This window comes from Pararhodobacter sp., assembly GCF_034676075.1.
GTDB lineage: Bacteria > Pseudomonadota > Alphaproteobacteria > Rhodobacterales > Rhodobacteraceae > Pararhodobacter.
Window position 1 is genome coordinate 1 of the sequence record NZ_JAUCCQ010000016.1, and the last position, 53,476, is coordinate 53,476.

The 53,476-nt window shown below is 67.8% G+C and carries 61 protein-coding genes and 1 pseudogene; 35 read left to right on the forward strand and 27 right to left on the reverse strand.

Features of this window, described 5'->3' with window-relative positions:
- From VDQ18_RS07630 to VDQ18_RS07660, 7 genes are all read right to left on the reverse strand, one after another.
- On the reverse strand, positions 1-883 hold an 883-nt coding region (locus VDQ18_RS07630), incomplete at its 3' end, for a CaiB/BaiF CoA-transferase family protein (protein ID WP_323020381.1).
- Positions 873-1,904 carry an Ldh family oxidoreductase gene (locus tag VDQ18_RS07635; protein ID WP_323020382.1) on the reverse strand — a complete coding sequence of 344 codons (1,032 nt, stop codon included), beginning with the start codon at positions 1,902-1,904 and terminating at the stop codon, positions 873-875. The genes VDQ18_RS07630 and VDQ18_RS07635, both read right to left, overlap by 11 nt.
- A gap of 18 nt (positions 1,905-1,922) precedes the next feature.
- Positions 1,923-2,801 (reverse strand): alpha/beta hydrolase, encoded by an 879-nt coding sequence (locus tag VDQ18_RS07640; RefSeq protein ID WP_323020383.1) that lies wholly within the window; start codon positions 2,799-2,801, stop codon positions 1,923-1,925.
- A 21-nt stretch (positions 2,802-2,822) separates the two neighbouring features.
- Positions 2,823-3,728 carry a VOC family protein gene (locus VDQ18_RS07645; protein ID WP_323020384.1) on the reverse strand — a complete coding sequence of 302 codons (906 nt, stop codon included), beginning with the start codon at positions 3,726-3,728 and terminating at the stop codon, positions 2,823-2,825.
- A 105-nt stretch (positions 3,729-3,833) separates the two neighbouring features.
- Positions 3,834-4,676, reverse strand: a complete 843-nt coding sequence (locus tag VDQ18_RS07650) for a fumarylacetoacetate hydrolase family protein (RefSeq protein WP_323020385.1) — start codon at positions 4,674-4,676, stop codon at positions 3,834-3,836.
- 156 nt (positions 4,677-4,832) lie between these two features.
- Entirely contained in the window at positions 4,833-5,960 is a 1,128-nt protein-coding gene (locus tag VDQ18_RS07655; RefSeq protein WP_323020386.1) for a 5-methyltetrahydropteroyltriglutamate--homocysteine S-methyltransferase, read from the reverse strand.
- Between the two features lie 107 nt (positions 5,961-6,067).
- A complete protein-coding gene (locus tag VDQ18_RS07660) occupies positions 6,068-6,961 on the reverse strand; it encodes a LysR family transcriptional regulator (RefSeq protein ID WP_323020387.1) in 894 nt (297 codons plus the stop codon).
- A gap of 93 nt (positions 6,962-7,054) precedes the next feature.
- On the opposite strand from VDQ18_RS07660, the gene VDQ18_RS07665 reads away from it, so the two are divergent.
- The gene (locus VDQ18_RS07665; RefSeq protein WP_323020388.1) at positions 7,055-8,062 is read left to right on the forward strand and encodes a YeiH family protein; all 1,008 of its coding nucleotides are present in this window, start codon (positions 7,055-7,057) and stop codon (positions 8,060-8,062) included.
- A gap of 7 nt (positions 8,063-8,069) precedes the next feature.
- Here VDQ18_RS07665 and VDQ18_RS07670 read toward each other — a convergent pair whose 3' ends face one another.
- Positions 8,070-8,726: a glutathione S-transferase family protein gene (locus VDQ18_RS07670; RefSeq protein WP_323020389.1), complete on the reverse strand. Its 657-nt coding sequence runs from the start codon at positions 8,724-8,726 to the stop codon at positions 8,070-8,072.
- A gap of 101 nt (positions 8,727-8,827) precedes the next feature.
- Here VDQ18_RS07670 and VDQ18_RS07675 point away from each other — a divergent pair, with 101 nt between their 5' ends.
- From VDQ18_RS07675 to VDQ18_RS07695, 5 genes are all read left to right on the forward strand, one after another.
- A complete protein-coding gene (locus tag VDQ18_RS07675) occupies positions 8,828-10,039 on the forward strand; it encodes a polyhydroxyalkanoate depolymerase (protein ID WP_323020390.1) in 1,212 nt (403 codons plus the stop codon).
- A gap of 181 nt (positions 10,040-10,220) precedes the next feature.
- Positions 10,221-11,675: an aminomethyl transferase family protein gene (locus VDQ18_RS07680; RefSeq protein ID WP_323020391.1), complete on the forward strand. Its 1,455-nt coding sequence runs from the start codon at positions 10,221-10,223 to the stop codon at positions 11,673-11,675.
- A gap of 57 nt (positions 11,676-11,732) precedes the next feature.
- Positions 11,733-13,154: a phenylacetate--CoA ligase family protein gene (locus tag VDQ18_RS07685; RefSeq protein ID WP_323020392.1), complete on the forward strand. Its 1,422-nt coding sequence runs from the start codon at positions 11,733-11,735 to the stop codon at positions 13,152-13,154.
- Positions 13,154-13,567, forward strand: coding sequence for an acyl-CoA thioesterase (locus VDQ18_RS07690; protein ID WP_323020393.1), 414 nt, complete (start codon positions 13,154-13,156; stop codon positions 13,565-13,567). Before VDQ18_RS07685 ends, VDQ18_RS07690 begins: the two co-directional genes overlap by 1 nt.
- A gap of 1 nt (position 13,568) precedes the next feature.
- Positions 13,569-14,051, forward strand: coding sequence for a GFA family protein (locus VDQ18_RS07695; RefSeq protein ID WP_323020394.1), 483 nt, complete (start codon positions 13,569-13,571; stop codon positions 14,049-14,051).
- Here the strand turns inward: VDQ18_RS07695 and VDQ18_RS07700 are convergent.
- The 8 genes from VDQ18_RS07700 to VDQ18_RS07735 form a co-directional block, all read right to left on the reverse strand.
- Positions 14,039-14,551 carry a MarR family winged helix-turn-helix transcriptional regulator gene (locus VDQ18_RS07700; RefSeq protein ID WP_323020395.1) on the reverse strand — a complete coding sequence of 171 codons (513 nt, stop codon included), beginning with the start codon at positions 14,549-14,551 and terminating at the stop codon, positions 14,039-14,041. The two genes, VDQ18_RS07695 and VDQ18_RS07700, sit on opposite strands and share 13 nt — an antisense overlap.
- A 15-nt stretch (positions 14,552-14,566) precedes the next feature.
- Positions 14,567-15,286 carry an ABC transporter ATP-binding protein gene (locus VDQ18_RS07705; RefSeq protein ID WP_323020396.1) on the reverse strand — a complete coding sequence of 240 codons (720 nt, stop codon included), beginning with the start codon at positions 15,284-15,286 and terminating at the stop codon, positions 14,567-14,569.
- A complete protein-coding gene (locus VDQ18_RS07710; protein WP_323020397.1) occupies positions 15,279-16,025 on the reverse strand; it encodes an ABC transporter ATP-binding protein in 747 nt (248 codons plus the stop codon). The genes VDQ18_RS07705 and VDQ18_RS07710 overlap by 8 nt, the downstream gene beginning before the upstream one ends.
- A complete protein-coding gene (locus VDQ18_RS07715; RefSeq protein ID WP_323020398.1) occupies positions 16,022-16,972 on the reverse strand; it encodes a branched-chain amino acid ABC transporter permease in 951 nt (316 codons plus the stop codon). The genes VDQ18_RS07710 and VDQ18_RS07715 overlap by 4 nt, the downstream gene beginning before the upstream one ends.
- Positions 16,969-17,832 carry a branched-chain amino acid ABC transporter permease gene (locus VDQ18_RS07720; RefSeq protein ID WP_323020399.1) on the reverse strand — a complete coding sequence of 288 codons (864 nt, stop codon included), beginning with the start codon at positions 17,830-17,832 and terminating at the stop codon, positions 16,969-16,971. Before VDQ18_RS07720 ends, VDQ18_RS07715 begins: the two co-directional genes overlap by 4 nt.
- Before the next feature lie 53 nt (positions 17,833-17,885).
- A complete protein-coding gene (locus tag VDQ18_RS07725; RefSeq protein WP_323020400.1) occupies positions 17,886-19,052 on the reverse strand; it encodes an ABC transporter substrate-binding protein in 1,167 nt (388 codons plus the stop codon).
- A gap of 135 nt (positions 19,053-19,187) precedes the next feature.
- Positions 19,188-19,574: a DUF302 domain-containing protein gene (locus VDQ18_RS07730; protein ID WP_323020401.1), complete on the reverse strand. Its 387-nt coding sequence runs from the start codon at positions 19,572-19,574 to the stop codon at positions 19,188-19,190.
- 161 nt (positions 19,575-19,735) lie between these two features.
- A complete protein-coding gene (locus tag VDQ18_RS07735) occupies positions 19,736-20,059 on the reverse strand; it encodes a hypothetical protein (RefSeq protein ID WP_323020402.1) in 324 nt (107 codons plus the stop codon).
- A gap of 323 nt (positions 20,060-20,382) precedes the next feature.
- On the opposite strand from VDQ18_RS07735, the gene VDQ18_RS07740 reads away from it, so the two are divergent.
- The 3 genes from VDQ18_RS07740 to VDQ18_RS07750 all read left to right on the forward strand — a co-directional run bounded on the left by VDQ18_RS07740 (position 20,383) and on the right by VDQ18_RS07750 (position 21,238).
- Positions 20,383-20,589, forward strand: a complete 207-nt coding sequence (locus VDQ18_RS07740; RefSeq protein WP_107749672.1) for a cold-shock protein — start codon at positions 20,383-20,385, stop codon at positions 20,587-20,589.
- 260 nt (positions 20,590-20,849) lie between these two features.
- Positions 20,850-21,026, forward strand: a complete 177-nt coding sequence (locus tag VDQ18_RS07745) for a hypothetical protein (protein WP_323020403.1) — start codon at positions 20,850-20,852, stop codon at positions 21,024-21,026.
- 41 nt (positions 21,027-21,067) lie between these two features.
- Positions 21,068-21,238: a hypothetical protein gene (locus VDQ18_RS07750; RefSeq protein WP_323020404.1), complete on the forward strand. Its 171-nt coding sequence runs from the start codon at positions 21,068-21,070 to the stop codon at positions 21,236-21,238.
- 28 nt (positions 21,239-21,266) lie between these two features.
- Here the strand turns inward: VDQ18_RS07750 and VDQ18_RS07755 are convergent, their stop codons facing one another.
- On the reverse strand, positions 21,267-22,487 hold the full coding sequence (locus VDQ18_RS07755) for a cyclopropane-fatty-acyl-phospholipid synthase family protein (protein WP_323020405.1): 1,221 nt from the start codon (positions 22,485-22,487) through the stop codon (positions 21,267-21,269).
- A 252-nt stretch (positions 22,488-22,739) separates the two neighbouring features.
- Here VDQ18_RS07755 and rpsF point away from each other — a divergent pair, with 252 nt between their 5' ends.
- From rpsF to VDQ18_RS07775, 4 genes are all read left to right on the forward strand, one after another.
- Positions 22,740-23,111 (forward strand): 30S ribosomal protein S6, encoded by a 372-nt coding sequence (rpsF, locus tag VDQ18_RS07760; RefSeq protein WP_107749674.1) that lies wholly within the window; start codon positions 22,740-22,742, stop codon positions 23,109-23,111.
- Between the two features lie 24 nt (positions 23,112-23,135).
- Positions 23,136-23,363 (forward strand): 30S ribosomal protein S18, encoded by a 228-nt coding sequence (gene rpsR / locus VDQ18_RS07765; RefSeq protein ID WP_107749675.1) that lies wholly within the window; start codon positions 23,136-23,138, stop codon positions 23,361-23,363.
- Positions 23,364-23,373: 10 nt separating this feature from the next.
- Positions 23,374-23,952 (forward strand): 50S ribosomal protein L9, encoded by a 579-nt coding sequence (gene rplI / locus VDQ18_RS07770; RefSeq protein ID WP_323020406.1) that lies wholly within the window; start codon positions 23,374-23,376, stop codon positions 23,950-23,952.
- 150 nt (positions 23,953-24,102) lie between these two features.
- Complete coding sequence (locus tag VDQ18_RS07775) at positions 24,103-24,531, forward strand: ArsR/SmtB family transcription factor (protein WP_416235092.1); 429 nt, start codon at positions 24,103-24,105, stop codon at positions 24,529-24,531.
- Between the two features lie 6 nt (positions 24,532-24,537).
- Here VDQ18_RS07775 and VDQ18_RS07780 read toward each other — a convergent pair whose 3' ends face one another.
- Positions 24,538-25,275 (reverse strand): hypothetical protein, encoded by a 738-nt coding sequence (locus VDQ18_RS07780; protein WP_323020407.1) that lies wholly within the window; start codon positions 25,273-25,275, stop codon positions 24,538-24,540.
- 162 nt (positions 25,276-25,437) lie between these two features.
- Between VDQ18_RS07780 and VDQ18_RS07785 the strand changes: the two genes are divergently transcribed.
- The 7 genes and pseudogenes from VDQ18_RS07785 (at position 25,438) to VDQ18_RS07815 (ending at position 29,931) form a co-directional block, all read left to right on the forward strand.
- Positions 25,438-26,265: an ABC transporter substrate-binding protein gene (locus VDQ18_RS07785; protein WP_323020408.1), complete on the forward strand. Its 828-nt coding sequence runs from the start codon at positions 25,438-25,440 to the stop codon at positions 26,263-26,265.
- The gene (locus VDQ18_RS07790) at positions 26,262-27,116 is read left to right on the forward strand and encodes an amino acid ABC transporter permease (RefSeq protein WP_323020409.1); all 855 of its coding nucleotides are present in this window, start codon (positions 26,262-26,264) and stop codon (positions 27,114-27,116) included. Before VDQ18_RS07785 ends, VDQ18_RS07790 begins: the two co-directional genes overlap by 4 nt.
- Before the next feature lie 3 nt (positions 27,117-27,119).
- Complete coding sequence (locus VDQ18_RS07795) at positions 27,120-27,872, forward strand: amino acid ABC transporter ATP-binding protein (protein ID WP_323020410.1); 753 nt, start codon at positions 27,120-27,122, stop codon at positions 27,870-27,872.
- A 215-nt stretch (positions 27,873-28,087) separates the two neighbouring features.
- A complete protein-coding gene (locus VDQ18_RS07800; RefSeq protein WP_323020411.1) occupies positions 28,088-28,756 on the forward strand; it encodes a hypothetical protein in 669 nt (222 codons plus the stop codon).
- A 78-nt stretch (positions 28,757-28,834) separates the two neighbouring features.
- Complete coding sequence (locus VDQ18_RS07805; protein WP_323020412.1) at positions 28,835-29,380, forward strand: hypothetical protein; 546 nt, start codon at positions 28,835-28,837, stop codon at positions 29,378-29,380.
- A pseudogene (locus VDQ18_RS07810) lies at positions 29,377-29,678 on the forward strand (HNH endonuclease). The gene VDQ18_RS07805 and the pseudogene VDQ18_RS07810 overlap by 4 nt, the downstream one beginning before the upstream one ends.
- A gap of 22 nt (positions 29,679-29,700) precedes the next feature.
- Positions 29,701-29,931 carry a sulfurtransferase TusA family protein gene (locus VDQ18_RS07815; RefSeq protein WP_323020413.1) on the forward strand — a complete coding sequence of 77 codons (231 nt, stop codon included), beginning with the start codon at positions 29,701-29,703 and terminating at the stop codon, positions 29,929-29,931.
- Here the strand turns inward: VDQ18_RS07815 and VDQ18_RS07820 are convergent.
- Both VDQ18_RS07820 and mobA read right to left on the reverse strand, forming a co-directional pair.
- Positions 29,928-30,782, reverse strand: a complete 855-nt coding sequence (locus tag VDQ18_RS07820; protein WP_323020414.1) for a molybdopterin guanine dinucleotide synthesis — start codon at positions 30,780-30,782, stop codon at positions 29,928-29,930. The genes VDQ18_RS07815 and VDQ18_RS07820 overlap by 4 nt on opposite strands.
- A complete protein-coding gene (gene mobA / locus VDQ18_RS07825; protein WP_323020415.1) occupies positions 30,754-31,329 on the reverse strand; it encodes a molybdenum cofactor guanylyltransferase MobA in 576 nt (191 codons plus the stop codon). Before mobA ends, VDQ18_RS07820 begins: the two co-directional genes overlap by 29 nt.
- Positions 31,330-31,369: 40 nt before the next feature.
- Here mobA and VDQ18_RS07830 point away from each other — a divergent pair, with 40 nt between their 5' ends.
- From VDQ18_RS07830 to VDQ18_RS07845, 4 genes are all read left to right on the forward strand, one after another.
- Positions 31,370-31,918, forward strand: coding sequence for a DUF2478 domain-containing protein (locus VDQ18_RS07830; RefSeq protein ID WP_323020416.1), 549 nt, complete (start codon positions 31,370-31,372; stop codon positions 31,916-31,918).
- Between the two features lie 42 nt (positions 31,919-31,960).
- Positions 31,961-34,414: a heavy metal translocating P-type ATPase gene (locus VDQ18_RS07835; RefSeq protein ID WP_323020417.1), complete on the forward strand. Its 2,454-nt coding sequence runs from the start codon at positions 31,961-31,963 to the stop codon at positions 34,412-34,414.
- Positions 34,411-34,833, forward strand: coding sequence for a Cu(I)-responsive transcriptional regulator (locus VDQ18_RS07840; RefSeq protein ID WP_323020418.1), 423 nt, complete (start codon positions 34,411-34,413; stop codon positions 34,831-34,833). The genes VDQ18_RS07835 and VDQ18_RS07840 overlap by 4 nt, the downstream gene beginning before the upstream one ends.
- A gap of 153 nt (positions 34,834-34,986) precedes the next feature.
- Positions 34,987-35,304: an arsenate reductase family protein gene (locus VDQ18_RS07845; RefSeq protein ID WP_323020440.1), complete on the forward strand. Its 318-nt coding sequence runs from the start codon at positions 34,987-34,989 to the stop codon at positions 35,302-35,304.
- Between the two features lie 114 nt (positions 35,305-35,418).
- Here the strand turns inward: VDQ18_RS07845 and VDQ18_RS07850 are convergent, their stop codons facing one another.
- A complete protein-coding gene (locus tag VDQ18_RS07850) occupies positions 35,419-35,625 on the reverse strand; it encodes a cold-shock protein (RefSeq protein ID WP_323020419.1) in 207 nt (68 codons plus the stop codon).
- A 306-nt stretch (positions 35,626-35,931) separates the two neighbouring features.
- Here VDQ18_RS07850 and VDQ18_RS07855 point away from each other — a divergent pair, with 306 nt between their 5' ends.
- The 3 genes from VDQ18_RS07855 (at position 35,932) to VDQ18_RS07865 (ending at position 40,778) form a co-directional block, all read left to right on the forward strand.
- The gene (locus VDQ18_RS07855) at positions 35,932-37,368 is read left to right on the forward strand and encodes a DEAD/DEAH box helicase (protein WP_323020420.1); all 1,437 of its coding nucleotides are present in this window, start codon (positions 35,932-35,934) and stop codon (positions 37,366-37,368) included.
- A 198-nt stretch (positions 37,369-37,566) separates the two neighbouring features.
- Entirely contained in the window at positions 37,567-39,432 is a 1,866-nt protein-coding gene (locus VDQ18_RS07860; protein WP_323020421.1) for a sensor histidine kinase, read from the forward strand.
- On the forward strand, positions 39,429-40,778 hold the full coding sequence (locus tag VDQ18_RS07865; protein ID WP_323020422.1) for a sigma-54 dependent transcriptional regulator: 1,350 nt from the start codon (positions 39,429-39,431) through the stop codon (positions 40,776-40,778). The genes VDQ18_RS07860 and VDQ18_RS07865 overlap by 4 nt, the downstream gene beginning before the upstream one ends.
- A 4-nt stretch (positions 40,779-40,782) precedes the next feature.
- Here VDQ18_RS07865 and choV read toward each other — a convergent pair whose 3' ends face one another.
- The 3 genes from choV to VDQ18_RS07880 are packed head-to-tail and all read right to left on the reverse strand — an operon-like array spanning position 40,783 to position 43,726.
- Positions 40,783-41,892 carry a choline ABC transporter ATP-binding protein gene (gene choV / locus VDQ18_RS07870; protein ID WP_323020423.1) on the reverse strand — a complete coding sequence of 370 codons (1,110 nt, stop codon included), beginning with the start codon at positions 41,890-41,892 and terminating at the stop codon, positions 40,783-40,785.
- Positions 41,889-42,740, reverse strand: a complete 852-nt coding sequence (choW, locus tag VDQ18_RS07875; protein WP_323020424.1) for a choline ABC transporter permease subunit — start codon at positions 42,738-42,740, stop codon at positions 41,889-41,891. Before choW ends, choV begins: the two co-directional genes overlap by 4 nt.
- Before the next feature lie 56 nt (positions 42,741-42,796).
- Positions 42,797-43,726, reverse strand: a complete 930-nt coding sequence (locus tag VDQ18_RS07880) for a choline ABC transporter substrate-binding protein (protein ID WP_323020425.1) — start codon at positions 43,724-43,726, stop codon at positions 42,797-42,799.
- Positions 43,727-43,843: 117 nt separating this feature from the next.
- Here VDQ18_RS07880 and betI point away from each other — a divergent pair, with 117 nt between their 5' ends.
- The 5 genes from betI to VDQ18_RS07905 all read left to right on the forward strand — a co-directional run bounded on the left by betI (position 43,844) and on the right by VDQ18_RS07905 (position 47,669).
- A complete protein-coding gene (gene betI / locus VDQ18_RS07885; RefSeq protein WP_323020426.1) occupies positions 43,844-44,422 on the forward strand; it encodes a choline-responsive transcriptional repressor BetI in 579 nt (192 codons plus the stop codon).
- A 1-nt stretch (position 44,423) separates the two neighbouring features.
- A complete protein-coding gene (gene betA / locus VDQ18_RS07890) occupies positions 44,424-46,076 on the forward strand; it encodes a choline dehydrogenase (RefSeq protein ID WP_323020427.1) in 1,653 nt (550 codons plus the stop codon).
- Positions 46,077-46,130: 54 nt separating this feature from the next.
- Entirely contained in the window at positions 46,131-46,787 is a 657-nt protein-coding gene (locus VDQ18_RS07895; protein ID WP_323020428.1) for a thermonuclease family protein, read from the forward strand.
- Between the two features lie 24 nt (positions 46,788-46,811).
- Positions 46,812-47,363 (forward strand): hemerythrin domain-containing protein, encoded by a 552-nt coding sequence (locus tag VDQ18_RS07900; protein ID WP_323020429.1) that lies wholly within the window; start codon positions 46,812-46,814, stop codon positions 47,361-47,363.
- Between the two features lie 63 nt (positions 47,364-47,426).
- Positions 47,427-47,669: a YdcH family protein gene (locus VDQ18_RS07905; protein WP_323020430.1), complete on the forward strand. Its 243-nt coding sequence runs from the start codon at positions 47,427-47,429 to the stop codon at positions 47,667-47,669.
- A 52-nt stretch (positions 47,670-47,721) separates the two neighbouring features.
- On the opposite strand, the gene VDQ18_RS07910 is transcribed toward VDQ18_RS07905, so the two are convergent.
- From VDQ18_RS07910 to VDQ18_RS07920, 3 genes are all read right to left on the reverse strand, one after another.
- Positions 47,722-49,128, reverse strand: coding sequence for a helix-turn-helix domain-containing protein (locus tag VDQ18_RS07910; protein ID WP_323020431.1), 1,407 nt, complete (start codon positions 49,126-49,128; stop codon positions 47,722-47,724).
- Positions 49,129-49,190: 62 nt separating this feature from the next.
- The gene (locus VDQ18_RS07915; RefSeq protein ID WP_323020432.1) at positions 49,191-50,393 is read right to left on the reverse strand and encodes a multidrug effflux MFS transporter; all 1,203 of its coding nucleotides are present in this window, start codon (positions 50,391-50,393) and stop codon (positions 49,191-49,193) included.
- A 50-nt stretch (positions 50,394-50,443) separates the two neighbouring features.
- Positions 50,444-50,794, reverse strand: a complete 351-nt coding sequence (locus VDQ18_RS07920) for a DMT family protein (RefSeq protein WP_323020433.1) — start codon at positions 50,792-50,794, stop codon at positions 50,444-50,446.
- A gap of 191 nt (positions 50,795-50,985) precedes the next feature.
- On the opposite strand from VDQ18_RS07920, the gene VDQ18_RS07925 reads away from it, so the two are divergent.
- The 3 genes from VDQ18_RS07925 to VDQ18_RS07935 all read left to right on the forward strand — a co-directional run bounded on the left by VDQ18_RS07925 (position 50,986) and on the right by VDQ18_RS07935 (position 53,431).
- Positions 50,986-52,518 (forward strand): acyl-CoA carboxylase subunit beta, encoded by a 1,533-nt coding sequence (locus VDQ18_RS07925; RefSeq protein ID WP_323020434.1) that lies wholly within the window; start codon positions 50,986-50,988, stop codon positions 52,516-52,518.
- A 268-nt stretch (positions 52,519-52,786) separates the two neighbouring features.
- Positions 52,787-52,942 (forward strand): hypothetical protein, encoded by a 156-nt coding sequence (locus VDQ18_RS07930; protein ID WP_157957954.1) that lies wholly within the window; start codon positions 52,787-52,789, stop codon positions 52,940-52,942.
- Positions 52,943-53,026: 84 nt separating this feature from the next.
- Positions 53,027-53,431 carry a hypothetical protein gene (locus VDQ18_RS07935; RefSeq protein ID WP_323020435.1) on the forward strand — a complete coding sequence of 135 codons (405 nt, stop codon included), beginning with the start codon at positions 53,027-53,029 and terminating at the stop codon, positions 53,429-53,431.
- Positions 53,432-53,476: the final 45 nt, after the last annotated feature.

A 53,476-nucleotide genomic window follows, 5' to 3' on the forward strand; every position in this document is an offset into this window, starting at 1 on the left:
GATGGGCCACGCGGGCCGGGTTGGTGGCGTAGTCGGGGTTTCCCGGCAGGTCGGGTAGATCCAGCAACCGGCAGAAGGCGGCGAATTGCCGGTCATTGCCGCAGGCCACGATCACATGCCCGTCCGACGCGGGGAACACCTGATAGGGCACGATATTCGGATGGGCATTGCCCAGTCGGGCCGGGTTCACACCGCCCAGCAGGTAGTTGGTCGCCTGGTTGGCCAGCACCGCCACACCGCAATCGAGCAGCGACAGGTCCAGATGCTGGCCGAGGCCCGACCGCGCCCGTTCGGTCAGCGCCGCCTGAATGCCGATCACCCCGTAAAGCCCGGTGAAGATGTCGATCCAGGCCACGCCCACCTTCTGCGGCTCGCCCGCCGGGTCGCCCGTCAGGTCCATGATCCCGCTCATGCCCTGCACGAGGAAATCGTAGCCCGGTAGCGCCGCGCGGGGGCCGGTCTGGCCGAAGCCGGTGACCGAGGCATAGATCAGGCGCGGGTTCAGCGCGGACAGGCTCTCGTAATCGAGGCCGAACTTCCGCAGGCCGCCCAGTTTGAAATTCTCGACCAGCACATCGGCCTCGGCGATGAGATCGCGCAGGCGGGCGAGGTCGCCCTCGTTCTGGAAATCGCACGTCACCGAGGTCTTGCCCCGGTTCGCCGCGTGGAAATAGGCCGCGACCATTTCGGTGCCGCCGCCCGGCAGGGGGCGCTCGATGAAGGGCGGGCCCCAGCGGCGGGTGTCGTCGCCTTCGGGCGCCTCGACCTTGATCACCTCGGCGCCGAGGTCGGCCAGCGTCTGGCCGATCCAGGGTCCGGCGAGGATGCGCGCCAGTTCGACGACGCGCAGCCCCTTCAGGGGCGCAGCCGCCTCAGAGGTCATAGGGAACCGCCACGCCCAGCCTGCCCGCCAGCGCCGCCAGATTGGCGGCGGTGCCGGCGGCCAGCGGGATGCCCTCGGCCCCGCGCTGTGCCGCGGTCTGCGCGCCGCGCTCGCCGGGCAGCAGCACCGCGTCGGTGCCGGGGGCCGGGGGCAGGGCGTGGATCTGGTCGACCAGCAACCGGACCGAGGCCAGGAAGACCTCGGGCGCGCCAAAGGCCGCCGGGTCGATGGCCAGCACCATGCCGTTGAACCCGCCCTTCTTCGTCCCCTCCAGCACCGGGCCGATCACCGGATTGCCCGCCAGAACCGAGGTCAGAAGCTCGATCATCAGGGACAGGCCCGATCCCTTCGCCCCCGCCATCGGCAGCAGCGAGGTCACGGCAGCGGGATCGGTCGTCTCGTGCCCCTCGGCATCGACACCCCAGCCACGGGGGATCGCCCGGCCGTTTTCCTTGGCGGCCATGATCTTTCCCAGTGCCACGGCGGCGGTGGACATGTCGAGCACCACGGGTTCCGCGCCCGGGACCGGCACGGCGATGGACAGGGGGTTGGTGGACAAGGCCTCGCCCACCGCGCCGTGATAGTTCATCAGGGGTTTCGAGGCCGTCATCGCCAGCCCCACCAGCCCCTGCCGGGCCAGCGCGCAGGTGAAATAGCCGACGGCACCCGCATGGCTGATCCGCCGCACGGCGCACCAGCCCAGCCCCTGCACGCGGGCCAGATCGGCCGCCTTGGCGACGGCCGCGTTCATCCCCACCGCGCCCGGGCATTTGCCGCCGTCGAGCAGGCAGACCGCACCGCGCGCGCTCACCGTCTCGATGCTGCCGCCCGACAGCATGACGCCCGTCTCGATCATCTCCAGATACCGCGGGATGCGCAGTACCCCGTGGCTGTCGACGCCGCGCAGATTGGCCCAGACCAGCAGCTCGGCGGTCTGGGTGGCATCGGCATTGGTGAACCCGCCTGCCGTCAGCAGGTCATGGGCGAAACGGCGCAGGTCGGCGGCGTCGATCTGGGGCATCTGTCGGTCTTTCCAGGGTCAGCTGGCGAGCGGCGTGGGGAAGAACTTGTCCAGCCAGCCCTTCATCATCGCCTTGGTGCGCGGCGCATCCTTGGGCGAGAGCGGGAAATGCGCGGTCGTGTCGATCAGCATCAACTCCTTGGGGTGGTTCGCCTTTTCCCACAGCCGGACGGATTCGATGGTCGGCGTGATCGTGTCGTTGGCGGTGTGGAACAACAGCAGCGGCCGCGGCGCGATGTTCGCCACCACATCATCGGCGCGGAAGTTGCGCATCGACCAGGCGGTTTCCGTGGGGATCTCCATGATCGCCTTGGGGGACAGGTTGGCGCGCAGCGCCGGCGGGATCGGCACCGCGTCGAAGCGCGACATCCAAGCGCTTTCGCCGGTCTCCTGTTTGTGCTTGCGGCCCTCGTCCAGGATCTTGACGAACTTGGCCCAGCTTTCCTCGGTCGGGTGCTGGCCGCGGAACTTGCGTTCGCCGTCGCCCCAGCCGCAGGACGACAGGCAACAGGCGACCCGTTCGTCCACCCCGGCGGTGTAGACCGAGACGGCGGCGCCAAAGCTGTGGCCGGTGATGCCGATGCGCTTCGGGTCAACCTCGGGCCGTTTGGCCAGCCAGGTCAGGGCGTTCTTGGCGTCGGCCACCTGATCCATGCAGCGGACCTGCGCCCGCTCGCCTTCCGATTCACCGCAGCAGCGGAAATCGAAGCGCAGCGCGACATAGCCGAATTCCTCCATCATCTCGGCCTGGATCTGGGCGTGACTCTCGTCCTTGGAGCCGACGAAACCATGGCAGACGATGAAGGCGGGCAGCGGCGTGCCGTCGTAGCCATCCGGGATATGCACGACGCCCGAGAGTTTCAGCCCGTCGGATTCGAAGGTGATCTTTTCCTGCATTGTCAGGCTCCTGTTCCGAAATCAGCTGAGCGCCATGAAGGGGAAGAAATGCTCGCGCCATTCGAGGGGCGCGGGCGTGCCCCAGACGTTCATCACCCGCACGTTGCCGGGCCGTTCGAGGTTGGTGATGATGTTGGCCTCGAAATGCGCATCGTCGGCGATGGTCGACATCGGCCCCGCGCATTCGACCATCGCCCCCGAGCTGTCGAGGTAATAGGCATAGGTGTTGTCGCCCGGCCGGTGGCGGCCCGGGCCCCAGATGAACTGCCGGTCGTAATCGTCCAGCAGGTCGCCCAGGCGGCAGTACATGTTGAATTCGGGGAATTCGAACGAGTAATGGTGCAGCCCGGCGGCATGGCTTTTGACGATGCCGAGGATGTGGTGCTGGCGGTTGCCGCCATAAAGCCAGGTGAGCGAGTCGTTCACCATCTTTTCGGACATGCCCAGATCGCCGATCGCCTTCAGCTGGCGGACGGTGGCCTGCGGATCGGGGCTGAGCAGGTTCATGTGATCCAGCCGCCGGGGCGCGACGCCGGGCGTCGCCTGGCGCGGGTTGTGGATGTCATTGCGGATCGGCGTGTGGATCTCGAATTGTAGGCCCTCGGGCGTGGCGAAGGTGACGCCCGCGTCCATGCAATCGAGGCTCGGCTCGCGCGCGGTGATGCGGCAGCCCGCGCCCTCGACCCGGGCGGCGGCGGCCTCGACATCGGCGGCGGTCAGCGCTTCCAGCCCGATGGTATGCGTCGAATTCTCGGCCGCCTCCACCAGCACCAGCTCGGCCTTGCGCCCGTTCGAGCTGAGCCAGACCTGACCCTGGCCCTCATGCGTCACGCGCAGGCCGAGGATCTCGGTCGAATCCCGCACCACATCGGCGATGCACTTGGTGTTGAGCTTCACATGCCCCACGGCGTGGACGATCTGGGCCATAGGCCGCCTCCCTCAATGCGAACGATTCCGGTATCGCGGTTGTAGAGAGGAATTTTGAAAGACGCAAGAAGTTTCGAAAATCCTGTGTATTGCGAAAACGTCGGGTCAGCGGGGTTCGGCCCTGTCCTGCGCCACCCGGTTGCGCAAGAGGCCCAGGCCCGGCACCTCGACCTCGACCACATCGCCGGGGGCCAGGAATTCCGGCGGTTTGCGGGTGGCGCCGAAGCCCGAGGGCGTGCCGGTGACGATCACGTCGCCGGGGGCCAGCGGGGTGAAGCTGGACATGTAGGCAATCAGCCAGGCGGGATCGAAGATCATGGTCGACAGCGCCACCTCCTGCTTGACCACACCGTTGACCCGGGTCTGAAGCGCCAGCGCCGACAGATCCGGCACCGCGTCGCGGCTGACCATCCAGGGACCGAAGGACCCGCTTTCCCAGAAGTTCTTGCCGGGCGTGAACTGGGTCGAGTGCTTCTGCCAGTCCCGCACAGAGCCGTCGTTGAACAGCGCGTATCCGGCGATATGGCTTTCGGCACGTTTGCGCGGTATCCGGTGGCCGGGCTTGCCGATGATGAGCGCCACCTCGCCCTCGTAGTCGAATTTCTCGGACGCCGCGGGTTTGCGCAGCGGCTGATCGTGGCCGGTCAGTGAGTCAGCGAAGCGGGTGAAGACCAGCGGATAGGCCGGCGCCTCCTTCCCGGCCTCGTGGAAATTCGTCGCGACGCAGAGCACCTTGCCCGCGTCCGGCACCGGCGGCAGATACGTCAGCCCCGCCAGCGGCAGCACCGGCGCCGCGGCCAGATCGGGGCGAAACCCTTCAGCGATGCGGGGCAGCAGCGCCTTCAGGCTGGGCGGCAGGCCTGGCAGAGTGTCCAGCCGGTGCAGGCTTTCCCCCTGAACGACGCCATAGATCACCTGCGCACCAAGGCGGAAACTGGCGTAGTTCATCGGGGGCGTCCTTCCGGCAGAAAACAGAAATCATCTCAGATTATCGGCATATAACAAATTTTCGAAACTATGCCAGAGCGGGAAAATCCTGCCCCAGCCCGGCAAACGAAAAACGGGCCCGCGAGGGGCCCGTTTGCTGTCCGATGGGAGGCAGTCTCAGCTCTCGCCCCAGATCGCCTGCGCGGTGCTGACCACCAGTTCCAGCTTACGCTTCTCGTCATCCACCGTGATGGCATTGCCATGCTCGGTCGAGGCGAAGCCGCATTGCGGCGCGATGCCCAGCTGGTCGAGGTCGACGTATTTCGACGCCTCGTCGAATTTCGCCTTCAGCCAGTCGGGGCTTTCCAGCGTGCCGGTCTTCGTCGTGATGAACCCGGCCATGACCCGCTTGTGGCCCTTGGGCAGCAGTTTCAGCGGCTCCAGCCCGCCCGCGCGCTCGGTGTCGTATTCCATGAAATAGACATCGACCGAGGTGCGGTTGAAGATCGCGTCGGCGGCGAGGTCATAGCCCCCTTCGGCCACATGCGACGAGCGGAAATTGCCGCGGCACATGTGCATGCCGATCACCATGTCCTCGGGCCGGTCCTTAATCGCCTCTTCCAGCATCCAGGCGTAGGTATCGACCAGCTTGTCGGGGTCCTGGCCCTTGGCGCGGCGCATCTCGCGCTGCTTGGGATCCGAGAGATAGGCGAAGAAGATGTCGTCCAGTTGCAGATAGCGACAGCCCGCGTCGTAGAAGGCCTGCACGGCTTTCTTGTAGGTCTTGGCGATGTCCTGAACCATCAGGTCGGGGTCGCGGTAGGGGGCGTAGTCGATATTCTCGGGCTCCATGCGGAAATGGCAGGCCGAGGGGCCGGGGATCGAGATCTTGGCCACGCCATCGGCCGGGCTCACCAGCCCCTGCAGATAGGTGAAATGGCGCAGCATCGGGTGATCGGCCGGGAAATCCAGCGGGCCGGTCAGATGCGGCTCGATCGGGGGCGTCTTGTGCTCGGTCTTGAAATCCAGCGACCTGGTCGCGGCTTTCATGTCCAGCCCGGTCAGCATGCCCATGAAATCATAATGCCAGAAGGCCCGGCGCGCCTCGCCATCGGTGAAGACCTTGAGGCCGGTCGCCCGTTGCAGATCGACCAGCTCGCGGATGCCCGCATCCTCGATGGCGGTCAGCTCAGCGGCCGGGACATGGGCGTTGCGCGCGGCCTGGATCGCGGCCGGGCGCAGCAGCGAGCCGACATGATCCGCGCGATGCGGCGCGCGGCGTTTGGGGGTGTTGGTGTCGATCATGATCTTGCCTTTCGGAGGGCCCGCAGGGGCGGGCCCGGGATGGCGGCAAAATCATGCAGCCGAGTTGCCAGGTCAACATGAGCGGAAGCGCATAATTCTCATGACGATCATGAGGGTGGCACCATGTTCGCGTCCCTCAGCAGCGCCAGGAAATTCTCGGCGGCGCGGCTGCGGTGGCGCGGGCGATGGCTGATGGCGGTGAAGCGGCGGGCGGGGAAAGGGGCGGGGCCCTCGAAGACCCGGCCCCGCTCGCAATGCGGCGCGGCGGCCAGATCCGACAGCACGCTGGCGCCACGCCCGGTCTCGATGGCGGCGATGCAGGCCTCGTTCGAGGGCAGCTCCAGCATCGGCGCCACCGGCCCGATGCCCAATGCCGCCAGCGCCTCGTCCACCGTGGCGCGGGTGCCCGAGCCCGGCTCGCGCAGCACCCAATCGGCGCCCGCCAGATCGTCCGGCCCCAGCCGCTGGCGCCCGCGCCAGGGGTGGTCCTTGCCCACCAGCAGCACCAGCCGGTCGCCGCCGATGGTCTCGACCTCCAGGTCCGACCCTTCGACCCGGCCCTCGACCAGCCCCAGATCGGTCTCTCCCGCCCGGACCGCGGCCAGAACCGAGGCGGTGTTGCCCTGCCGGAAATCCAGCGCGACGCGCGGGTGGCGGGTCTGGAAGGCGATGAGGTGGCGGGGCAGGAAGTAGCTGGCCACCGTCTGGCTGGCCTGCAGGCGCAGACTGCCGACTGCGCCGCCCCGGACGTCCGCCAGCCAGGCCTCGGCCTCGCGCGCGCGGGCCAGCAGCGCCTCGGCCCGGGGCAGGAAAAGCCGCCCGGCCTCGTTCAGTGCGATGCCCCGGCCCACCCGGTCGAACAGCGCCACGCCATGCTGCGCCTCCAGCGCCTGCACCGAGGCGCTGACCGCCGATTGCGTCAGGTTCAGCACCTCGGCGGCGCGGGTCACGTGCTGAAGCCGCGCCACGGCCAGGAAGATGCGGAGCTGTTCCAGCGTCATTGATCGTCATTCCTGATCGTTTCATCAAGAATAATCAGTTGGAGTGCTGGGAGGCAAGCCGCTAGAGCGCAAGGCACCGACGAAGGAGAGCCCATGTCCGCCCTTGCCGCCAGCTTCCGCACGACCCTGGGCGATCTGGTGCCGGGCCTCCTGCTGGTGGGAATCGTCACCGCCGCCGCTTTTCAGGCCCGCACGCTGCCGGGTCTGTCGGGGCTGAGCCCGGTCATTCTGGCGATCCTGCTGGGCATGGCCTTTGCCAATCTGGTGGGCGTGTCCGAGCCCTGCCGCCGCGGGATCGCCTTCGCCGGACGCCGGGTGATGCGGGCGGCGGTGGCGCTGCTGGGGGCACAGATCACCCTTGCCGACCTGATGTCGTTCGGCTGGCAGGGGCTGGTGGCGGTGCTGGCCGCCGTCGCGGTGACGCTGCCGGTCAGCCACGGGATCGGCCGCCGCTTGGGCGTGGCGCCGGACCTGTCGATCCTCATCGCCACCGGCAGCGCGGTCTGCGGCGCCTCGGCCATAGCCGGGGCCAATTCGGTGATCCGGGCGCGGGAGGATCACGTCAGCTATGCCGTCGCGGTCATCACGCTCTGGGGCACAATCGGGCTGTTCGCCGTGCCGCTGCTCGGGGATCTGCTGGGCCTCAGCCCGGTGCAGACCGGGATCTGGGCTGGCCTGTCGCTGCATGAGGTGGCGCAGGCGGTGGGCGCGGGTTTCGCCGGGGGCGAGGCCTCGGGCCAGGCGGCGGTGGCGATGAAGCTGGGGCGGGTGCTGCTGCTGGCGGGCGTGGTCTTCGCGCTGGGCAGGCTCTGGCACCGTACCCCCGCCCCGGGCGAGGGCAGGCCCCGCGCCGTGCCGGAATTCCTGCTGGTCTTCCTGGCCCTCGCCGCGCTCAATTCCGCGGGCTTCCTGCCCGAGGCCCTGCGCGAAGGCGCGGCGCTGGCCACGCCCCTGATGCTGGCCGCCTCACTGGCCGCGCTGGGCATGGGGACGCGGTTCGCCAGTCTGCGCGCGCTGGGCGCGGCGCCGCTCTGGCAGGGGGCGGCCACCTATGCGGTGATCGCCGCGCTGGGGCTGGGGGCGGCGCTGGTCATCGGCTGAGCCGCCCTCAGAACTCGACTTCCAGCTCGGTGATCTCGTCGGGTTCGGCCAGCGCGCCCTCGGTCCATTCGACCATCAGATCCCAGCCCAGAACCGCCTCGACATAGGCCTGAAGCACCGGGTCCAGATCGACCGAATAGGTGCGGAAGCGGGTGCAGACCGGGGCATACATCGCATCGGCCACGGTGGGCGTCGTCCCGAACAGGAAGGGCCCGGGCGAGGTCAACAGGCATTGGTGCCAGATCTCCTTGACCCGCTCGATATCCGGCCGCGCGCCCGAGAAGATCTTGAACGCCTTGTGCCGCGCCTTCAGGTTCATCGGCAGGGCCGAACGCAAGTTGTAGAACCCCGAATGCATCTCGCCCGAGATGGAGCGGCAGAGCGCCCGCTGCGTCACGTCGCGGGGATAAAGCCCGGTCTCGGGGAAGGTCTCGTGCAGGTATTCGGCGATGGCCAGCGTATCCCAGACAGCGATGGTCCCGCGTTCCAGACGCGGCACCCGGACCGAGGGCGAGAGCAGCAGCAGCTCCTGCCGGTTCGACGCGCTGTCCGGGTCGACCTGCGCCTCGTCAAAGGCGATTCCAGCCATCTTGCACAATAACCAGCCGCGCAGCGACCATGAGGAGTAGTTCTTTGATGAAATCGTAAGCGTTGCGCGTGGCATGATCGCCTCCTGATGCCGCAATGCAGCGAAGCACACGATTTGTGTCGCATGGGTCCCGGCGCGTGGCTAGTCTTTTCCCAGGATCAGGAGGGCGGAACGCCGTGCTTTATGCAGCTTATCAGGGGGCTGATGATTTCTTCGCCCCTTTGAGAACCTGGGCCCAGCTTGGACTGGCGCTCACCCCGAAACTCTCCGGTCCCTTCGCCGATCTGCTGCGCCACACTGCGGCGGGGCTGGAGATGGTCTCGCGCTATCAGCTGACGCATGCGCGGCCCGATTGGGGCATCACCTCGGTCCGGGTCGGCAACCGCGATGTGCCGGTGACCGAAGAGGTGGCGCTGGACCTGCCCTTCGGCCAACTCCTGCATTTCAAGCGCGACCTCGACACGCCGCAGCCGAAGGTGCTGCTGACCGCGCCGCTGTCGGGGCATTTCGCGACTTTGCTGGCGCAGACCGTGCAGGTGCTGCTGCGCGACCACGATGTCTATGTCACCGACTGGAAGAACGCTCGCGACGTGCCGCGCTCGGCCGGCGATTTCGGGGTCGAGGATTACATCGGCTACGTCATCCGCTTTCTGGAGGAACTGGGCCCCGGCAGCCATGTCGTCGCCGTCTGCCAGCCCTGCGTGCAGACGCTGGCCGCCGTCGCCGTCATGTCGGCCGACAGGAACCCGGCGACGCCCCTCAGCATGACCCTGATGGCGGGGCCGGTCGATGTGCGCGAAAGCCCGACGGCGGTGAACAATCTGGCGATGGAAAAGCCGCTGTCCTGGTTTCAGCAGAACGTCATCGCCACCGTGCCCTGGCGGTTCGCGGGCGGCGGGCGCAAGGTCTATCCGGGCTTCGTGCAGCTGACCGCCTTCATGACCATGAACATGGAGCGCCACCTCGCCACCCACCGCAAGCTCTATGACCACCTCGCCGCGGGCGAGCACGAGGAAGCGCGCAAGATCAAGGAATTCTACGACGAGTATTTCGCGGTCCTGGACCTGACCGAGGAATTCTACATCGAGACCATCGACCGCATCTTCCAGCAGGCGCAGCTGGCCACGGGCGGCTTCACCTATCGCGGCAGGACGGTCGATCCCGGCGCGATCCGCAACACGCTGCTGCTGACGGTCGAGGGCGGGCGGGACGACATCTGCGGGTTGGGCCAGACCAGCGCCGCGCATGACCTCTGTTCCTCGCTCAGGCCGCATCTGAAGCGCCATCACCTGCAGGCCAATGTCGGCCATTACGGTGTCTTCGCCGGGCGCCGCTGGGAGAACGAGATCTACCCGGTGGTCCGCAACGCCATCCTCGCCATGCACTGACCGGCGGTCCTTTCGGCGCGTCGGCCGCCTCGTCGGATATGAGTTGACATAACAACTCACCTGCGTCACAACGGGCGTGTTGACATGACAACCGATTGTCCGTCCAATCCCGCCGAGGAGGAGGCCCGGAACCCCCGGGCCAGCGGGGCTGGTCGACACCGGACCCGGAGGAGGAGTCCCGATGAGCCGTCCCGACACGCCGAAATCCCTGGCCGACCTGATCGCGCAGGTGCCCAGCATCACCGATCACCTGTTTCAGAACGCCCCCAAGAACGCGCTGACCATCTACACGCAGATGATGCCCGGCGACGGGGTGCGGCCCGAATTCACCACCTGGCGCGACGAGCAATGGGCCTGGCGCAACACCATCGCCGTGCATGACCAGAGCTATCACATGTGCTCGACCCATGTGCGCGGCCCCGATGCGCTGGCCTTCACGCAATACCTGTCGGTCAACACCTTCAAGAATTTCGAAGTGGGCGCAGCGAAGCAGCTCGTCTGCTGCTCGCCCGAGGGCTACCTGATCGGCGACGCGATCCTCTACCGCATGGCCGAGGACGATTACATGGTCGTCGGCAACCCGGCGACGACCGAATGGGTCGAGTACAACGCCCAGGCGCTGGATTTCGACGTGACGACCGAATCCGACATGATGTGGACCCTGAACAAGGCCAAGCGGCGCGAGTTCTACCGGTTCCAGGTCGAGGGGCCGAAGGCTTGGGAATTGCTGGAGGAGCTGAACGGCGGCCCGCTGCCCGAGATCAAGTTCTTCAAGTCGGCCGAGATCGGGCTCGGCCCGTTCCGCGCGCGGGGGATGCGGCACTCGATGGGTGGGATGCCAGGGCTGGAAATCTCCGGCCCTTGGGATGAATACCGCGACGTGAAGCGCCTGATCCAGAAGGCGGGCCAGAAATACGGCCTGCGCATGGTCGGCTCCATCGCCTATTTCACCACCGTCATCGAATCCGGCTGGTGGGCGGTCCCGGTCTCGGGCGTCTACACGGGGCAGGGGACGGAGGGCTACCGGCAATGGTGCTCGGCCCAGAACGCGGCGATGCGGATGTCGCTGGGCGGCAGCTTCTACAGCCCGAACATCGCCGATTATTACCTGACGCCCTATGACGTGAACTATGGCCACATCATCAAGTTCGACCACGATTACATCGGCCGCGCCGCGCTGGAGGCGATGAAGGACCAGCCCCACCGCAAGAAGGTGACGCTGGTCTGGAACGCGGACGATGTGCTGTCGGTCATGGCCGCGGGGCTGGAGGCGGGCGAGGCCGCCGACAAGCCGCTGCCGATCACGCTGCCCTTGGCCGCCGCCGCGCGGATGCATTACGACCGGGTAACGGACACGGCAGGCAACACCATCGGGCTGGCCACCTATCCGGGCTACACGGCCAATGAGCGGGCGATGATGTCGCTCGCCTCGGTCGATGCGGAATTTGCCGAGCCGGGGACGGAAGTGGTGCTTCTGTGGGGCGAGGACGGTGGCGGCAGCCGCAGCGCCGGCAACATCGAGCCGCACAAACAGGTCAAGATCCGCGCCATTGTCGCGCCCAGCCCGATCAGCCGCGCGGCGCAAAGCTATCGCAGCGAGATCGGCATCAAGCGCGGCTCGCTGTCGGACGTGTGAGACGGCTTTCCTGCCCGCGGAGGAGGCGGGCAGGAGACCTTTCGGGGAGGGAGAGAGATGACGCATCCGTCAAGCCGTGCCGCCGAGACCCGCCAAGCGTGGAACGCGGTGCTGGAGAAATACTACGAGGACCGCAGCGCGCCCCTGTCGGCGCACTACTGGTCCGAAAAGGACACCTGGTCGCGCGACAAGATCCGCGCCGTGCAGGACGAGAAACTCGCCGCCGTGGCGCCGTTTCTCTATGAAAACAGCGATTTCTACCGGCGGCGGTTCGACAGCCTCGGCGTCGCACCCAGCGATATCCGCGATGTGGACAGCCTGATTGCCAACTGGCCCGTCATCACCAAACAGGAGATGATGGAGGACGCGCTGGCCCATCCTCCCTATGGCACCTATTCGACCTGCGGGGCGGAGGAATGGGCGGACCGGGGATGGATGCATTTCTCCTCCTCAGGGTCCACCGGCGAGCCGCGCGTCTTCCGCTACACCCATTTCGACCGCCGCTTCTGGGAACAGGCCAATGCGCGGGCGCTCTATTCCGGCGGCCTCCGGAAGGGCGACACCGCCTTCCCGATGGTCGGCTTCGGCCCGCATGTCTTTGCCTGGGGCGTGCAATACACGCTGGCCAAGATGGAACTGCCGGTGATCCCCGGCGGCGGCATGGACGGCAAGGCCCGCGCCCATCACATCGAGCGATTCAAGCCGACGGTCTTGGTCTGCACCCCCTCCTATGCGCTCTATCTGGGCCGGGTGATGCAGGACATGGGGATGGATCCCGCCAAATCCTCGGTTAAATGGCTGGTGACGGGGGGCGAGCCCTTCTCGGGCGTCGAGGGGACGCTGGAGCGGTTGCAGGACCTCTGGGGCGCGAAGTCGCTGGAATTCTACGGCTGCACCGAGGTTTCGCCGCATTGCGGCGGCTATTCCTGCCCCGAGTATCAGGAGGGGGACGAGAATTTCATCCACCTGATGGAGGATATCCAGGTCTGGGAAACCGTCGATCCCGACACGCTGACCCCGGTCGCCGAGGGCGCGCGCGGGCTTACCGTCTGCACCAACCTCAACAGCGAAAGCTCGGCGCAACTGCGGTTTCTGGTCGGCGATTACACCCGGCTTTCGACCGAGCCCTGCGCCTGCGGCCGCAACCATGTGCGGGCGATGGGCTGCATGACCGGGCGCTCGGACGATCTGATCAATCTGCGGGGCATCAAGTTCTTCCCGGTGCAGATCGAGGAGGCGGTGCGGGCGGTGAAGGGGACCGGCGACGAGTTCCAGATCAAGCTGGTCACGCAGCCGGACGGGCTGGACGTGATGACCGTTCTTGTGGAACACAAGGACCCGGCGGCGGGCGAGGCGGTGGCGCGCGAAATCCGCTCGCGCTGCGAAATCCGCTGCGCGGTCGAGGTGCTGGCGCCCGATACCCTGCCCAAGACCGAGATGAAAGCCAAGCGCGTGAACGACCAGAGGAACAAGGGCTGATGCTGTCCAACACTTTGAAACGGCGGGTGGAATGGGGCGATTGCGACCCGGCCGGCATCGTCTTCAACCCGCAGTTCTTCCGCTGGTTCGACCATGGCACGACCATGCTCTACGAAGCGGCAGGCTGGCCCAAGCAGGAGATGCTGAAGCGCTTCGGCGGCGCAGGCTGCCCGCTGGTCGATACCCGCGCCGTGTTCAAATCGCCCTGCCGCTATGGCGACGATGTGGCGATCACCACCGAAATCGCCGAGGTGAAGGACCGCAGCTTCGACATTCGCCATTCCCTGACGCTGAACGGCAAGCTCTGCGTCGAAGGCTTCGAAACCCGCGTCTGGACCGTCAAGGACCCCGAGCGCGGACTCAAATCCGCGCCGATCCCGCCCGAGCTGGCGGCGCACTTCCGGGGGGAGTGAGATGCAGGGGCGCTGTCTCTGCGGCACGCTGGTCTATGAGGCGGAGGGCCAGCCCTCGACAGTGACGGTGTGTCACTGCCGCTTCTGCCAGCGGGCAACGGGCGGCGCCTATCTGGTCGATGCGCTGTTCAAGCGGGCGCGGTTTCGCATCCTGCAGGGCTCGCCCCGGGTCTATGACCACCGATCCGAGGGCAGCGGCAATCTGGTGCATGTCCATTTCTGCGAGGCCTGCGGCACCAAGCTGTGGTTGGAATTCCAGCGCTGGCCGGATCTGGTGGGCGTCTATGCGGGGACGCTGGACGATCCGAACGGCTTTGACCGCAGTCCGGCGCGGACGCATTACATCTTCACCGATCAGGCGGCGGACTGGACGGTGATGCCCGCGGGCGCCCGGCTCTATCCCGGGGACACGACCACAAAAGCGGGCGACCGGGTGGTGCCGCTCTGCCTGACCGAGGCGCGGGTGAGTGGTCACTCCACGTAGCGCAGATTGCCCTTCATCACCCGCATCACCCGCAGGAAGGCTTCCAGATCCTCGGGCTCGACCCCCTGAATGAGCGAGCGTTCGCGTTCCAGCGCGATGGCGAGGATCTCGTCATGCAGGGCATAGCCCTTGTCGTTCAGCGCGTAGGTCTTGCGCCGCGCATCCTGTTCCGAGGCCTCGTGATCCAGAAACCCGGTCTCGACCAGCTTGACCAGCGAGCGGCTGGTCGCGCCCTTGTCCAGCTGGACGACGGTGCAGATGCGCGACGCCGGGATCCAGGGCTCGATGGCCAGCATCGAGATCACCCGCCAGTCGACGATGCCGATCCCGAAGCGGTCCAGATAGATCTGCGAGGCGCCGCGCGACATCGCATTGCTGACCGAGGACAGGAAATAGGGGACATAGGTGTCGATATCGACGATGGCCCGACCGTCCCGCAGTTTCGTCGGGCGCGAGAGGCGCGCATCGGGGCACAGGCGGGCCGGGTCTTTGTCGGTCACGTCATATCCAGAGGCTCAGGGTGGCGGGGCGGCGAGGCCCACGCCTACATGGCGCTCAAGGATCGAAGGGTCAAGCCGCAAGGCTTCGGCGGGGCCTGCGTGAACGATTGACCCGGCGTCGAGGATCACCACCTCTTCGGCAAAGCGCAGGGCGAGGTCGGTGTGCTGCTCGACCAGAAGGATCGTGTGGCGACCGTCCCGGGCCAGCGCGTCGAAGGTTTCCATCAGCATGTCGCAGATGACCGGCGCCAGCCCCTCCAGCGGCTCGTCCAGCATCAGCATCTCCGGCCGGCCCATCAGCGTCCGGGCAATCGACAGCATCTGCTGCTCGCCGCCAGACAGCTGCCCGCCGCCGTTGCGCCGGCGTTCCTTGAGCCGGGGGAAGAGGGCATAGGCCTCGTCAAGGCTGGCGTCGCCGCGCATCCCGGCGATCAGGTTCTCCTCGACGCTGAGCGAGGGGAAGATGTCGCGCGTCTGCGGCACGAGGCCCAGCCCGAGGGCCGAACGGCGGTGCGGGGCCAGCCCTTTCAGGTCGCGACCCTGGTAGCGGATCGTCCCGCCGTGCTGCCGCGTCAGCCCCATGATCGAAGCCAGAAGCGTCGTCTTGCCGACCCCGTTGCGGCCGATCACCGCCAGCCGCTGCCCCTTCGGCACCGACAGGTTGATCCCCTGCAAGACCGTCGTGTCGCCATAGCCCGCGATCAGACCGTCGAGTTCCAGCACCGCCTCACTCATGATGCGCCCCCAGATAAAGGTCCCGCACCCGCGCGTCGGCGGCGATCTCGGCCGGGGTGCCCTGCGTCAGGATCGCGCCCTGCACCAGCACGATGATCGACCGGGCGACCTTGAAGACCAGTTTCATGTCATGCTCGATGATGAGGACGGCGAGGTCCTTTGGCAGCGCCTCGATGGCGTCGGTGATCAGCGGGCTGTCGGACGAGGGCACGCCCGCCGCCGGTTCATCGAGGATCAGGACGCGCGGTTTCAGCGCCAGCGTCATCGCCATCTCGACCAGCCGCTGCTGGCCATAGGCCAGATCGGCGACGGGTTTGTCCGCCAAGGGCGCCAGCCGGAAGGCCGCCAGTTGCGCGTCGATCTCGGCCTCGACCTTCGGGTCGCGGTCGGTGCGGTGCCAGAACCTCAGCGCCCGGCGGTCGCGCTCCAGAAGCGCAAGGCGGATGTTCTCGCGCACCGTGAGTTGACGGAAGAGGGTGGTGATCTGGAAGGTCTTGGCGATGCCGGCCCGGACCCGTTGCGCCTCGCCCAGCCGCCGGATGTCCTGCCCGTCGAGCGTGATCTCTCCCGACGAAGGTTTCAGGATCCCGGTGATCAGGTTGGAAAACGCGGTCTTGCCCGCGCCATTCGGCCCGATAAGCGCGGTCCGGTCGCCCGGCTGCAAGGACAGGGTGATGTCGCGGGCCACGACCAGCCCGCCGAAGGCCTTGTTCAGACCCTTGACCTGCAAGCCTTTCATCGCGCACCCCCGATCAACCGTTGCAAGGCGGGCGGCAGCGACAGCAGCCCCTTCGGCAGGAAGAAGACCACCAGCAGCACCATCAGCCCGATCAGGAACAGCCAGTTGATCGGATCGACCGAAGCGGCGAGGTGGTGGACCACCATGAAGATCAGGACGCCGATGATCGCGCCGTAGAGCCGCCCGGCACCGCCGAGGATCAGCATGATCACCGCCTCGGCGCTGAGCGTGAAGCTGAACACCTCGAGGCTGACCAACTGGGTGATCTGCGCGGCCAGCGCCCCGGCGATCCCGGCAATCGCCCCGCCGATGGTGTAGAGGATCAGCCGCCGCTGGTAGACCGGCGCGCCGATGGCCCGCATCCGGGCCGGGCTTTCATGGATGCCGCGCGCCATCAGGCCCAGCGGCGAGGCCTTCAGCCCCTTCAGCGCGAAGAGCACGACGAAGAGCACCACGACGCAATAGACATAACCGGTCTGGCCGATGAAATCGAAGCGCCATTGCCCCAGGATCGGCCCCATGCGGATGCCGCGCATCCCGTCGGCGCCGCCGGTCCAGTCGCGGGCGCGGTTGGCGATTTCGGCCAGAACCTGCGCCACGGCGATGGACAGCATGATCAGCGTGAGCCCCCCGGCCCGCATCAGTAGAAGGCCTGACAGCAGCGCGATGACCGCCCCCGCCGCCATGCCCGCGACCAGCCCCAGCAGCGGGTCATTCGAGACATGGACGGCGAAAAGGCCCGCCGCATAGGCCCCGGTCCCGTACATCGCCGCCTGTCCCAGCGTGACGATCCCGCCAAGGCCGAGGATCAGGTCGATGGAGAGGACGAAGATTATCATGATGACGATCCGCGTCAGGAACGCGAGGTCATAGGGGAAGGCGAAGAAGGCCCCCACCGCCAGCGCGATCAGCAGCGTGTCGGGGATGAACGAACGCAGCGTTTTCATGCGTGGCCCTTTCCCAAAAGGCCCTGCGGGCGCAGCGTCAGGATCACCGCCATGGTGACGAAGAAGACGATGGTCCCGTATTCCGGCACCAGATAGCGGGACGCGGTGTCCAGCGTCCCCAGCCCCAGCGCCGCGATGAAGGAGCCGGTGACCGAGCCCATGCCACCCACCGCGACCACGACCAGGAACAGGACCATGTAGCGCAGGGGATAATAGGCCTCGATCGGCAGCAGTTCCGCGCCGAGGATGCCCCCCAGCGCCGCCAGCCCCGCGCCCAGCATAAAGGTCAGCGCGAAGATGCGGCCGGTATTGATGCCCAGCGTCGCCGCCGTCGCCCGGTGATCGACCGCCGCCCGCAGGCGGATGCCGAAGCGGGTGCGCTCGATCAGGAAGTAGAGGAACAGCGTGACCAAGAGCCCCGCCAGGATCACCGCGACCCGGTGAAAGGGCAGGGTGCGGAAGCCAAGGTCCAGCGAGCCCCTCAGCCCCTCGGGCGTGGGGATCGGCAAGAGGGTCGAGCCCAGCGTGTAATTCACCGTGGCGATGATCATGAAGGCGATGCCGATGGTCGCCAGCACCTGCTGCAACTCACCCATCCGGTAGATCCTTGCGTAGAGCCCGCGCTCCATCGGCAGGGCGATCAGCATGGTGCCCAGCACCGCCAGCCCCATCCCGGCCCAGTAATTGACGCCATGGGTCACCAGCGCATGCGCCAGCGCGCCGCCGATCAGGGCGAAGCCGCCATGGGCGAGGTTGATCACCCGCATCAGCCCCATCGTCACCGACAGGCCGACCGAGATCATGAACAGGATCATCCCGTAGGCGATGCCGTCCACCAGGATGGAAAGAAGCGTGGTCATGAGGGAATGCCGGGGTCAGAGCGCGGGCCGCCCGGCGGGGGCGGCCCCTTGGCTTATTGCGAGAGGCCGAGGTCCGGCACCGCCTCGATCGTGTCGATCTCGCGGTTGATCAGGCGCCCTTCGGCGTCGCGGTCCACCACGCGGATGTAGACGTTCTGCGTGATATGCCTTGTGGCCGGGTCGATGGAGACCGGGCCGCGCGGGCTTTCCCAGGCATAGCCCATGGCCGCCTGCATCGCCGCCGGGCCGTCCGAGCCTGCGACCTCCACCATGTGATAGATCAGCGCCGCGCCGTCATAGGCCCCGACCGAGGCCAGGTTCGCCACGCTGCCCGGGAACATCTCGGCCAGGCGGGCGGTGAAGGCGTGGTTCATCTCCGACTCGTGGGCGGCGGAGTAATGATAGGCCGTGTGCAGGCCCATGGCGGGCTCGCCCAGCGCCTCCAGCGTTGTCTCGTCCGTCTCGCCGGTGCCGAGGAAGGTGATCCCGGCCTCGCGCAGGCCGTTCTCGTTATAGGCGCGGGTGAAGGCATAGGTGGGCGGACCCGCGGGCAGGAAGCCGAAGACCGCGGCCGGCGCCTGATCGCGCACGCGCTGCATGAAGGGGGCGAAATCGGTGGTCTGGATCGGCATGCGGATCGCGTCCAGCACCGTGCCGCCGCCCGCCTCGAAGGCCGAGCGGAAGGCGTTCTCGGCGTCGATGCCGGGGCCGTAGTCGGTGACGGCGGTGACCGCCGTGGTGATCCCCTGCGCCAGCGCCCAATCGGCCATCGGCACCGTCACCTGCCACAGCGTGAAGCCGGTGCGCAGGAAGTAGTCGGATTGCGTGGTGATCATCGACGTCGCGGCGTTCATGATCACGGTCGGGGTTTCCGACTGCGTGGCCAGTTCGGCGACGGCCAGCGCATTGGGCGTGAAGACCAGCCCGCTCAGGTAATCGACGCCTTCGCGGATCAGCAATTCCTGCGCCAGTGCCCGGGTCTGGTCAGGGTTCACCCCGCCGGTGTCGCGGTAGAGGAATTCGATGGTGTGGCCGGCGATCTCGGTCCCGTGCTCGGTCTGATAGACCTCGATGGCCTGCTGGAATTGCTGGCCCCAGATGGCGAAGGGGCCCGAGAAGGGCGCGATCACGCCCACGCGGATGGTATCAGCCTGCGCCGCGCCTGCCAGAAGGCAAGCCGCTACCGTCACGGCAAGCTGCCGTTTCGTGATGAATGTCATGATGTCCTCCCAGGTGGCGGGACGGGCCCGCACCCGGGAAGCATGACCGATTGTGTTGTTTTGTCAACTCGTGAATCGCCTGCCTCTGTTGACTTTGCAACGCAGGAGGCGGGCCGGATCGCTCAGCCCGGGCGCTCAGATCGCCGCGACGACACCCGCCAGCATGGTGCGGACCTGCGCCGCGACGCCGGGCAGCGCCGGGTTGTCGATGGCCTGCATCGAGGCGACCGGGTCGATGGCGGAAACCTCGACCCCATCCGCGACCTCCCGCAGGATGACGTTGCAGGGCAGCATGGCGCCGACCTTGGGCTCCATGCCGATGGCCTCCCAGGCCATGCCGGGATTGCAGGCGCCGAGGATGCGGTAGGCGGGCATGTCGCGGTCGAGTTTCTTCTTCATCGTCGCCTGCACGTCGATCTCGGTCAGCACGCCGAAACCGCCAGCTTGCAGCGCGGCGCGGGTGCGGGTGTCGATCTCGGCAAAGCTGGCGCCGGGGAAATGGCGGTCGATTGTATAGGGCATGGCGGCCTCCGTTCCTGCCCCGTCACGCGGGGTCTCTTCCAAGATGGGGACGGGGGCAGGGGCCTTGCAAGAGGATGAATTCAGTTTTTGAAATATGAAGGCCGCCGCATGAGGTCCATGCGGCGGCCGGATACGTCAGGCGACGCGCGAGCGTCCGGGGATCACTCTTCGTGGATCGAGTAATCGGTCGCCGTGCAGGCGTTGATCGAATCCTCGAATTCTTCTTCGTCGTCGAACACAGCCTTGATGTCCCAGTCGCATTCGTCGCCGGTCAGGGTGACGGTGCCGGTCTCGCCGGCCTCGACCACGGCGTCGCCGAGGATGTCGTCACCCCATTCGTCCGAGGACGAGGGCGAGACGTAGAGATACATGATGGTCCGCTCGGTCGCGTTGGTGAACGAGAAGCTGATATCCGCGGCAGCGGGCAGCGCGACGAGCACCGTGGCCGCAGCCAGGGCGAGCGAACGCAGGGCGTTCAGGGTCATGATTAACCTGTTGGAAAAGGGTTGAAAGTGGCGCCATCATACGGAGCCCGCAGAGACCCGAGAAGGGGGAATCGTGTGGCCCGCGCAAGAAACCCGCGCTTCGGTGCCGGGCCTCTTCGCAGCTTTCTTCCGTGCATTAACAAGGCCTAACGCGGCGGGGGCGGGAAATCGGCAAGTCTTCCCTCGCAATCCGGCCGCGCGAGGGTCATATTGGAAGGGCATTCGTCTATTTTCGGACCTGTTCCTTCCGGCTCAGCCTTCGATCTGCAGCTTTGCCGGGCTACCGCGCTGTGCGGGTGGCATATGACAGAAGGAATATCACGATGGCCAAGGGCACCGTGAAATGGTTCAACAGCAGCAAGGGTTTCGGTTTCATCGCCCCCGAGGGCGGCTCGCAGGATGTCTTCGTGCACGCCTCGGCGCTTGAACGGGCGGGGATCCATCGCCTTGACGACGGCCAGGCCGTGACGTTCGAGCTGGAAACCGACCGCAACGGTCGTTCGTCGGCGACGAGCCTCGCGCTCGTCTGAGGTCGACGCGATCTGATGACGGGAAGCGTTCGGTCCCTCGACGGCCGCTTCTCTGCCGATCGTCCGTTCCGCGCCAATAGCGGACTGGACGATCGGTAATTTCTTGCTGGACCTGCCGATCGCTGCCCGTTCCGGGTCGGTCGGCACGTTTTCAGCCCCTGCGGCGAGCCGGGCCTGGCTTTGGGCCGATGTGGTTCCGTCCTGACGTGGTTCCGCCCTGTCGGGCGGACCCCAGAAGCGACCGGAGACAAGGAGTCCCCATGACCGACAAGCACCGCCGCACGACCTCTGCCCCCGCGATGACCGCCCCCGCGATCCCGGCCACCGGGCTCTCCTGGCGCGATTTCTTCGTGCGCCTGGGCGAGGGCAGCCTGCCGAGCGCCGCCAACGCTTCGGTGACCCGGGGCGCGGCTGCGCCCGAACCCGCAGACAGCTGATCTGCTGCCGACCAACCGTCACCGCCATTGGGAGCGCCCGCGTGGGATATTCGACGCCGAAGAAGCAACTCGACCTGAAAGAATTCCTCAGCCATCCGGGGAAGAAGAACACCCGCCAGCCGTTCAACTTCCGGTCGGCGCAAAGCACCAAGGCCGAGGAGGCCGACGAAACCACCCCCGCCGAGGCCGAGGCCCCCGCGAAGGGCGACTGACCCCGGCCCGAGGGGACGGCTTGCCCTCTCAGGCCACCGGCCCGCCGGGTTCATAGAGGTAATCGCGCGTCAGCGGCACCGCCTGCTGGTCGCGCGCCAGCTGTAGCTGGAACACGCATTGGCCGGCGAAGCGGAAGGTCTGCTCCGACGCCACCAGATAGAATTTCCACATCCGCACGAAGCGCTCGTCATAAAGCGCCGCCGCCTCGTCCTGCCGGGCCATGAACCGGTCGTACCAATGGCGCAGCGTATAGGCGTAATGCAGGCGCCAGACCTCGACATCGGTCGAGACGAGGCCGGTCTTCTCGACCGCGGCCATCGTCTCGGACAGCGCCGGGATATAGCCGCCGGGAAAGATGTAGCGGGTGATCCAGGGATTGGTCGATCCCGGCGGGGTGAAGCGGCCGATGGTATGGATCAGCGCCACGCCCTCGGGTTTCAGAAGCTCCTCCACCTTGGTGAAATAGGTGCCGAAATTCGGCGCGCCGACATGTTCGAACATGCCGACCGATACGATGCGGTCGAATTGCCCCGCGACCGCCCGGTAATCCATCAGTTCGAACCGGACCCGGTCCGCCAGCCCGGCAGCCTCGGCCCTTGCCCGGGCGACCTTCAGCTGTTCCTCGGACAGCGTGACGCCCAGGACCTCGGCGCCGTAGTCGCGCGCCAGCGTCAGCCCCATGCCGCCCCAGCCGCAGCCGATGTCCAGCACCTTCATCCCGGGTTCGAGCCGGAGCTTGCCGGCGATATGCGCCTTCTTCTGGCGCTGGGCCTGATCCAGGCTGTCCCCGGGCGACTTGAAATAGGCGCAGGAATACTGCCGGTCCTCATCGAGGAACAGGTCGTAAAGCGCCCCCGACAGATCGTAGTGATGCGCCACATTGGCCTTCGAACGCGCCGCCGGATTGCGCTGGGCGATACCCCGCGTCAGGTCGCGCAGCGCCGCCTGCAGTTTGGCCAGACCGCGCTCATGACCATGCGCCAGATTGCGCAGCACCAGTTCCAGCAGCCCGTGCAGGTCGTCGCCTGCGATGGTCAGGCGCTGGTCCATATAGGCCTCGCCCAGCGCCAGCTGCGGGTTGGTGGCAAGCGCCTTGAGCGTCGCCTCGTCGGTGATGGTGACCGCCACATCCGGGGCGTCAGGCCCGCCCGGGCCGAAGCGGCGCGTGGTGCCGTCCGGCAGGGTCAGGGTCAAAGCGCCGGTTCGGATCAGCGACTTGAGATAGGCATCGAGCAATTTTTGCCACATGGCGGACCCCCACAATCCGATGCACGTTGCAAGGAGAGAAGATTAATACGTTAAGTAGACGGGTCAAGCCGGGTCGTTGCAGAATGCGACGGGCCGCGGCGTCGGCCGGTTCCCCTTGCGTGGCGCGGCAATCCGGCTATAAGGCCCCATCCTGCCGCATCCCACGATTCCGGCGCAGATTCTCGTGGGCGGGCCGTGGCAGGGTTTCGTAGCCCGCCTTATGAAATGCGCCCTGATAGAAATGGAGCACGCATGTCTCTCTACGAGCATGTCATGATCGCGCGTCAGGACCTGTCCAACGCGCAGGCGGAAGGGCTGATCGAGCACTTCTCGACCGTGATTTCCGACAATGGCGGCAACGTCGTCGGCACCGAATACTGGGGTGTCAAGACGATGGCCTACAAGATCAACAAGAACCGCAAGGGCCACTACATGTTCCTGCGCACCGACGCCCCGTCGGCCGCGATCCAGGAAATGGAGCGTCTGGCCCGTCTGCACGACGACGTCATGCGCGTCCTCTCGATCAAGGTCGAGAAGCACGAAGACGGTCCCTCGGTGCAGATGCAAAAGCGGGACGAGCGTAGCGAGCGGGGCGACCGTCCCGAACGCGGCCCGCGTCGCTGATCGGTCTTGAAGGAGTAAACCACCATGGCCACCAAACCGTTTTTCCGCCGCCGCAAGGTTTGCCCGTTCTCGGGCGACAACGCACCCGCCATCGACTACAAGGACGTGCGTCTGCTGCAGCGTTACATCTCCGAGCGCGGCAAGATCGTGCCCGCCCGTATCACCGCCGTCTCGGCGAAGAAGCAGCGCGAACTGGCCCGGGCCATCAAGCGCGCCCGCTTCCTCGCCCTGCTGCCCTACGCCGTGAAGTGAGGACCCCGCCATGCAAGTGATTCTGCTGGAACGTGTGGCCAAGCTGGGCCAGATGGGCGACGTGGTGAAGGTGCGCGACGGCTTCGCCCGCAACTTCCTGCTGCCGCAAGGCAAGGCGCTGCGCGCGACCGATGCCAACAAGGCCGCCTTCGAGGACCAGAAAGCGCAGCTCGAAGCGCGCAACCTGGAAACCAAGAAAGAGGCCGCGGCCCTGGCCGAGAAGCTGGACGGCGCGGTCTATGTCGTGATCCGCTCGGCTTCGGACAGCGGCGCACTCTATGGTTCGGTCACCCCGCGTGACGTCGCCGAAGCCGCCGAAGCCGAGGGCTTCACCATCGACCGTCGCCAGATCGTGCTGAACGCGCCGATCAAGAACCTGGGCCTGCACGGCATGACCGTCGTGCTGCACCCGGAAGTCACGGCGAAGATCTCGGTCAACGTCGCCCGTTCGATCGAGGAAGCCGAGCTGCAAGCCTCGGGCAAGTCGATCCAGGAACTGGCGGCTGAAGCCGAAGCCGCGGCCGAGTTCGAGATTGCCGAACTCTTCGACGATATCGGCGGCGCTGCCGGCGAAGACGACGAAGCCTGATCGACCGCTTTGCGGTGAGATGGCGGGCGCACAGTCGCAAGACTGTGCGCCCGTTTGCCATTCTGGGCTCTTGCCCGGCGGGGGCGCTTCGCCTATTTATGGAAAGACAGATTGCGATCCTTGCATCCATAAACCACCGGAGTGGCGCGAATGGCCCCGAATCCGACGGCCCAGACCCCTGAAGACGCGATGTTCGACCCGGCTTTCGACGGGCTCGCGGGCGGTGGGGAATGCGCGTCGCGGCCGGTCGACGACATGGTCGAGCAGGCGCAGGCGGCAGCGGCCTTCCTCAAGGCGCTGGCCCATGAGGGGCGGCTGCTGATCCTGTGCTACCTGTCGTCGGGCGAGAAATCGGTGACCGAGCTGGAGCAGCTTCTGGGCTCGCGGCAGGCGGCGGTCAGCCAGCAATTGGCGCGGCTGCGGCTTGAGGGGCTGGTGACCTGCCGGCGCGAGGGCAAGACGATCTATTACTCGCTGGGCGATCCCCGCGCGGCGCGGACCATCGGCCTCATGTACGAGATGTTCTGCGGCCAGCCGGTCGAGGCCCTTCAGCCCGACGCGTTCCGCGCCAGCGCCTGACCCGCTTCACTCCCTGAGCGCCTTGGGCAATTGCAGCGCGGCGCGCACTTCATGCGCCTTGGGCTGCAGCCAGAGCACGAGCCGCGCCAGCGGCGCGATCCAGCGCACGCGATCGACGCGGCGCTGCATCTTCTCCCAGATCCCTTCGGGCGCCTCGGCCCGGTAGGCCTGCGCGGCGGTGTCGAAAAAGGCGTCGCGGTCGCGTTGCTGCTGCAGGATCGAATGCAGGAACAGCACCGCATCGCGCACCAGCGCCGCCCGGTCGGCCGCCGGGTTGAAGAGTTCAAAGTCAATCAGCGTCGCGCCCCGGTCCCGCTGCCAGCAGATGTCGCGGATCTTGGGGCGGCCATGGGCGATGCCCTGGTGGTGCAGCCGCGCCAGCGCCCGCGCCGCATCGCCCAGCGCCGCGTGGCGTTCGGCATCCGTGGTGCCGGGGTCGCGCAGAAGCGTGGCGACCGGCGGTCCGACATCCTCGGTCAGCACGAAATCCGGCCCCTCGGCCAGCACCCGCGGCGCGGGCAGGCCCAGCTTTGTCATGCGTTTCAGCCCGGCGCGGTCGGCCGCCAGCGCCCGGGCCGGATCGCCCTTCTGCAGGCGGCGGATCAGGGTGCGGTGAACCTCGGGGCGCTTGAGCCAGTAATGCCGACCCTCGACCGACAGCGGCAGGATCCGCGACGGGGTCGAGGCCAGCGCTGCGGCGAGCGCCTGGGCGAGGGCGGGGGAGAGGGATGAGTCGTCGGTCATATTGGCGCCGGACTATGCCCAAGCGCCCGCCGAAAGCCCAGAGCGCTGTCACAGACCCGTCATCGTCACGGCCCCCCTTGCCAGAACCGGCCCGGAACGCAAAGCTGCGCTATCGCTCACGTCCCCCGGGCGACCCGGGACCAACAGAGAGGCCGCGCCACCATGTCCGACCGTTTTCTCACCCCGTTCCTGGCGCTGGCCGCCGCGCTGACGCTGGCCACCGCCGCCCCCGCGCAGGAGACCGGCACGCCCGACGATGCCCGCCTGATCCATCCCGGCATGCTGACCGTCGGCACCTCTGACCCGGTCTATCCGCCCTGGATGATGAACGATTCGCCCGAAAGCGGCGAAGGCTTCGAGAATGCGCTGGTCTATGCGCTGGCCGAGGACATGGGATTCGCGCGTGATCAGGTGCAATGGGTGCGGCTCACGTTCGAGCAGATCATCGCCCCGGGCGACAAGCCCTTCGATTTCGCCATCAACCAGGTCTCGGTCACGCCCGCCCGGGCCGAGGTGGTCGGTTTCTCCCAAGTCTATTACCAATCGGACAAGGCGGTGATCGCGCTGCCCGGCTCGCCGGTCGAGGGCGCCACCTCCTTCGCCGATCTGCGCAGCGCCCGCTGGGGCGCGGCCATCGGCACCACCGATCTGGCCTATCTGGAGACTGTCGTGGGGGCCACCGATGTGGCGGTCTATGACGATCAGGTCGGCGTCTTCCAGGCGATGCAGGCGGGCCAGATCGACGCCACCGTCGCCGCCGTGCCGACAGCGCTGTTCGCCACCGCGGTGCAGATCCCCGAGGCGGCGATCGTCGCCATCCTGCCGCCCGACGCGCATGACGAAGGCCATGGCCTGCTGTTCGAGCAGGGCAATGCGCTGATCCCCTGGGTCGATGCCTCGCTCACCCGCCTGATCGAGGCCGGGACGGTGCAGGAGCTGGTCAACACCTGGCTGGTGGCCGATCCCTCGCTGCCGATCATCACCGAATGATCCCCGACCAACCGACGACGCCCCCGCCGCCCCCCCGGCGGCGGGGGTTCGACTGGCGCCGCGCGCTGGCGCCGGGGCTGATCAGCTCGCTGTCGATTCTGGTGGTGTTCGGCGGCCTCGCCTGGCTGATCGCCGGGAACGAGAACTGGCCGCGCATCCAGCGGCAGTTCTTCAGCCTCGACCATATGCTGGCCGCGCTGCCCCGTGTTGCCTGGGGCTTCCTGACCAACATGAAGGTCTGGCTGATCGCCATGGCCTGTATCGGCGTCTGGGCGCTGCTGCTGGCGGTGATCCGTTCGCTCAGGGGGCCGTGGTTCGCGCCCTTCCGGCTGATGGTCGTGCTCTATATCGACCTCTTCCGGGGCCTGCCCGCGCTGCTGCTGGTCATCCTCTTCGGTTTCGGCATCCCGGCGCTCCGGATCCCGGGCCTGCCCAGTTCCGGCCTCTTCTGGGGCGGCTTCGCCATGGTGCTCAGCTATTCCGCTTATGTGTGCGAGATCTACCGCGCCGGCATCGACGCCGTGCACGAGGGCCAGCGCGCCGCCGCCAAGGCGCTGGGGCTGAACGAGGGGCAGATCATGCTCTACGCGATCCTGCCGCAGGCCCTGCGCAACGCGGTGCCGTCCCTGATGAACATCGTCGTGGCGCTGCAAAAGGACGTGGCGCTCTTGTCCGTCATCGGCGTGCGCGACGCGGTGCGCGAGGCGCAGATCTATACTTCCAGCACCTTCAACTATTCCTCGATGGTGGTGGCGGCGCTCTTGTTCCTGCTGGCGACGATCCCGATGGCCCGGCTGGCCGATTGGGTCACCCACCGCGACCGGACCCGACGCTTGCAGCTGGCGGGTTGAAGCATGAGCGACACGCCCATGATCGCGATCCGCGGCCTGACCAAGTATTTCGGCGAGCATCTGGTGCTGGACCGGGTGAACCTCGATGTCGCGCGGCACGAGGTCGTTTGCCTGATCGGTGCCTCGGGCTCGGGAAAATCCACGCTGCTGCGCTGCATCAACCGGCTGATCGAGCCCGATTGGGGCAGTATCCGGCTGGACGGCCTGCCGGTCGAGGATCCCGCCTGGGGCAAGACCGGCTTGCAGCGGAGGGTGGGGATCGTCTTTCAATCCTACAACCTGTTTCCGCATATGCGGGTCATCGACAACATCATGCTGGCGCCCCGCAAGGTCCGCGGCCTGTCGCGGGTCGAGGCCTATGACAAGGCCATGGCGGTGCTGGCGCTCTTCGGGATGGAGCGGTTCGCGCGGTCGTATCCCGAGCAGCTGTCGGGCGGCCAGCAACAGCGGGTGGCGCTGGCCCGGGCGCTGGCCGGTGAGCCCGAGGTGCTGCTTCTGGACGAGGTGACAGCGGCGCTGGACCCGGAACTGGTGGGCGAGGTGATGGCGGCGATCCGGGGGCTGAAGGCGCAGGGCCTGACCATGGTCATCGTCACCCATGAGATGGGCTTTGCCCGGGATCTGGCGGATCGGGTCTGCTTCCTCGACGGCGGCCGGATCGTCGAGGAGGCGCCGCCCGGCGCCCTCTTCAACGCGCCCGAACACCCCCGGACCCGGCAGTTCCTGGAACGGCTGCTGGAGGGTGGGCGGCTCTGAGGCCTGCGGGGGGAGGCGACCTCCCGCCCGCCCACCCCGGTCGCCTCCCCCCGCAGGCCATCGCGGCGATGGGGCGGGGTGGTGATACCCCGGCCGCGCCACGGGCGCGTGCGCGAGGCGTTCACCTGAAGTGGATATTTTCAGAACAAAGATGTGAGGGGCGACGGAACCGCGAATCGCTTGACGGGCAAGGGGTTGCGGCGTCGGATGGCGGGATGCGCCTGGCCCTCGTCCTTCTGCTGCTGCTGGCTGCCTGCGGGCGTCCGCTGACGGTCCATGAGACCGATCTGGCCACGCGCCTGTTCGGCCCGGGCCTCGATACCACGCAGGTGCGCTTCTATCGCAACGGCTTTGTCGGCATGCGCAGCCATCTCTATCCGGCGCGGCCCCGCACCACCTGCCGCGAGCGCATCCTGCCGCCCCCGGATCAGCCCTATGAACGGGGCCGCGCGGCGGGGATCGTGTTGTTCAACACCGTGAACGTCCGCCCCGACGTGCTGCGCCCCGATTTCGCCCGGCACCGCGAGGGGCTGATGTCGCTGGGCGCGGCGATGTATCTGGTGCACGAGCTGACCCATGTCTGGCAATGGCAGAACCGGGCGCTGACCGGCTATTCGCCGCTGCGGGTCGGGCGCGAACACGCCGCCTCGGACGATCCCTATCTCTTTGATACCGAGGCGAATGCGCGGTTCCTCGACTACGGTTACGAACAACAGGCCAGCCTGGTGGAGGAATACCTCTGCTGTCAGGTCCTCGACCCCGAGGGCGCCCGAACCGCCCGGCTGCAGGGGCTGATCTCGCAGGTGATGGAGCCGGGCGAACTGCCCGATGTCCGGGTGATTCTGCCCTGGGGCGGGGTCGAACGGGCGGGGATCTGCGGTTGACGCCGGTTTGAGTGCCGGTGAGCGCGGCCCGTGATAAGGTGCCGCCAAACGCCTCTCACAGGCAGATTGGAGTACCCCATGCACAGGCGCCATTTCCTGACGTCGCTGGCCCTGACCTTTCCGGCCCTTTCCGCCACCGCTGCGCTGGGCGATGGCCCCGACGGGATCCAGCCCGGCGCCTATTACCCGGTTCGGGTGCTGGGGGCGGGCCAGTCCACGCGGATCGACCATGTCATCGTCACCGACGGGCGGCAGGCGCTGTCGATCAACTGGCGCTCGGGCGCGGCGCTTTACGATGAGGACCGGATCGACCTGTCGGGCGTGGGCGGCGGCATCGGCGCGCTGTTCCGCACGCCGTTCCGCACCCGCTGGCGGCAGGCTCTGCCCCTCGGCACGGTCGAGATCGACCGCGGCCGCAACACGCTGATCGCCCGGGTCGAGGATGCGGCCCCGCTGCTGGGCGCCGCGGCGACGGTGGCGGCGGGACACTTCAGCTGGGACCTGCCGGGGCGTCTGGCACCGGGCGGCGCACCGGCAGCGGGGGGCGAGCCCGCGGGCGCGCTCAGGATCGAAGAGGACGGGCGGCTGCTGGTCAGCCTGCCGCAGATGGTGGCGCAGGTCTGAGCGGCGACCCCCTCTGTCCCCTGTGTCTCAGGCCGATCCCGCCCGGCGTGCCGCAGTCGCTGCACCATCTGGTGCCGAAGCTGAAGGGCGGCAAGGGCGGGCCGACCGTCCTGCTGCACGCCATCTGCCACAAGGAAATCCACGCCGGCTGACCGAAGCGGAACTGGCCCGCGACTATGCCACGATCGAGGCGCTGCGCGCCCATCCGCGCCTCGCGCGGTTCATCGCCTGGGTGGCAAGGCGCCCGCCCGGGTTCCTGTCGCGGGTTCCCGGCGGGCGGCGGGCTCGACAGCGCTGAGGGGCTGGGATAGGCGGAAGGCATGGATTGGGATGACGAGATCGACGCACGGGGCCTGCTGTGCCCGCTGCCGGTGCTGAAGGCGCGCAAGCGCCTGATGGCCATGGCGCCGGGGCAGGTGCTGCGGGTCCGCGCGACGGACAAGGCCTCGATCATCGACATGCCGCATTTCTGCACGCAGGCGGGGCACGAGTATCTGGGCTGCGACGAGGTCGAGGGCGCGTTGGCGCATCGGCTGCGCCGGGGCGGCTAAAGCCCCGCTCGCAGGCTGTCCTCGTGCCCGAGGCCGAGGATCCAGCCTTCGTCGGCGATGCGGGGATCGTCCGGGGTTTCCAGCAGCGGCGCCAGCGAGGGCAGGGCGTGCAGCGCCCGCGCCAGCAGCGTGACCTGCACCTGATCCTTGATCACCCCCGGCCCGAGCCGCGCGTTGACCTCGGGCGCGAGGATCGAGGGGAAGACTTCGGCCAGAATCACCGGCGCGGTCTGCGGCTCGAAGGGCCAGACGGCGATGCGGCCGGGGAAGGCCTGCCGCAGCCGTTCCAGCATCGCGATCCCGGTCAGCGCCTGCGAGCCGACCGCCCCGGCGCCGCCGAGTTTCCAGGGCGATTGCGCGCCCTTGGCGGTGGCATCGGCCAGCCGGTGCTCGGGGAAGCCATGGCCGTCGCGCAGGCTGCCCTTGTGGGGCAGGGCGGCGAAGCCCTGCCGCGTCGGGTTGAACCAGAAGGGGCCGAGACCCGGCAGCATCGCGTTGATCCGCGCCGCCAGTTCGATCCGGTTCGAGCGATTGTCCGCCCCGTCCGTCAGCTGCGCCGCCAGCCAGCCCCAGACCGCCAGCGCCCCGTCCCGCCCGGTCAGGGCGCTGGCGAAACCCGCCGGATAGCCGAAGGGGAAATCGGCGCCGATCAGCAGCGCCTCGCCCCGGGTCAGCGTGTCCTCGATCAGCGCCGCCAGCGCCTCGAAGGCCAGCGCCCGGGTGCGCGGATTGCTGGCCGTGCCATCCGAAAGGCCCAGCCAGATCGAATCCTTGCCCTGCCGCGGCCGGTTGGCGGCCGACCAGTCGAGGATGGCCAGGCGCTCAGGTCGCAAGGCGGTTCTGTGCCTCATCCAGATCCTCGGGCGTGTTGACGTTGAAGAACGGGTCTTCGGGACCGTCGAACCTCACCGACCTTGCGCCAAATTCCGCGGCGACCCGGCCGACCCGCCGCTCACCCCCGGCCAGCGCCTTGCGGATCGCCTCGCGCAGCATCACCGGCCAGAGGGCAACGACCGGATGCTTGCGCCCCCGGCTCTCGGCCATCGCGAACGGGTGCCGCGCCAGCCGCACCACCAGATCCTCGGGCAGGAACGGCGTGTCGCCCGGCGCGCTGAGGATATGCGAGAAACCCTTGGCCGCAGCCCAGTCCATCCCCGCCACGATCCCGGCCAGAGGCCCCGGGAAATCGGGCGTCGCATCGGGCAGGACCGGCAGGTCATAGGCCGCGAACCGGGCGGGATCGCCATTGGCGCTGATCGCCATCGCCTCGACCTGCGGTTCCAGCCGGTCGATGACATGCGCCAGCAAGGGCCGGTCGCGCAGGGTCAGCAGCGGCTTGTCGCCACCCCCCATCCGCGTTGCCCGCCCGCCTGCCAGGATCACCGCTGCGACCATCATCCACCTTTCCCCCTGTCTGTGGACAGGCTATCAGGGTGCCATGATACCGCAAGAGCAAGCCCTTTTCCCCCTGGCCACCGTCACCGGCACCGAGCGCGGCCAGACCGACCGCCTGCTGGCCGAGGTGGCGCGGGTGCTGAGTGCCGAAGGCTGGGCGCTGGCCGGTGTCGTGCAGGTGAACAGCGGCCGCCCGGGCCGGGCGCATTGCGACATGGACCTGCAGGTGCTGGGCCGGGCCGAGGTGATCCGCATCAGCCAGAACCTGGGCGAGGAATCGCGCGGCTGCCGCCTGGACCCCGAAGGGCTGGAAACCGCCGTGGCGCTGGTCGAGGGCACGCTGGCCGACCGTCCTCGCCTGCTGATCCTCAACAAATTCGGCAAGGCCGAGATCGAGGGCCGTGGTTTCCGCCCGCTGATCGCTGCGGCGCTCGAACAGGGCGTGCCGGTGCTGATGGGGCTCAAGCCCCTGAACCGCCCGGGTTTCGAGGATTTCGCCGAGGGGCTGGGGCAGGGCCTGCCCGCCGACCTCGACCAGATTCTCGACTGGTGCCGAAAAACGGCGGCTATCGAGCCCTTGACCTTCCAGTAACTGGAGGCATCATATCGGTCAGGACCACCCATGGAGGGTCCGATGACCGATATTCCGACTACCCAGACCCTGCGCATTGACGGCATGACCTGCGCTTCCTGCACCGCCCGCGTCGAGCGGATGCTGGGCAAGGAAGAGGGCGTGACCGGCGTGCGCGCCAATTTCGTGACCGGCACCGTCGCCATCGACGGCGCCGCCGAACCCTCGCGCCTGGCCGAGAAACTCGCAAGCGCGGGCTTCACCGCGGCCGAGGATGTGACGCGCCTGTCCATTGGCGGCATGACCTGCGCCTCCTGCGTCTCGCGCGTCGAGCGGGTGTTGCAGAAGGTGCCGGGCGTGACCGCGGCCAGCGTCAATCTGGCCGACGAATCCGCCACCGTGCGCCACCTCGCCCTCACTGGCATTCCCGAAAAGCTGGCCGAGGCGGTGCGCTCGGCGGGCTACGAGGCCCGCGTTGCCACTGAAACCTCGCGCGAGGATCTGGCCCGCCACAAGGGCGAGGAACAGGCGAAGCTCGCCCGCGCCGTGCTGATCGCCGCCGCGCTCACCCTGCCGGTCTTCGTGCTGGAGATGGGCGGCCACATGGTCCCCGCCTTCCACCACTGGCTGCACGGGATCTTCGGGCAATTTCCCCTCTGGGTCGCGCAATTCCTGCTGACCTCGGCCGTCCTTTTCGGCCCCGGCCTGCGGTTCTACCGCGCCGGGGTGCCCGCGCTCCTGCACGGCACGCCCGACATGAACTCGCTCGTCGTGCTGGGGGCGACCGCCGCCTGGGGCTATTCGACGCTGGCCACCTTCGCCCCGGGCCTGCTGCCCGAAGCCTCGCGCGTGGTCTATTTCGAGGCCGCGGCGGTGATCGTCACGCTGATCCTGCTGGGCCGCTGGCTGGAGGCCCGCGCCAAGGGCCGCACGGGCGCGGCCATCGAGAAACTGGTCGGCCTGCAGCCGAAAACCGCCCGTCTGGACCGCGCGGGCCTGATCCAGGAAGTGCCGATCGACGAGATTCGCCCCGGCGACCTGCTGCACCTGCGCCCCGGCGAACGGGTGGCGGTCGATGGCGTGGTCGAGACCGGGCATTCCTGGCTCGATGAAAGCATGATCACCGGCGAGCCGGTCCCGGTCGAGAAGGAGCCGGGCGCGCCCCTCACCGCGGGCACCGTCAACGGCAGCGCCGCGATGACCTACCGGGCCGAACGGGTCGGCGCCGACACGATGCTCGCCCGCATCATCCGCATGGTCGAGGAGGCCCAGGGCGCCAAGCTGCCGATCCAGGCGGCGGTCGACCGGGTGACCCGGGTCTTCGTGCCGGTGGTCATGGGGATCGCCGCGCTGACCTTCGTGATCTGGCTGAGCTGGGGCCCGGGGCTGGCGCAGGCCATGGTCGCGGGCGTCGCGGTGCTGATCATCGCCTGCCCCTGCGCCATGGGGCTGGCCACGCCCACCTCGATCATGGTCGGCACCGGGCGGGGGGCCGAGATGGGCGTGCTGTTCCGCCGGGGCGATGCCTTGCAAGCCTTGCAAGGGGTGCAGGTCGTGGCCTTCGACAAGACCGGCACGCTGACCGAGGGCAGGCCTGCGCTGGTTGCAATCCACCCGGCGCCCGGCACGGCCGAAGATGCGGCGCTGGCGCTGGCGGCAGCGGCCGAATCGGGCTCGGAACATCCGATCGCCGGGGCCATCCTGCGCGCGGCGGCCGAACGGGAGCTGACGCTGGCCCCGGCCGAGGGCGCCACCGCCATCGCGGGCTTCGGCCTGTCGGCCCGGGTTGGCGGCCAGTCGCTGCTTTTGGGCGCCAAACGGCTGATGGACCGCGAGGGGATCGCGCTGGGCGATCTGCCCGCCCTTGCGGATCGGGCGGCGGCCGAAGGGGGCACGCCCCTCTATCTGGCGGCGGATGGCACGGTGCTGGCGCTCTTCATCGTCGCCGACCGCATCAAGCCGACCACCAAACCGGCCATCGACGCGCTGCATGCGCTGGGCCTCCGGACCGCCATGGTGACCGGCGACGCGGCGCCCACGGCGCGGGCCATCGCCGCAAGGCTCGGCATTGACCATGTCGAGGCCGAGGTCCTGCCCGAGGGCAAGGTCGCCGCCATCCAGGCCCTGCGCCGGGACGGCGCCACGGTGGCCTTCGTCGGCGACGGCATCAACGACGCCCCGGCGCTGGCGGCGGCGGATGTCGGCCTCGCCATTGGCACCGGCACCGATGTGGCTGTCGAGGCCGCCGAGGTGGTGCTGATGTCGGGCGACCTGTCGGCGGTGGTCAACGCCATCCACCTCTCGCGCCGGGTGCTGCGCAACATCCGTCAGAACCTGTTCTGGGCCTTCGCCTATAACGCGGCGCTGATTCCGGTGGCGGCGGGGGTGCTCTATCCCGCCTTCGGGATCCAGTTCTCGCCCATCCTCGGCGCCGCTGCCATGGCGCTCAGCTCGATCTTCGTTCTCACCAACGCGCTCCGGCTCAAGGCCCTGCGCCCGGTACTGGAGGCCGCATGAACATCGGCGAAGCGGCGGCGGCCTCGGGCCTGCCCGCCAAGACCATCCGCTATTACGAGGAGATCGGCCTCATCCGTCCGAAACGCGACGGCAACGGCTACCGCGCCTTCGGCGCCGATGAGGTCCATCGCCTGGCCTTCCTCAACCGCGCCCGGGGGCTGGGCTTCTCCATCGAGGATTGCCGCGCCCTTCTGGGGCTCTATGACGACGCCAGCCGGGCCAGCGAGGATGTCAAACGCCTCGCCGCCGACCACCTCGCCCGGATCGACACCCGCATCGCCGAATTGCAGGCCATGCGGGCGACGATGGCGGGGCTGGTCTCGGCCTGCGCCGGCGACGGGCGCCCGGATTGCCCGATCCTCGAGGACCTCGCCACCGGCCCCCTCTGCGCCCATCGCAGCCCGCCCCGGCGGGAGTGACGTTCGCAGTGACTTCCCCTCGCCGTCCCGATCCTGCATCTTTGCGCGGCAAATATCCCGGGGGTCCGGGGGCAGGGCCCCCGACGGGGCGCGAGGGGCCCCCCCCCCCCCCCCCCCCCCGCCCCCTTTGACCGGAAGGAACCCGCCATGACCCTGCAGCTCTGGGGCCTGAAGACCTGCGACACCTGCCGCAAGGCCCTGAAATCCCTGCCCGCGGCCGAGTTCCGCGACATCCGCGCCACGCCGCTGACCGATGCCGAGATCGCCGTTCTGCTCAATGAATTCGGGGAGGCGCTGGTCAACCGGGCCTCGACCACCTGGCGCGGCCTGTCCGAGGAGGAGCGCGCACAACCCCCGGCGCAGCTTCTCGCGCAGCATCCGGCGCTGATGAAACGGCCGGTGATCCGGGCGGGGGGCGTCTGGTATCTGGGCTGGACCCCGGCTGCGCGCGCCGCGCTTGGCGTGGCCTGAGGCGGTTCCTTCAGGCGGGGGCTCGCCCGCCCGCGTCGTCTCGTATCGACGCCAGGGACAAAGCCCGCCGGTAAGCCCGGCGGGCTTCGAGAAGCGGCCGGGTCGGGCGAAGGCTCAGAGCAGCTTGAGGTCCGAAGCCGAGGACCGGCCATCGCGGCCCGATTGCAGCTCGAAGCTGATCTTCTGGTTATCCTGCAGACCTTTCAGCCCGGCGCGTTCCACCGCCGAGATGTGGACGAAAACGTCCTTGCCGCCACCATCGGGGGCGATGAAGCCATACCCTTTGGTCGCGTTGAACCATTTTACGGTGCCAGTGGCCATGTCCGTACCCATTCCTCTCATGTTTCCCGCGACGTCATTGTCGGCGGGCCGTGCAGCCAGGCCTTCGGGTCGTGCGGGCTGCCTGGGAGAGGCGCGGGCGCAGGAAGTCTGTTGTCACCCGCAAAAGGATGCCATGAATCCCCAACAAATCAAGGGTGCTGTTGTGACGCCACGCCCGTTTGCCGCTGCCCTGCTTGACTTCCGGGCAGGGCTGCCCCATCTGGCAGGCTTGCCCGCCCGGTGCCCTGCGCCGCGCGGCGGGCGCTGCATGCGCCGCTTGCATGGCTGGCGCCCGAAAGGAACGACATGACCGAATTCTCGATGCTGGGGCTCGCGCCTGCTCTCTTGGCGGCGCTTGAGCGGACCGGCAAGGATCAGCCCACCCCCATCCAGGCCCGGGCCATCCCGGCGCTGATGGAAGGGCGCGACCTGATGGGGCTGGCCCAGACCGGCACCGGCAAGACGCTGGCCTTCGGCCTGCCGATCCTGCACCGGCTGCAAGGGCAGGGCAAGCCCGGGCCGAAGAGCGCCCGCGCCCTGATCCTGGCCCCGACCCGCGAGCTGGTGCAACAGATCGCCGAGGCGCTGGCGCAGCTGGCGCAGGGCCTGCCCACCTCGATCGTCACCGTGGTCGGCGGCGCCTCGATCAACCGGCAGATGGACCGGCTGGTGCGCGGCTGCGACGTGCTGGTGGCGACGCCGGGGCGGCTGATCGACCTGCTGGAGCGCTCGGCCGTGTCGCTGGCCAAGGTGCAGATGCTGGTCCTGGACGAGGCCGACCAGATGCTCGACCTCGGCTTCATCCACGCCCTGCGCAAGATCGCCCGCCACCTGCCCAAGGAACGGCAGACGATGCTGTTCAGCGCGACCATGCCCAAGGACATGTCCGAGATCGCCGAGACCTATCTCGACCGGCCGGTCCGGGTGCAGGTCTCGCCGCCCGGCAAGGCTGCCGACAAGATCGAACAGGCCGTGCATTTCGTGGCCCAGGGCGACAAGGCGAAACTGCTGGAGGAATACCTCCGCAAGCATCCCGACGAGCTGGCGCTGGTCTTCGGTCGCACCAAGCACGGGTCCGAGAAGCTGTCGAAGCTGCTGGCGTCCTGGGGCTTCTCGGTGGGCTCGATCCACGGCAACAAGAGCCAGGGTCAGCGCGAGCGCACGCTGGCCTCGTTCCGCGCCGGCGAGACCAAGGTGCTGGTGGCGACCGATGTTGCGGCGCGGGGGCTCGACATCCCGCTGGTCGCGCATGTCTACAATTTCGACCTGCCGAACGTGCCCGAGAACTACGTCCACCGCATCGGCCGCACCGCGCGGGCCGGGCGTGATGGGCGGGCGGTGGCGCTTTGCGCCCCGGCCGAAATGGCCGACCTGCGCGCCATCGAGGCGCTGACCAAGCAGAAGATCGAGGTGATCGGCGGCGAACCCTGGCCCGAGGCGCTGGCCGAGGCCGCGCGCACCAAGGCGCGGGCGGCGACCAATCAAGGCCGGGGCGGCGGGCGTCCGCAGGGCGGCAAGCCCGGTGGCGCCAAGACGGGGGCGAAGCCCGGAGCCAAATCCGGCGGCAAGCCCGGCGCGCCGAAGACCGGCGGTCAGGGGCCGAAGACCGGCGAGGCCGCGGCCAAACCCGCCAAGCCGCGCAAGCCCCGGGTCCATCCGGCGCTGGCCGAGGCTTTCGCCGAAGAGCGCGGCCAGAAGCCCCGCCGCTTCCGCAACAAGCCGGCCCGCCGCTCGGAGAGCTGAGACTTTTCTGCGCTTTTTGGGGCGCAGAGCGGGCTTCCTTGGCCATATCTGCGACAAATCAAACATTTCGGCCCGCCGCGCAGGCCCGTTCCGTCCTCTGACGGGACGTGGCGGCGCGGCGGTCTACGCGAATGTCTGACATGAATCCGCGCCACTGCCGGGCTTTGGCGTGGCCCGGTCCCATGCTAAGAAACCAGCATGAGTGACACGCCCGGTCAGATCGCGGACCTGCCGCCCGTTGCCCCCGCGGTCGAACCGACGGGGCGGGCCTTCTGGGTGGTGCTGGCGACGCTGACGCTGCTGGTGGCGGTCGGGCTGGGGAGCCTCGCCTATCACCGTCTGCACCGCGCGGCGCTGGCCGATCTGACCCGACAGGGCGAAAGCACGCTCGGTCTGGCCATCGCCGCACTCGACGGGCAGCTGCGGCGCTTCGACCGGCTGCCGGGCCTGCTGGCCCAGCAGGAGGTGGTGCACGAGCTGCTCTACCGCCCCCGCGATCCCGAGCGTGTCGAGGCCGCGAACCTCTACCTCAGGGCCACGGCGCAGCTGCTGCAGGCCTCGGACATCTATGTGATGAACCTGCAGGGGCTGACGCTCGCCGCCTCGAATTTCGACCAGCCGCTCAGCTTCGTCGGCGGCAATTTCGTCTTCCGCCCCTATTTCACCGAAGCCCTGTCACAGGGGCAGGGACGGTTCTACGCGCTGGGCACCACCTCGCGGGTCCGGGGCTATTACTTCGGCGCGCCGGTGCTGATCGACGATGCGCCCGCGGGCGTCATGGTGATCAAGATCGACCTCGACGCCATCGAGGACGGCTGGCGCGGATCGGGGACCGAGGTTCTGGTGACCGACCCCGAGGATATCGTCTTCATGTCCACCAACCCCGCCTGGACCTTCGGCGCGACCCGGCCGCTGACGCCGGAACGGCTGGAGCGCACCCGCTCGACCCGCCGCTACGCCGACCGGCAGCTGACCGAATTGCCGCTGGTCCGGGCGACGGGGCCGGATGGCGGGCCGCTCTGGCGGCTGCAGGGGGCCGAATACCGGGTGATGTCCTCGGCCATGGCCGGGGCGGACTGGACCGTGCAGGTTCTGGTCGATACCGCGCCCGCCCGCCAGCAGGCTCTGACCCGGCTGGCCCTGGGGGCGTTGGCGGTGGTGCTGGCGGTGCTGGCGCTGGTCATCGTCGCCCAGCGGCGGGCGGCGTTGCGCGAGCGTCTGGCGCTGCAGGCCGAGGCGCAGGCGCAGCTGGAACGCCGGGTGGACGAACGCACCGCCGAACTCGCCGCGGTCAACACCCGGCTGGAGGGCGAGGTCGCCGAGCGTCGGGCCACTGAAGAGCGGCTCAGAGCCACGCAGGCCGATCTGGTGCAGGCCGGCAAGCTGGCGGCGCTGGGGCAGATGTCGGCCGCGCTGAGCCACGAATTCAACCAGCCGCTGGGCGCCGCCCGCAACTATGCCGAGAACGCGCAACTGCTGATCGAGCGCGGGCGGATCGAGGATGCCAAGGGCAATATCGACCGCATCCTCGGCCTGATCGGCCGCATGGGCGACCTGTCCAAGCATCTGCGCAATTTTGCCCGCAAACCGAACAGCCAGCTCTCCGACGTTGCACTGACCGAGGCCGTCGCCTCGGCGCTGGAGCTGCTGGGCTGGCGGCTCAGGGCGCAGTCTATCGCCCTGACGGTCGAGGTCCCGCCGCTTGCGGTCCGCGCCGGGCCGGTGCGGCTGCAGCAGGTGCTGGTCAACATCCTGTCGAACGCCATCGACGCGCTGGAAGACGCCGACGCCCGCAGCATCGCCGTCAGCGCCCGGCAGCAGGCCGGCACGGCGGTGCTGACCATCGCCGACAGCGGACCGGGCGTCGCGCCGCAGCTGGTCGAGCGGATTTTCGATCCGTTCTTCTCGACCAAGGGGGTGGGCAAGGGGCTGGGGCTGGGCCTGTCGATCAGCTACAACATCGTCCATGATTTCGGCGGTACGCTGGCCGTGGCCAACCGGCCCGAGGGCGGCGCCGTCTTCACCCTTGTGCTGCCGCTCGCCCAAGGCGAAAAAGCGGCATGACCCGGGGCCGTATCCTGCTGGTGGACGACGATGCCGACCTGCGCCAATCGACGGCGCAGGCGCTGGATCTGGCCGGGTTCGAGGTTCTGGACACCGACCAGCCCGAGGATGTGCCGGCGCTGATCTCCTTCGGTTTCAACGGCATCGTCGTCACCGACATCCGCATGCCGCGGCTCGACGGGATCAGCCTGATGAACCAGATCCACGGCATCGACCGCGAGGTGCCGGTAATCCTGATCACCGGCCATTCCGACGTGCAGCTGGCCGTCCGGGCGATGCGCGAGGGTGCGCATGATTTCATCGAGAAGCCGTTTTCCGCCGCGCAGCTGGCCGAAACCTGCGCCCGGGCCATGGATTACCGGCGGCTGGTGCTGGAGAACCGGGTGCTCAGGGCCTCGGCCGGGCAGGCGGACGATCTGGAACAGCGGCTGGTGGGGCGGTCCAATGTGATGATCGACCTGCGGCGACGGGTCCGCACCATCGGCCCGGCCGAGACCGACGTGCTGATCACCGGCGATACCGGCACCGGCAAGGAGGTGGTGGCACGGGCGCTGCACGACCTTTCGGCCCGCGCCGCGAAGCCCTTCATCGCCATCGATTGCGCGGCCCTGCCCGAGGCGCAGATCGAGAGCGAGCTTTTCGGCCATGAGCCGGGCGCCTTCCCGGGCGCCATGCGGGCGCGTTATGGCCGGTTCGAACATGCGCGGGGGGGGACGGTGCTGCTCGATGACATCGGGTCGATGCCGATGGGCCTGCAGGGGAAGCTCTTGCGGGTCATTCAGGAGCGGACCATCCAGCCCTTGGGGTCGAACGAGGCGCGGCCGGTGGATATCCGCTTCATCGCCACCTCGCGCATGCCGCTGGAGCATGAGGTGACCGAGGGGCGGTTCCGTGCCGACCTCTTCTATCGGCTGGCCGTGGTCAGCCTGAATGTGCCGCCGCTGACCGCCCGGCGCGAGGATATCCCGCTGCTCTTCGCCCGGCTTCTGGCCGAGGCCGCGGGCCGCAACCGGGTGGAGCCGGTGACGCCGCCGCCCTCGCTGGTTGAGGCGATCATGGCCCGTGACTGGCCCGGCAATGTGCGCGAATTGCGCAACGCCGCCGAACGCTGCGCGCTGGGACTGGGCCTGCAGGGGCCGGTCGAGCCCGCGGGCGAGACCTGGGGCGAGGGCGGGCGCCTGTCCGACCGCGTCGCGGCCTTCGAGAAGGCCGAGATCGTGCGGGCGCTGATGGCCTCGGGCGGGGCACTGAAGCCGGTGTACGAGGCGCTGGGCCTGTCGCGGAAGACGCTGTACGAGAAGATGCAGAAGCTCGGCATCGACAAGTCGCAATATTCGGACGGCTAGGGGCTCAGACCGCCTCCTCGGCCCGCCCGCCATCGCCCCGCTGCGCCACAAGCGCCGCCACCGCGCTCGCGTCGGTCAGCAGGCCCACGACCTGCCCGCCCTCGGTCAGCAGGATCCGACCGCGCCCCTCGGCCAGCCGCTCCATCGCCGCCTTCAGCGGCGTCGCTGCGGGCAGGGTCAGGCCCGCGGGCATCGGGCTGGGCGCCGGCACCATCGCATCACGCGCGGTCAGCACGCCCAGCGGGTTCATATGCGCCACGAAATCCGCAACATAGCCATTGGCGGGCTTGGTGTAGATCTCGGACGGGGTGCCGCATTGGATGATCCGCCCGCCCTCCATGATGGCGATGCGGCTGCCCAGCTTGAAGGCCTCGTCGAGGTCATGGCTGACGAAGATGATCGTACGCTTGAAGCGCGCCTGCAGGTCCAGAAGCTCGTCCTGCAAGCGGGTGCGGATCAGGGGATCCAGCGCGCTGAAGGGCTCGTCCATCAGCAGGATCGGCGCCTCGGTGGCGAAGGCGCGGGCGAGGCCCACGCGCTGCTGCATCCCGCCCGAGAGTTCAGCCACCTTGCGCCCGGCCCATTGCGAGAGGCCGACGAGTTCCAGCTGCTCCTCGACCCGCCGGGTCCGCTCCTTGCGGCCGACACCCGCCAGTTCCAGCCCGAGGCCCACATTCTCGCGCACCGAGCGCCAGGGCAGCAGGCCGAATTGCTGGAACACCATGGCCACGCATTCGCGCCTGAGCTTGCGCAGTTCCGCCTTGCTGGCGGTCCCGACCGAGGCGCTCCACTCGTCGTCATGGACGATGACCTCGCCCTGCACGATGGGGTTGAGGCCGTTGACGGACCGCAGCAGCGTGGACTTGCCGGAGCCCGACAAACCCATCAGCACCAGAATCTCGCCCTGCGCCACGTCGATGGAGCAATCGTGCACGCCCAGGATCTGGCCGGTTTCCTTCTGGATGTCGCTGCGGGACTGGCCGGTCTCCATCAGCGGAATGGCACGCCAGGGATTGTCGCCGAACACGATGGAAACATGGCGGAACGAGACGGCGGTCTTCGGCTCGGCCGGGACGGCGATGGTTTCGGTGGGGGCTTCTGTGGCGTCGGTCACGATTTGGCCTCCACCCGCAGCATGCGGTCCAGCATGATGGCGACGGCGACGATCACCGCGCCCGATTCAAAGCCCAGGGCCGCGTTGACCGAATTGAGCGCGCGCACCACCGGCACGCCCAGCCCCGGCGCGCCGACCAGTCCGGCGATCACCACCATCGACAGCGACAGCATGATCGTCTGGTTGAGCCCGGTCATGATCTGGGGAAAGGCCCAGGGCAGCTCGACCTTGAAGATCCGCTGCATGTTGGTCGAGCCGAAGGCGGTCGCCGCCTCGCTCAGCGCGGTGGGGGTGGAGCGGATGCCGAGTTCGGTGAGCCGGATGGCGGCGGGCATGGCGAAGATCACGGTCGCGACCAGCCCCGGGACCATGCCAAGGCCGAAGAGCACCAGCACCGGGATCAGATAGACGAAGGTCGGGAGCGTCTGCATCAGGTCCAGAACCGGGGTCAGGAAGCGGTAGAATTTCGGGTGATGGGCGCTGAAGATGCCCAGCGGCACCCCCACCGCCATGCAGACCGCGCAGGAGCCCAGCACCAGAACCAGCGTCTGCATCGTCAGGTCCCAGTAATTCTGGTTCCAGGCAAACAGCGCGCAGCCGACGACGATGGCGACCGCCACCCATTTGCGCTGCAAGGCCCAGGTGATCGCCGCGAAGATGGCGATGATGATCAGGGGATGGGGTGCCATCAGCGCCGTGGACAGCGCATCCACCGCGGTCCGCAGCCCCAGTTCGACCGCGTCGAAGAACGGCCAGAAATTGTCCTGCACCCAGGTAAAGAGGGTGGCAACGGTGCGCCCGACAGGGATCTTGGCCCCGGTCACGGCGTCGGAAATCGGGTCGGCCATACGTGCTCCACCGGATGCGAAGGCCCCGGCCCGCAGGGGCCGGGGTCAGGAGGGGATCAGCCGTCGAGCGCGGTGTTCACGGCGGCCAGGCCGTCGCCGCCATCCAGCGTGGTCACGCCGACCATCCAGGGGCTGAGGACATGGCGGTGGTCGGCCAGCCAGGCCCGGGCCGCGGCACCGGGCTCGGTCCCGTCATTGAGGATCGCGCCCATGATCTCGTTCTCCATGGCCAGGGTGAATTCCATGTTGCCAAGAAGCCGGCCCACGTTCGGGCATTCGGTGACATAGCCCGCGCGGGTGTTGGTGTAGATCTCGGCGCCGCCCAGGTTCGGGCCGAAGTAATCGTCACCGCCTTCCAGATAGGTCATCTGGAAATTGGCGTTCATCGGATGCGGCTCCCAGCCCAGGAACACCACCGGCTCGTTGCGGCGGTCCGAGCGCTGGACCTGCGCCAGCATCCCCTGTTCCGAGCTTTCCACCACCTCGAAGCCCTGAAGCCCGAAAGCGTCGGCCGAGATCATGTCGAGGATCAGGCGGTTGCCGTCATTGCCCGGCTCGATGCCATAGATATGGCCGCCCAGCGCGTCGCGATGCGCGGCGATATCGGCGAAGGAGGCGATGCCCAGCGCGGCGCCGGCGGCATTGGTGGCCAGCGTGTATTTGGCGCCGGTCAGGTTCATGCGCACCGTGTCGACGGTCCCCGCCTCGCGGAACGGGGCGATATCGGCCTCCATCGTCGGCATCCAGTTGCCGAGGAACACGTCGATATCGCCGTTGGCCATCGAGGTGTAGGTCACCGGCACCGACAGCACCAGCGTCTCGGTCTCATATCCCAGCGCGTCCAAGATCGTGGTGGCGACGGCGGTGGTGGCGGTGATGTCGGTCCAGCCCACATCCGAGAAACGGACGGTGCCGCAATCGGCGAAGGCGGGGGCGGTTGCCAGGGCCAGAACGGCGGTGGTCAGCGAAAAGCGGGTAATGCGCATTGTCTCTCCTGTCAGAATATTTTTGTTGATTGACTGATCAATAAACATTGGTCTAGCACGGAATCAACAAAAATTGCGGGGCGGGCCGAGTCCGAACCGGGTGGAAGGGAACGTACGATGCCCAAGATCGGGATGGAGCCTATACGACGTGCCTCGCTGATCAAGGCCACAATCACCGAGATCGGAGCCGTGGGCTCGCTCGAGGTGACGGTTGCCCGGATCGCCAAGCGCGCGGGCATGTCCTCGGCGCTGGCGCATCATTATTTCGGCTCGAAAGAGGCGATGTTCCTGGCTGCCATGCGCCATGTGCTGACCGTCTACGGTGCCGAGGTACGCGGCGCGCTGGCCAGTGCCGAGGGCGGCGAGGGGCGGGCGCGGGCGGTGATCCGGGCCTCGTTCGCGGGCGCCAATTTCCGGCGCGAGGTGGTGGCGGCCTGGCTCAATTTCTACGTCCTGGCCCAGACCCTGCCCGAGGCGCGGCGCCTTCTCAACGTCTATCAAAAGCGCATCGTGTCGAACCTGACCCACGCCCTGCGCCCCCGTCTGGGCGCCGCGGCGGTCGAGGTTGCCTCCTCCATTGCGGCGATGATCGACGGGGCCTATCTGCACGCCGCGCTGGGCGCGGAATCGCCCGATGCGGCCCGGGCCACGGCGCGGGTCGAGGCCTATCTGACGCTGGCCCTGAAGGGACGCTGACATGCAGGCCGAGTATGTGATCGTAGGCGCCGGTTCGGGCGGGTCGGCGGTGGCGTTCCGCCTGGCCGAGGCGGGGCATTCGGTGATCGTCGTGGAATTCGGCGGCTCGGACGCCGGGCCCTTCATCCAGATGCCGGGGGCGCTGAGCTACCCGATGAACATGAAGCGCTACGATTGGGGCATGGCGTCCGAGCCCGAGCCCGGCCTCGGCGGGCGCTCGCTGGTCACGCCGCGCGGCAAGGTGATCGGCGGCTCCTCCTCGATCAACGGCATGGTCTATGTGCGCGGCCACGCCCGCGACTATGACCATTGGGCCGAACAGGGGGCGGACGGCTGGTCCTATGCCGATGTGCTGCCCTATTTCAAACGGCTGGAAACCTGGCATGGCGAGGCCGATGCTGGCGGCGGCGCCGACTGGCGCGGCAGCGACGGCCCGCTGCACATCAGCCGGGGCAGGCGCGAGAATCCGCTGTTCAATGCCTTCATCGAGGCCGGGCGCCAGGCGGGCTATCCCGTCACCCGCGATTACAACGGCCAGCAGCAGGAAGGCTTCGGCGCCATGGAGGCGACGATCAAGGGCGGCGTGCGCTGGTCGGCGGCCCGGGCCTATCTGAAACCGGCGCTGAAGACCGGGCGGGTGCGGCTGGTCCGGGGCCTCGCCGCGAAAGTGGTGATCGAGGGCGGAAAGGCCACCGGCGTCGAACTGTCGGACGGCCGGGTCATCACCGCTGGGCGCGAGGTGATCCTCGCCGCCTCATCCCTCAACACCCCGAAACTGCTGATGCTCTCGGGCATCGGTCCGGCCGCGCATCTGGCAGAGCACGGCATCGCGGTGGTGGCCGACCGGCCGGGCGTCGGCGCGAACCTGCAGGACCATCTGGAACTCTACCTGCAATTCGCCACCAAGACGCCGATCTCGCTCTACAAATACTGGAACCTCTGGGGCAAGGCCTGGGTCGGCGCGCAATGGATGATCCTGGGCCGCGGGCCCGGCGCCTCGAACCAGTTCGAAAGCTGCGGTTTCATCCGCTCGGCGGCGGGTGTCGACTATCCCGATATCCAGTACCATTTCCTGCCCATCGCCGTGCGCTACGACGGCCGCGCCGTGGCCGAGGGGCACGGGTTCCAGACCCATGTCGGGCCGATGCGCTCCAAGTCCCGGGGCAGCGTGCGGCTGCGCTCGAAGGATCCCGCCGACAATCCGGTGATCCGCTTCAACTACATGTCCCATCCCGACGACTGGACCGACTTCCGCGCCGCCATCCGCCTGACGCGCGAGATCATGGAGCAGCCTGCCATGGCGCTGCATGTGAAGCACGAGATCCAGCCGGGCGCGGCGGTGCAATCGGACGAGGCGCTCGACGCCTTCATCCGCGAACACGCCGAATCGGCCTTCCACCCCTGCGGCACGGCCCGCATGGGGCGGCGTGACGACCCGATGGCGGTGGTCGATCCGCAGGGAAGGGTGATCGGGGTCGAGGGGTTGCGCGTGGCCGACAGCTCGATCTTCCCGCGCATCACCAACGGCAATCTCAACGGGCCCTCGATCCTGGTGGGTGAGAAGATGGCGGACCATATCTTGGGGAAGGGCCCGCTGCCTGCCTCAAATCTTGAGCCCTGGATCAACCCCGACTGGGCGGTGGCGCAGCGTTAAGGAAATCTTGACGACGCCCTTGCGGCCGGAGTCCGGCCCCCGTAGATCGGGGGCATGTTAAAGATTTGTTCACTTCTCGTTCTCATGCTGGCCGGGGCGGCGCAGGCTGACATCCGGGGGGTGGCCCGGGTCATCGACGGCGACACGCTGGAGGTGGCGGGGGTGCACATCCGCCTCTTCGGCATCGACGCACCGGAAATGGACCAGCCCTGTGGCGACTGGGCCTGCGGGCGCTGGGCGCGGGACGAACTCGCGCGGCTGATCGGCGGGCGGCGCGTCACCTGTTCCGAGGGGGCGCCTGACCGCTATGGCCGGGTGCTGGCGCGCTGCGACGCCGGGCGCGGCGATCTGGGGCAGGCCATGGTGCAGGGCGGGGCGGCCTTCGCCTATCGCCGCTATGCCCTCGATTACGTCGGCGCCGAACGCGTGGCCCGGGCGGAAGAGCGCGGTCTCTGGCGGGACGGCGGGCGCGGCGTCACCCTGCCCGAGGATTTTCGCGCCGCGCACCGCTCCTCGGTGACGGAAGAGCCGCAGCAGGCGCCCCGGGGCGCCTGCGCGATCAAGGGCAATATCTCGGACAGCGGGCGGGTCTATCATCTGCCCGGCCAGCGCGATTATGATCGCACCCGGATCGACACGGGGCGGGGCGAGCGCTGGTTCTGCACCGAAGCCGAGGCGCGCGCCGCCGGATGGCGCCGCGCCCGCCGCTGACCGCCGCGTTCAGAAAGGACCCCGATGGACGAGCTTGAAACCCGCGAGTCGCTGCCCGAAGCGCTGCGCATTCTCCTGGCCGATTACCCGCGCGAGGCCTGGGAGGCGCATCCGCATTTCCACGGCCTGACCAGTTATTGGCTCGAACGGCACCTCGGCTTCCGCCGCCTGCTGCCGCTGCTGCAGGACCGCGCCCGCGGCATCATCGAGCGCGATGCCGAGCCCGAGCCGCAGATGCTGGTCCGGCTGGCGGGCACGCTGCTCAATGACCTGCACGGCCACCATCAGGTCGAGGATCACCATTATTTCCCGCTGCTGTCCCAGACCGAGCCGCGCCTCGAACACGGGTTCGCGCTGCTCGACGCCGACCACCACACGCTGGACGCCCATCTGCACGCGCTGGCCGACCGCACCAATGCGGTGCTGAAGGCGCTGTCCGAAAACCAGCCCCCGCGCGAGACGGCGGCGCGGCTCGATGAGGCGCTGAAGCCCTTCGCCCGCTTCCTCGACCGGCATCTGAGCGACGAGGAAGATCTGGTCGTGCCGATAATTCTGCATCGCGGGGTCAGCTTCTGATCCAGATCAAGGGCTTCAGCGATTCGGCGGGCTAGCCTGCAGGGGCAACGAACGGAGACGAGCATGTCCAACACGCCCCACGAACTGGCCGAAGAATTCCCCGCCGAGGTCGAGCGCATGCATGCGCTGAAGACCGCGGACGCGCATTTCGCCAAGCTCTTCGACGAGTATCACGAGGTGAACAAGGCCATCCACCGCGCCGAAACCAAGGTCGAGCCGGTGACGGAAGAGCATGAAACCGCGCTGCGCAAGACGCGCATGGCGTTGAAGGACCAGATCGCCGCCAAGCTGCGCGAAACCGCCTGAACCGCGCGACAGACCGCCTGAAGGGGCCGCTTCCGGGCGGCCCCTTTCGCGTTCAGGGGCCGCTCTGTTCGGCGATGGCATAGGGCAGCACGCCCCGCCGGTCGGGGTCGATGCGCAGCTCCTGCTCCAGCGGCGGGACCGAGCGCTGGTGGCAATCGGGTCGGGCGCAGATCCGGCAGGAAATGCCGATCGGCTCGAAGGCCTGCGGATGGCTCAGGTCCATGTCGTCGGCATAGGTCAGCTGATCGGCATGGCGGATCTCGCAGCCAAGGCCGATGGCATAGCGCCGCACCGGCGCCCGGAACGAGCCGCCGCTTTTCGACACGTCCCGGGCCAGGGAGAAGTACCGCACGCCGTCCGGCGTCTCGGCCAGCTGGCGCAGGAAACGGCCCGGCGTCTCGAAGGCCTGATGCACGTTCCACAGCGGGCAGGCGCCGCCGTAGCGGGCGAATTGCAGCCGCGTCGCCGAATGCCGCTTGGTGATCGTACCCGCCTGATCGACCCGGACGAAATAAAAGGGCACGCCCTTGGCACCCGGCCGCTGCAGGGTCGAAAGCCGGTGCGCGACCTGCTCGATCGAGGCGCCGAAACGGTCGGCCAGCATCTCCAGATCGTGGCGGGTTTCCTGCGCCGCAGTCAGGAAGGCACGATAGGGCAGCAGCGCGGCCCCGGCGAAGTAATTGGCCAGCCCGATCTTGGCGATGCCCCTTGCCTCGTCCGATTGGAAACGGGCCAGGTCCAGCGTCGCCTCCAGCAGCTCGTTCTGGGTCAGCAGGGCGATCTGGTGCAGCAGCTGGAAGCGGCGGGTCGCGCCGGTGGCTTTTGTTGATAAAGTGAGGATCCGACGCTGGGGATCGTAGCGTCTGAGCATCGGATCATCGGAAAACTGCAAGCCGATGCTGCGCCGCTCCAGCAATTTCCCCGCCTTCGCCTCGATGCTTTCCGGCCCCTGGGCGAAATGCTCGGCGGCGCGGTCGACGGCATCGAGGTAATTGTCGCAGTAATGGAAGAAGTCGCGCACCTCCTCCCAGGGCGAGGCGCGTAACATCCTGTCATCGCGGCCCAAAGCCTCGTCCAGGGATGCCAGACGTTCATGTGTCTGACGATAGGCCCGGTGCAGGGCCAGCAGGGCGCGGGCCACCCCGGGCGCGTTCGAGGCCACCAGCCGCAGATCCGCGGCCGAGGGCGCCGGGGCGGGAAACACCGGATCGGCCAAAGCCTCGCGCAGGTCGGTGACCATGCGCTCGCTGTCGCCGGTGGACAGCTCTGTCACATCGGTGCCGAATTCGCGCGCCAAGGCCAGCACCACCGCGGTCGAGACCGGGCGGTTGTTGTTCTCCATCTGATTGAGATAGGGCAGCGAGACGCCCAGCCGGGCCGCGAATTCCTTCTGCGTCAGCTGCAGCCGCGAGCGGATCTCGCGCAGCTTTGCCCCCGCATAAAGCTTCTGCACGGCCATCGCAGCCTCCCGCTTTGCAATGCCTGAACCCTAGCTTTGCAAAGCGGTCTTGCCAAGCGGGCTCAGAGGCCCAGCTGCCTGTTGCGGCGGATGACCAGCAGGATCGACAGGATCGAGCCGATCATCGAGGCGCTCATGATCACGATCAGCGGCCAGGCGCCGGTCTCTTCGGTGAGCATGGCCCCGGCCATGGCCGAAAGCGCCGCGCCGCCGCCGATCATGAAGGCGCCGCCCAGGCCCGCCGCAGTGCCCGCCAGTGCCGGGCGGACCGACAGCATCCCGGCGTTCGAATTGGGCAGCACCAGCCCGTTGCCGATGCCGACGATCAGGAAGGGCACGAAGAACCCCGCCGCGCCGCCCCAGCCGGTGGCGACGGCGAAGATCTGCACCACGATGCCGATGGCCATGCCGATATTGCCGTAGATGATCATCCGCACCACGCCGAAGCGCGTGGAATAGCGGCCCGACAGGTAATTGCCCATGCCATAGCCGACGCCGGTCACGCCGAAGAAGAGACCCAGCTCGCTGGGGGTCAGGCCATAGATCTCGGATCCGACGAAGGGCGCGCCGCCGAGATAGGCGAAGAACACGCCCGAGGAAAACGCCGTGGTCAGCACATAGCCCCAGAAGCGCGGCGAGGTCAGCAGCTCGGGATAATCGGCGATCTGGGCGCGGAAGCTCGACGGGCGACGCTCCATCGTCTCGCCCAGATCGGCCCAGACCAGCCAGAGAACCAGCGCGCCCAGCACCGCCAACAGCAGGAAACTGGCCTGCCAGCCCCAGACCTCGTCCAGCGCGCCGCCGACGATCGGCCCCAGCATCGGCACGATCGACATGCCCAGCGTCACATAGGCGATCATCGAGGCCGCGCGGTCCTCGTCCACCATGTCGCGCACGATGGCGCGGCCCAGGGCCATGCCGGTCGCGACCGAGGCCTGCAGCATGCGGAAGATCAGGAAGACCGTGGCGTTGGGGGCAAGCAGCGTGCCGACGCTGGCCAGGAGGAACACGCCCAGCGACACCAGCACGATGTTGCGCCGCCCGAAACGGTCGGACAGCGGGCCGATCACCAGCTGCAGGACGGCGCTGAAGGCCAGATAGACCGAGATCGACAGCTGCATCAGCCGGTAATCCGCGTCGAAATATTCCGCCATGTTCGGCAGCGACGGCAGGAAGACGTTCATCGACAGCGCAGAGACGGCCGAGAGCAGAATCAGCGTCGCCAGATGCGGGGGGGTTTTGCGGTCCAGGAACCGGGGTGTCACACCATTCATTTCACAAGCGTAAAGACGCCCGCCGGGAGTGTCCAGTGCCCTCAGAACGGACGGTGAAAGATGACCGCGGCGCCCGCAGCGATCAGCGTGAAGCCCAGCGCGTGATTCCAGGTCAGCGGCTCTTTCAGATAGAACACCGAAAAGGCGGCGAAGACGCTGAGCGTGATGACCTCCTGAATGGTCTTCAGCTGCGCGGCCGAGAAGACCTCGTGCCCGATGCGGTTGGCGGGCACCTGCAGCAGGTATTCGAAAAAGGCGATGCCCCAGCTGATCAGGATGACGGTGATCAGCGGCGCGCTGCGGTACTTCAGATGCCCGTACCAGGCGAAGGTCATGAAAACATTCGAGGCGAGCAGCAGCAGGATGGTCTGCTGCGGGACGGACAGGGGCATGGCGCGCCGGGGGTTGCAATTGCGGTTTGACTGCGGGCTATAAACCGGCCGCACCCCCGTGCAAGCGGCCAGAATTAGCAGATTTGCATTTCGCACTGACCACTTGCCAAGTGCTTTGCAAATTTTCTCGATTTTGCTTCCTTTGCTGCAGGCGCGAACGTACATTGCGCGCCAAATCCGAGGAGGGCGCGATGAAGGATATTCTGCAAGAGCTCGAGAACCGGCGGGCGGCCGCGCGTCTGGGAGGCGGTCAGCGCCGCATCGACGCCCAGCACGCCAAGGGCAAGTTGACGGCGCGGGAACGTATCGAGCTGCTGCTGGACGAGGGCTCGTTCGAGGAATTCGACACCTTCGTCGCCCATCGCTGCACCGATTTCGGCATGGAGCAGGACCGCCCGGCGGGGGACGGCGTGGTGACCGGCTGGGGCACGGTCAACGGCCGCATGGTCTATGTCTTCAGCCAGGATTTCACCGTCTTCGGCGGCTCGCTGTCGGAAACCCATGCCCAGAAGATCTGCAAGATCATGGACATGGCGATCCAGAACGGCGCCCCGGTGATCGGGCTGAACGATTCGGGCGGCGCCCGGATTCAGGAAGGCGTGGCCTCGCTGGCGGGCTATGCGGATGTGTTCCAGCGCAACATCATGGCCTCGGGCGTGGTGCCGCAGATCTCGGTGATCATGGGCCCCTGCGCCGGGGGTGCCGTGTACTCGCCGGCGATGACCGACTTCATCTTCATGGTGCGCGATTCGTCCTACATGTTCGTGACCGGCCCCGATGTGGTGAAGACCGTCACGAACGAGATCGTCACCGCGGAGGAACTGGGCGGGGCCTCGACCCACACCAGGAAATCCTCGGTCGCCGATGGCGCCTTCGAGAATGACGTGGAGGCGCTGATCGAGGTCCGCCGCCTGATCGACTTCCTGCCGCTCAACAACCGCGAGAAGCCGCCGGTCCGCCCCTTCTTCGACGAGCCGGGCCGGATCGAGGAAAGCCTCGACACGCTGATCCCCGACAATCCGAACACCCCCTACGACATGAAGGAACTGATCCTGAAGGTCGCGGACGAGGGCGATTTCTACGAGATCCAGCAGGATTTCGCCAAGAACATCATCACCGGCTTCATCCGTCTGGAAGGCCAGACGGTGGGCGTGGTGGCGAACCAGCCGATGGTGCTGGCCGGGTGCCTCGACATCGATTCGAGCCGCAAGGCCGCCCGTTTCGTGCGCTTCTGCGACGCCTTCGAGATCCCGATCCTGACGCTGGTCGACGTGCCGGGCTTCCTGCCCGGCACCGGCCAGGAATACGGCGGCGTCATCAAGCACGGCGCGAAACTGCTCTTTGCCTATGGCGAGGCGACGGTGCCGAAGGTCACGGTCATCACCCGCAAGGCCTATGGCGGCGCCTATGACGTCATGGCGTCGAAGCATCTGCGCGGCGATTTCAACTATGCCTGGCCCACCGCCGAGATCGCGGTGATGGGGGCCAAGGGCGCGGTCGAGATCCTCTATCGCAGCGAGCTGGGCGACAAGGAGAAGATCGCGGCGCGCACCAAGGATTACGAGGACCGCTTCGCCAATCCCTTCGTCGCCGCCGAGAAGGGCTTCATCGACGAGGTGATCCAGCCCCGTTCGACCCGCCGCCGGGTGTCGCGGGCCTTTGCCTCGCTCCGCGGCAAGAAGCTGAGCAATCCGTGGAAAAAACACGACAACATCCCGCTGTGATGGCGGGACCCCACCGACCCCAGCATCTGAGGCCGCACTTCCAGCCGGCGCTAGATGTTGATTTTTTCACCTCACCCAGTTCGCGCCCTGGTGCGACAAAACCACAGAACGCCTCGCAAGCCCCCATGTTTGAACACAAAAACTGGATTCGACCTCTGCCTTCGGGTAAGCTCGCGGACAGCGCAACCAATGTGGTTTGTGCAGAAAAGAGCATCCGGCGTCTCGGGACCTCCCGGCGACCGGACCGCGAAGAGAGCAGGAGTAACGCATGTCCACATCGACCATCGGCGTTTTCGCCGGTGCCCTCGCGCTGGCGGTTCTGGGTGGTTGCAGCCACTTCCACCACCAGCAAGAAGAGTACGTCGCCGTCGAGCCCGCGCCGCAGCCGATCTACGTCGAGCCGGTCGCCCCGAAATACCGCTGACCGCGCGCCTTCGGGCGTGACAGAGTTTCGGGCGGGGCCCGGCGCGCCCCCCCCCGCCCGCCGCCTGCCGCTGGGGGTGACCTCATGCTGAAGCACCGCGGCTTTCCCGGGCGCCTGCCCGGCACCGATTTCCAGTTCACCATCCGCCGCGCCAACGTGAAGGAAGGGGCCACCCCCCTGATCGCGCGCGAGCGCTACAAGGACCGTCGCGCGCCCGACCGGGCCGCCGACCGCGGTTTCATGGCCGCGCTCTGGGAGCATTTCGGCGAGGAGCCCTTCGAGCGCGGCAACCTCGATGCCGGGCGCCTGTCCTGGCTCTTCGGTCGTGAGGTGGTGGCCGCGGAAGATCCCTTCGATCCGAAAAGCTACGACGCGCTGCTGCGCATCGACCTGGCCAAGGCCCGCGTCTCGTTCCCTGAGATCTTCGACGATCTGGAGGAGGACGATGACGAGGAGGATGAGCCCTGGGACGAGGAGGACGACGCATGAGCCGCCCTCGGATCATCGCCGCACAGAACGAATTTGGGGCCCCGT

Excerpts from the sequence above, each read along its gene's own strand:
- VDQ18_RS07830 (WP_323020416.1), top strand. The coding sequence starts at position 31,370 with ATGATACCGCAAGAGCAAGCCCTTTTCCCCCTGGCCACCGTCACCGGC.
- VDQ18_RS07815 (WP_323020413.1), top strand. The coding sequence starts at position 29,701 with ATGGATTGGGATGACGAGATCGACGCACGGGGCCTGCTGTGCCCGCTG.
- VDQ18_RS07855 (WP_323020420.1), top strand. The coding sequence starts at position 35,932 with ATGACCGAATTCTCGATGCTGGGGCTCGCGCCTGCTCTCTTGGCGGCG.
- VDQ18_RS07860 (WP_323020421.1), top strand. The coding sequence starts at position 37,567 with ATGAGTGACACGCCCGGTCAGATCGCGGACCTGCCGCCCGTTGCCCCC.
- VDQ18_RS07775 (WP_416235092.1), top strand. The coding sequence starts at position 24,103 with ATGGCCCCGAATCCGACGGCCCAGACCCCTGAAGACGCGATGTTCGAC.
- VDQ18_RS07745 (WP_323020403.1), top strand. The coding sequence starts at position 20,850 with ATGACCGACAAGCACCGCCGCACGACCTCTGCCCCCGCGATGACCGCC.
- VDQ18_RS07880 (WP_323020425.1), bottom strand. The coding sequence starts at position 43,726 with ATGCGCATTACCCGCTTTTCGCTGACCACCGCCGTTCTGGCCCTGGCA.
- VDQ18_RS07665 (WP_323020388.1), top strand. The coding sequence starts at position 7,055 with ATGTCCGCCCTTGCCGCCAGCTTCCGCACGACCCTGGGCGATCTGGTG.
- VDQ18_RS07740 (WP_107749672.1), top strand. The coding sequence starts at position 20,383 with ATGGCCAAGGGCACCGTGAAATGGTTCAACAGCAGCAAGGGTTTCGGT.
- mobA (WP_323020415.1), bottom strand. The coding sequence starts at position 31,329 with ATGATGGTCGCAGCGGTGATCCTGGCAGGCGGGCGGGCAACGCGGATG.
- VDQ18_RS07705 (WP_323020396.1), bottom strand. The coding sequence starts at position 15,286 with ATGAGTGAGGCGGTGCTGGAACTCGACGGTCTGATCGCGGGCTATGGC.
- VDQ18_RS07840 (WP_323020418.1), top strand. The coding sequence starts at position 34,411 with ATGAACATCGGCGAAGCGGCGGCGGCCTCGGGCCTGCCCGCCAAGACC.
- VDQ18_RS07715 (WP_323020398.1), bottom strand. The coding sequence starts at position 16,972 with ATGAAAACGCTGCGTTCGTTCATCCCCGACACGCTGCTGATCGCGCTG.
- rplI (WP_323020406.1), top strand. The coding sequence starts at position 23,374 with ATGCAAGTGATTCTGCTGGAACGTGTGGCCAAGCTGGGCCAGATGGGC.
- VDQ18_RS07935 (WP_323020435.1), top strand. The coding sequence starts at position 53,027 with ATGCTGAAGCACCGCGGCTTTCCCGGGCGCCTGCCCGGCACCGATTTC.
- VDQ18_RS07730 (WP_323020401.1), bottom strand. The coding sequence starts at position 19,574 with ATGCCCTATACAATCGACCGCCATTTCCCCGGCGCCAGCTTTGCCGAG.
- VDQ18_RS07635 (WP_323020382.1), bottom strand. The coding sequence starts at position 1,904 with ATGCCCCAGATCGACGCCGCCGACCTGCGCCGTTTCGCCCATGACCTG.
- VDQ18_RS07800 (WP_323020411.1), top strand. The coding sequence starts at position 28,088 with ATGCGCCTGGCCCTCGTCCTTCTGCTGCTGCTGGCTGCCTGCGGGCGT.
- VDQ18_RS07710 (WP_323020397.1), bottom strand. The coding sequence starts at position 16,025 with ATGAAAGGCTTGCAGGTCAAGGGTCTGAACAAGGCCTTCGGCGGGCTG.
- VDQ18_RS07690 (WP_323020393.1), top strand. The coding sequence starts at position 13,154 with ATGCTGTCCAACACTTTGAAACGGCGGGTGGAATGGGGCGATTGCGAC.
- VDQ18_RS07850 (WP_323020419.1), bottom strand. The coding sequence starts at position 35,625 with ATGGCCACTGGCACCGTAAAATGGTTCAACGCGACCAAAGGGTATGGC.
- VDQ18_RS07780 (WP_323020407.1), bottom strand. The coding sequence starts at position 25,275 with ATGACCGACGACTCATCCCTCTCCCCCGCCCTCGCCCAGGCGCTCGCC.
- VDQ18_RS07685 (WP_323020392.1), top strand. The coding sequence starts at position 11,733 with ATGACGCATCCGTCAAGCCGTGCCGCCGAGACCCGCCAAGCGTGGAAC.
- VDQ18_RS07895 (WP_323020428.1), top strand. The coding sequence starts at position 46,131 with ATGTTAAAGATTTGTTCACTTCTCGTTCTCATGCTGGCCGGGGCGGCG.
- VDQ18_RS07790 (WP_323020409.1), top strand. The coding sequence starts at position 26,262 with ATGATCCCCGACCAACCGACGACGCCCCCGCCGCCCCCCCGGCGGCGG.
- betA (WP_323020427.1), top strand. The coding sequence starts at position 44,424 with ATGCAGGCCGAGTATGTGATCGTAGGCGCCGGTTCGGGCGGGTCGGCG.
- VDQ18_RS07680 (WP_323020391.1), top strand. The coding sequence starts at position 10,221 with ATGAGCCGTCCCGACACGCCGAAATCCCTGGCCGACCTGATCGCGCAG.
- VDQ18_RS07925 (WP_323020434.1), top strand. The coding sequence starts at position 50,986 with ATGAAGGATATTCTGCAAGAGCTCGAGAACCGGCGGGCGGCCGCGCGT.
- VDQ18_RS07865 (WP_323020422.1), top strand. The coding sequence starts at position 39,429 with ATGACCCGGGGCCGTATCCTGCTGGTGGACGACGATGCCGACCTGCGC.
- VDQ18_RS07820 (WP_323020414.1), bottom strand. The coding sequence starts at position 30,782 with ATGAGGCACAGAACCGCCTTGCGACCTGAGCGCCTGGCCATCCTCGAC.
- betI (WP_323020426.1), top strand. The coding sequence starts at position 43,844 with ATGCCCAAGATCGGGATGGAGCCTATACGACGTGCCTCGCTGATCAAG.
- VDQ18_RS07655 (WP_323020386.1), bottom strand. The coding sequence starts at position 5,960 with ATGATCGACACCAACACCCCCAAACGCCGCGCGCCGCATCGCGCGGAT.
- rpsF (WP_107749674.1), top strand. The coding sequence starts at position 22,740 with ATGTCTCTCTACGAGCATGTCATGATCGCGCGTCAGGACCTGTCCAAC.
- VDQ18_RS07785 (WP_323020408.1), top strand. The coding sequence starts at position 25,438 with ATGTCCGACCGTTTTCTCACCCCGTTCCTGGCGCTGGCCGCCGCGCTG.
- VDQ18_RS07735 (WP_323020402.1), bottom strand. The coding sequence starts at position 20,059 with ATGACCCTGAACGCCCTGCGTTCGCTCGCCCTGGCTGCGGCCACGGTG.
- VDQ18_RS07835 (WP_323020417.1), top strand. The coding sequence starts at position 31,961 with ATGACCGATATTCCGACTACCCAGACCCTGCGCATTGACGGCATGACC.
- VDQ18_RS07650 (WP_323020385.1), bottom strand. The coding sequence starts at position 4,676 with ATGAACTACGCCAGTTTCCGCCTTGGTGCGCAGGTGATCTATGGCGTC.
- VDQ18_RS07720 (WP_323020399.1), bottom strand. The coding sequence starts at position 17,832 with ATGACCACGCTTCTTTCCATCCTGGTGGACGGCATCGCCTACGGGATG.
- VDQ18_RS07755 (WP_323020405.1), bottom strand. The coding sequence starts at position 22,487 with ATGTGGCAAAAATTGCTCGATGCCTATCTCAAGTCGCTGATCCGAACC.
- rpsR (WP_107749675.1), top strand. The coding sequence starts at position 23,136 with ATGGCCACCAAACCGTTTTTCCGCCGCCGCAAGGTTTGCCCGTTCTCG.
- VDQ18_RS07920 (WP_323020433.1), bottom strand. The coding sequence starts at position 50,794 with ATGCCCCTGTCCGTCCCGCAGCAGACCATCCTGCTGCTGCTCGCCTCG.
- VDQ18_RS07910 (WP_323020431.1), bottom strand. The coding sequence starts at position 49,128 with ATGGCCGTGCAGAAGCTTTATGCGGGGGCAAAGCTGCGCGAGATCCGC.
- VDQ18_RS07670 (WP_323020389.1), bottom strand. The coding sequence starts at position 8,726 with ATGCCACGCGCAACGCTTACGATTTCATCAAAGAACTACTCCTCATGG.
- VDQ18_RS07660 (WP_323020387.1), bottom strand. The coding sequence starts at position 6,961 with ATGACGCTGGAACAGCTCCGCATCTTCCTGGCCGTGGCGCGGCTTCAG.
- VDQ18_RS07795 (WP_323020410.1), top strand. The coding sequence starts at position 27,120 with ATGAGCGACACGCCCATGATCGCGATCCGCGGCCTGACCAAGTATTTC.
- VDQ18_RS07725 (WP_323020400.1), bottom strand. The coding sequence starts at position 19,052 with ATGACATTCATCACGAAACGGCAGCTTGCCGTGACGGTAGCGGCTTGC.
- VDQ18_RS07900 (WP_323020429.1), top strand. The coding sequence starts at position 46,812 with ATGGACGAGCTTGAAACCCGCGAGTCGCTGCCCGAAGCGCTGCGCATT.
- VDQ18_RS07695 (WP_323020394.1), top strand. The coding sequence starts at position 13,569 with ATGCAGGGGCGCTGTCTCTGCGGCACGCTGGTCTATGAGGCGGAGGGC.
- choW (WP_323020424.1), bottom strand. The coding sequence starts at position 42,740 with ATGGCCGACCCGATTTCCGACGCCGTGACCGGGGCCAAGATCCCTGTC.
- VDQ18_RS07645 (WP_323020384.1), bottom strand. The coding sequence starts at position 3,728 with ATGGCCCAGATCGTCCACGCCGTGGGGCATGTGAAGCTCAACACCAAG.
- VDQ18_RS07905 (WP_323020430.1), top strand. The coding sequence starts at position 47,427 with ATGTCCAACACGCCCCACGAACTGGCCGAAGAATTCCCCGCCGAGGTC.
- VDQ18_RS07640 (WP_323020383.1), bottom strand. The coding sequence starts at position 2,801 with ATGCAGGAAAAGATCACCTTCGAATCCGACGGGCTGAAACTCTCGGGC.
- VDQ18_RS07805 (WP_323020412.1), top strand. The coding sequence starts at position 28,835 with ATGCACAGGCGCCATTTCCTGACGTCGCTGGCCCTGACCTTTCCGGCC.
- VDQ18_RS07930 (WP_157957954.1), top strand. The coding sequence starts at position 52,787 with ATGTCCACATCGACCATCGGCGTTTTCGCCGGTGCCCTCGCGCTGGCG.